Here is a 57,671-nt window from a genome sequence, read left to right as displayed (position 1 = left end):
TTGCTCCCACACTGGAACTTTCCACTAAGCGAAATACCAAAATCGCACACATCACAAGGATAACCACGGGAAGCAGGATATACGCCAAAAGATAGAGTAGGTTCACTTTTTTGAGCTTCTGCCCTTCCGACATGTTGTTTTCCTCTTTTCGTATTATTCCCATTCCTGCTCCCGCAGTTTCTTCGGCAGGAAAAAGTAAGGGAAAATCCCCAGCTTGGCCCCAAGCGCATGCAGCAGGGGGAAGCAAACGATGACCGTAACGACTTGTACGACATTTTCCGGAAAAGAGGTGTAACTCTCCAAGCTCTGCGTTCCACCATATCCCATCATATCAACATAGAAATCCGTACGGCTCAAAGGTTCGGAATATTGGATCTGATTCAAAAACGTCTCGTTCTGCGTCAGGTCTTCCCAGACTATCCGCCCTACGGGCAAGGTTTTATCTGAAATATAAAACTCCCCGTCATACTGGATGCTGTCGCCGTTGATGCTGGCCGCAACCAATTCCCCCGAGGGCAGCGTGAGCATGTCGAAAAAACGGCCCCCATAGTAGCCGCCTCCCCGGTTCCGGTATTCGATCCCGGGGGAGATAACGGTAAAAGTATCTTGATCCAGCAGGTCTTCCACGCTCTGCGCCCGAAACGTCCCCGCTTCCGCCGGACCTCCGACTTCTCCAGCCGGCACAGTGTGTGCGGCCACATAGCTGTCATAGGTGGCGGCTGCAATCATTTTCGCCACCTTCCCGGTCCCCATAGCAACCAGAAGGGCCAGGCCAAGGCAGATCAGCACGTCGATCCTCATTCTGCGATACCTCATTGTCCCGCCTCTCTCCTTTTCCTTTAAATCTCCGTAATATCAATGGGCCGCAGCTCGGCGCTCCTGCTCTGGGTCCGCACTGTCAGCATGGCCCGCGCGGTATCGATGGCGGTCACACAGGACACAGAGTGCTCCACCGCCATGCGGCGGATCTTGAAGCCATCGCTCTCGTGGCGCCGGCCGTGGGTAGGCGTGTTGATGATCAGGTCCACCGTGCCGGAGGCGATCATATCCGCAATGTTGGGATGGGCCTCAGACACCCGGGCCACCAGCTTGCAGTCAATGCCCGCGTCCAACAAGGCCTGGCGGGTCCCGGCGGTGGCATAGAGCTCCACTCCCATATCGGCAAAGCCCCGGGCAATCCCCACAATCTCACCCTTATCTTCGTCCTTCACCGTGATGATGGCCCGCCCGCCCTTTTTGGGCGCTTTCAAATTGGCCCCCTTAAAGGCCTTCCGCAGGGCTTGGGGAAAGTTTTCTGCCAGGCCCAGCACTTCGCCGGTGGACTTCATCTCCGGCCCCAGGCCGGTGTCCACATCGGTGAGCTTCTCAAAGGAGAATACCGGCATCTTTACAGCATAATACTTTGCCTCGGGGTAAACGCCGGTGCCGTAGCCAAGGTCTTTCAGCTTCTCCCCCAGCATCACCCGGGTAGCCAGGTCGATAATGGGCACGCCGGTGACTTTGGAGATGTAGGGGATGGTCCGTGAGGAGCGGGGGTTGACCTCGATGACATATACTTCATCATTATAGAGGATAAACTGGATATTCACAAGGCCAATGACACCCAGGGCCTTGGCCAGATCCCGGGTATAGCGCAGAATGGTCTCCTTGTGCTTTTCCTCAATATGTAGGGGCGGATAGACGGAGATGGAGTCGCCGGAGTGGATACCGGCCCGCTCCACGTGCTCCATGATTCCGGGGATCAGGATGTCCTCCCCGTCGAACACGCCGTCCACTTCCACTTCCCGGCCCATGAGATACTTATCCACCAGGATAGGGTGTTCCTGCACCGTTTGGTTGATGACCCTCATAAACTCGATGATATTGCGGTCGTTATAGGCGATCTCCATCCCCTGGCCGCCCAGCACGTAGGAGGGCCGCACCAGCACGGGGTACCCCACGGCGTTGGCCGCCTTGAGCGCCTCCTCCGCGGTAAACACGGTTTCCCCCTTGGCCCTGGGGATGCCGCACTCGTTCAGGATCTCGTCGAACCGCTCCCGGTCTTCTGCGGCGTCCACGCCGTCGGCGGAGGTGCCCAGGATGAACACGCCCATATCGGTGAGAGCCTGGGCCAGCTTGATGGCGGTCTGTCCGCCGAACTGCACCACGGCACCCCAGGGCTTTTCCTGATGCACCACGGCGGCCACGTCCTCTGGGGTCAGCGGCTCAAAGTAGAGCTTGTCGGCCACGTCGAAGTCCGTGGAAACCGTCTCAGGGTTATTGTTGATGATGATGGTCTCACAGCCCATTTTTTTCAGCGCCCAAACCGAGTGGACTGAGCAGTAGTCAAACTCGATGCCCTGCCCGATGCGGATGGGGCCGGAGCCCAGCACCAGCACCTTCCGCTTCCCCTCCTTGGGCTCCGGCGGCAGGTGGTACGCGTGCTGGCCCAGCAGACTGGGGGCCACGGGGGCGGTGCCCCAGTCATGGGGCTGGCCTGCCTCGTTTTCCTCATCGTAAGTAGAGTAGTAATAGGGGGTCTCTGCCTCGAATTCGGCAGCGCAGGTGTCCACCATCTTAAAGGCGGGACGGATTCCGGCGGCTTCCCGGGCGACCTTCACCGCGTCGGCGGTAGTCCCGGAGAGGTCGGCGATCCACTTGTCGGAGAAGCCCAGCTCCTTTGCCTTCCGAAGCATATCGGTGTCAGGCACCCCCTTCTCCAGGGTGTTTTCCATGTCCACGATATGCTGGAGCCGGTCTAGGAACCAGATGTCATACTTGGTGATGGCGTTGATCTTCTCCGGGGAGAACCCACGGCGGAGGGCCTCCGCCACCACAAAGAGACGCTGGTCGTCGATGTTGACCAGACGGTCCTCGATCTCTTCGGTATACAGTTCATCCAGGCCATCCATTTTAAGAGACTTCACCGGCAGCTCCAAAGAGCGGATGGCCTTCATCAGCGCCGCCTCGAAGGAGTTTCCGATGGCCATCACTTCGCCGGTGGCCTTCATCTGGGTGCCCAGAGTCCGGCTGGCGGTGGTGAACTTGTCAAAGGGCAGGCGGGGGATCTTCAGCACGCAGTAGTCCAGGGTGGGCTCAAAACAGGCGGTGGTCTTCCCCGTCACGGCATTGGGTATCTCATCCAGGGTATAGCCCAGAGCAATCTTGGCCGCCACCTTGGCGATGGGGTAGCCGGTAGCCTTGGAAGCCAACGCCGAGGACCGGGACACCCGGGGGTTGACCTCGATGACGGCGTACTCAAAGCTCTCCGGGTTCAGGGCCAGCTGTACGTTGCAGCCGCCCTCGATCTCCAGGGCGGAGATGATGCTCAGAGAGGCGGAGCGGAGCATCTGGAACTCCTTATTAGCCAAGGTCTGTGTGGGGGCCACCACGATGGAGTCCCCGGTATGGACGCCCACGGGGTCCACGTTCTCCATGGAGCAGATCTGGATCACGTTGCCCGCCGAGTCCCGCATGACCTCGAACTCAATCTCCTTCCACCCGGCGATTGAGCGCTCGATGAGTACCTGTCCCACCCGGCTCAGATGGATGCCCCGGTCAGCGATCTCCCGGAGGGAGGGCTCGTCGTAGGCGATACCGCCGCCGCTGCCGCCCAGGGTATAGGCGGGCCGGACGATGACGGGATAGCCGATCTTCTCGGCGAAGGCCACGGCGTCGTCCACCGCCTCCACCACGTCGGACACCACGCAGGGCTGGCCGATCTCCTCCATGGCGTCCTTGAAGCCCTGCCGGTCCTCCGCTTTGCGGATGGACTCGGGAGAGGTGCCCAGCAGCCGCACATGGTATTGCTCCAAAAGCCCCTGCTCGTGGAGGTTCATGGCCAGGTTCAGCCCGGTCTGTCCGCCCAGGGTGGGCAGAATGGCGTCCGGCTTTTCCTTCTCGATGATCTGGGTCACCGAGGCGATGTTCAGCGGTTCGATATACACGTGGTCGGCGATGTCCTTGTCGGTCATGATGGTAGCGGGGTTGGAGTTGACCAGCACCACCTCCACGCCCTCTTCCTTCAGGGCCCGGCAGGCCTGGGTGCCGGCGTAGTCAAATTCGGCGGCCTGGCCGATGACGATGGGGCCGGAGCCCAGCACCAGCACCTTGTGGATATTTGGATCCTTCGGCATTACTGCTCGCCCCCCTTCTCCATGGACGCAACAAAGCGGTCAAATAAGTACTCCGTATCCATGGGACCGGGAGAGGCCTCCGGATGGAACTGGACTGTAAAGCAATTCTTCCTTACATATGTAAGGCCCTCCACGCCGCCGTCGTTGACATTGATGTGGGAAACCTCTGCCACAGCGGGGTCCACAGTGTCGGCCACCACGGCGTAGCCGTGATTTTGGGAGGTGATAAAGACCCGGCCCTCCGCCAGATCCTTCACCGGATGGTTGCCCCCCCGGTGTCCAAACCGCATCTTCCGGGTGCTCGCTCCAGTGGCCAGGGCAAGAAGCTGATGGCCCAGACAGACCGCAAAGAGCGGCAAATCAGATTCGTAAAGCTTCTTCACTTCACCAATGATCTCCGAATTATCCGCCGGGTCGCCGGGGCCGTTGGAGAGCATCACCCCGTCGTACCCCCCTGCCAGCACCGTCTGGGCGGGTGTATGGGCAGGATAGACCGTCACCGCGCAGCCACGGTTCTGGAGGCAGCGGATCATGTTGGTCTTCACACCGTAGTCCATCAGGGCGACCTTGTACTTTTCTTCCCCAAAGGCAGGACAGAGTTCCATCTCCTTCCGGGTCACCCGCTCCACGGTCCCCGCGACCCGGTAGGCCTTGATCTTCGCCAAAACCGCCTCCATAGAAAAATCCTCCGCGCAGGTGATCATGCCATTCATGGTCCCCTGACTGCGGAGTAAACGCGTCAGCGCACGGGTATCAACGTTCTGGATGCCCGTGATATGATGTTGTCTGAGATAGCTGTCCAGATCGTCCTCCCGGCGAAAATTGCTGCCGCGCTCGGCCAGATGACGGACAATAAACGCCTCCGCCCAGGGCTGCTGGGACTCATTATCGAAACCATTGACGCCGTAATTGCCGATCAGGGGATAGGTCATCACGATGCCCTGTCCCGCGTAGGATGGATCGGTCAAAATTTCCTGGTAACCGGTCATCGAGGTGTTGAATACCATCTCACAGACCCGGTCGGCCGTATCGCCCATGCTCTCGCCCCGGAACACTGCGCCGTTCTCCAGAATGAGGGTCGCTCTCATATCTTGCCTCCCGCCTTTCTCCTCGCAGTCATTATCTGTCTGATTTTATCCCAAAATCAGGCGGTTGACAATATGAAATTTCCTCGATTTCCCTCAAACCAAAAAATCTGTTGTTTTGGACAAAGGGGCCTGCCGCGGCGTTTTTTATTCTTGGCAAACCGCCGGGAGCAAATCGACGGTCACCACCTCCGGAGGATTATAAAACCGGGGAATCCGGGTGCTCTCCCGGGCCAGCCCACGGCCCACGATCAGCACGCCGCCGCCATCCACCAGGTATTTTCCCCCGGCATACTCCGGGAAGAGGCCCTGATTGGGTGCGAACAGCCCGTTGATCAGCCCAGGGATCCGCCACTGTCCCCCATGGGCGTGTCCGGCCAGTGCCAGGTCAAAACCGCCGTACTCCGCGATCCGCTCCGGCCGGTGGGTCAGCAGAATGGAAAAGGAAGTGCCGGCCGTCTCCTGTTTTAGTGTCTGAAGCTGCTCCATCCAGGACCGCTCCCCCGCGTCCGGGTCGTCGATCCCACAGATCTGGACAGGCTGTCCCCCCGCCATCAGTTCCGCCCGTTCCCCCGACAGCACCGTAACACCACAGGCCGCCATGTTTGTTTTGATCTCATCCGCCAGCCCGCTCCAGACCTCATGGTTCCCTGCCACATAATAAACAGGCCACCGCTCCGCCAGAGCCTTCGCGGCGGCGTAGGCCCGTGCCGGGGGAAGGCGGCCGAAATCGTCGTCCACCCAATCCCCGCCCAGCAAAACGGCATCCGGCGCCTGAGCCTCTACCTTCTCCAGCAGTTCACCCTGCCCCTCTCCATAATCACAGGAGTGAAGGTCGGAAAGAAAAACGATCCGCACCGGCTCGGTCAGTTTTTCGCTTTCTACGGTATAGGATCGAACCGTCAACCGCTGATCCAGCCCCTTCCACACAAACACCCCCAGGAGGAGGGCCGCCAATGTCAGGATGTGGACCGCCTTTTTCTTTCGAGCCATGGTCTCCCTCCTTTTTTACCGATTTTACCACGGTAGCGTTCTTCTTGTTTTAAACTTTTTCTGACGTTTTTGTCCCGCATACTCCCATTAAAAAAGGTCATACTGAACAGAAGAACACGCCGGGGAGGTTACACTATGGTCATCGCCTTTGTCCGTACGATCATTCTTTATCTGCTCATCATTGTCGGGATCCGTTTGATGGGAAAGCGGCAGGTGGGCGAGCTGGAGCCCTCGGAGCTGGTACTGGCTCTGATCATCGCCGATCTGGCGGCGGTCCCCATGCAGGATTTCGGCATTCCCCTGCTCTCCGGCATCATTCCGATCCTCACGCTGCTCTCCGTCACTATGATCATATCCGTCCTCTCCATGAAAAGCATCAAATTCCGCGCCATCATCTGCGGCCGACCCTCAATTATCGTGGAAAATGGGAAGCTTCATCAGCGTGAAATGGCAAAAAACCGTTTTACCGTGGATGAACTGATGGAAGAGCTCCGCATGAAGGGCGTCACCGACATTTCCACCGTAAAATACGCTATTTTAGAGACGAACGGGCAGATCTCCGTCCTTCCCTTCGCCGACCAAAAGCCACCCATCGCCAAGGATCTGAACGTGGCGCCTGAAGAGGCCGGGCTCCCCGTTGTCATCATCAACGACGGCCGGATCCTGAACCACAATCTCAAGCTTCGCGGCTACGACAGCGGATGGCTGATGAAACAGCTCAAAGCCCACGGAGCCAAAAAACCGGAGGACGTGTATCTTTTAACGGCAGATGAGATGGGGCGGGTCTACTTTGCCCTGAAGGAGGATCAAAAATGAAGCGGGTCTGGATTGCCGTCGCCCTATTACTGGCCGTTTTGGCCGGAACTCTGAGCCACAGCTTCTATCTCAATTCCTTCACCCAGGAGCTCACCGGCCTTTTGGAGGCGGCCGAGGCCAAGGCGGAGCAAAACGAATGGGCCAGCGCCGAAGAGCTGACCCAGCTGGCTCACCACAAGTGGGATGAGAAAACCGCATATCTCCACATCCTCCTCCGCCACAGTGAGACTGATGAGGTCTATACCAGCTTTCGTGAGGTGGCGGAATTCATCCAATGCCAGGAAGGTGGAGAATACTCCGCCGCCAACGCCCGGCTGATTGCCGAGCTGGAGCTGCTGGCGGAAGCGGAACAGCTCAACTTAAAAAATATCCTTTAAAAAACACAGAGGCCTAATGGCCTCTGTGTTTTTCTTTCTTTTTTTCCTGACGAAGCTCAAACTTTCGTCTTTCCTCCGTCTCTTTTGCCTCCCGGCCCATGGCCTTGCGGGCTTCCTTCCCCTCTTCACGCTGGAGCTTCAAAGCCTGCTGGGCTTTGGTCCCCACTGGGGGGCCGGATAACTGACGCTTGACCTCACGCCGGACCCGTTTGGCGCTCTGCCGGCGCACCTCCGCCCGCTCCGCCGGAAGGGCTGGGCTGAATGTGAGCTCCCGCCAGTGCTCCAAAAGAGCAGCATAAACCTCATAATCCTTTGGCTCCGCGCCGAAGGTGATTTTGCAGACTTCATAGCCGTCCTCGCTGGACCGCTCATAGAGCCCAACCCAAAAGGGATCTTCAAAATAAACTGTGATCCTGCATCTACCCAATTCCATGGGACTTCCTCCTTTTTTGCTTAACGCCGCGGGGAATGGACAACCAAGGAGGCAGGTTACTGACGGCTTGCGCCGCGCCCGGACTACCAACCGGACCGTGTTTTTATCCCCGTACTCTATTTACTTTTCCTGCAGCAATTTATTGAGTTCCGCCATAAACGTACTGATATCCTTGAACTGCCGGTAGACGGAGGCGAAACGGACATAGGCCACCTCGTCCACATCCTTGAGCCGGTCCATCACCAGCTCGCCGATCTTGGCCGATGGGACCTCCCGGTCCATCTCGTTTTGCAGGACCTGTTCGATCTCATCGGCGATCTTCTCCAGGGTGCCGAAGGGCACCGGCCGCTTTTCGCAGGCCCGGATCATACCGTTGAGGAGCTTGGTCCGGTCAAAGGTCTGACGGCTGCCGTCTTTTTTGATGACCACCACAGGAAGAGACTCCATGACCTCGAACGTGGTGAAACGCTTATGGCACTCCAGGCACTCCCGGCGGCGGCGGATACTGGTCCCATCCTCGGCGGGACGGGAATCCACCACCTTACTGTCCAGATAACCGCAAAAAGGACACTTCATAGTAAGCACGCTCCCTATGTATCTGATATGTTACTTTAACACAAACCGGCCTTTTTTATAGCAGTCACACCAAATTTTGGTGCTTCCGCGCCGCCAAAAGGGTATTTTTCATCAGCATTGCCCGGGTCATAGGACCCACGCCGCCGGGCACGGGGGTCAGATAGGCAGCCCGCTCCGCCACGGCCTCAAAATCCACGTCGCCGCAAAGCTTCCCCGCCTCGTTCCGGTTCATCGCCACGTCGACCACCGCCGCGCCGGGCTTCACCATATCCGCGGTAATCAGGCCACGGCGGCCTACCGCACTGACAAGGATATCCGCCTGACGGCAAACCGCCCCCAGGTCAGGCGTTTTGGAGTGGCAGACCGTCACGGTGGCATCCCGGCGCAGAAGGAGCAGACCCATGGGCTTCCCAACAATATTGGACCGGCCCACAACCACGGCATGCCTGCCCGCCGGATCGATGTGATATTCGTCCAGCAGCTCCATCACGCCGGCCGGCGTGCAGGGCTGAAAGCCCGGGCGGCCAATAAGAAGATTGCCCGCGCTTACGGGATGAAACCCATCTACATCCTTGTCCGGCGCGATTTTTTCCAATACCGCCTCTTCGTCCAAATGCTTGGGCAGGGGCAGCTGAACCAAGATGCCGTCGATATCAGGCCGCTGGTTCAAGGTCTCTACCAGCTCCAAAAGGGTTTCCTGGGTGGTATTCTCCAGCAGAGCGTATTCCTCACTGTAAATGCCGCAAGCTTCACAGTCCTTGCGCTTACTGGTAACATACACTCTGGATGCCGGGTCATTCCCCACCAGGACCACCGCCAGGCCGGGCTTCCGGGGCAGCTTGGCCGCCTCGGCTTTTACCTCTTCTTTTACTTTCGCCGCCAAGGCTTTTCCGTCAAGCAGGGTCATCCGTATTCTCCTCCTTCTCCTCCGGTTCTTCCTGGGTCAGATCTTCCGGCTCACCCATAATAGCTGAACCTTCCTCGGCGCCAGTTGCCGCCGCTTTTCGGGCCTTGACCTGGTTCACCCACAGCTCCTTGGGGTCATGCTTCCGCCTCAGCTGGACGATCATAACGGCCAGGGCCAGGACAAAAGAAATCAAGGCCAAAATCTGGGAGACCCGCAGGCCGGTGGAGAAGAAATACAGGCTGTCCGTCCGCAGCCCCTCGATCCAGGCCCGTCCCAGGCCGTACCAGGCGATGTAGCCCAGGAAGATCTGACCGTCAAACTTCCGGTGCTTGGCCACTACCAGGGCCAGCAGGAGGAACCCGACCAGGTTCCAGAGGGACTCGTAAAGGAAGGTGGGGTGTACCTCCATGTACTGGTAAACGCCGTTTACCGTATCATAGATCCCCATCCTCCAGGGAAGATCCGTGGGCGCGCCGTAGGCTTCTACATTGACGAAATTTCCCCAGCGCCCCACCAACTGGCCGATCAGCATACCGAAGGAGCCCACGTCGGCAAAGGCCAGGAATGGGATCTTCTTGATCTTGCAGAATACCAGCAAAGTCAAAATCGCTACGATGATGCCGCCGTATATGGCCAGCCCGCCGTCCCAGATCCGGAGCATCCGCAGGAAGTCCAGGGAACCGTCCGGGTTTCGGTACAGGTCCAGATAGAAAATCACGTAGTAGAGACGGGCGCCGATGATACAAAGGGGTACGGCGAAAATGAGCAGATCGATGATATCGTCCTGTTCGATTCCGTAGTCGGCCGCCTTCCGGCAGCAATAGTACACTGCCAGAAGGAAGCCGGCCGCGATGATGATTCCATACCAATGGATGGGCCAGTTGAAAATCCGAAAGGCGATCTCCTTTACGTTTACCGCAAATCCAAGACCGGGAAAAGATACCGTGCTCATTTGGCCCCTCCCTTCGGACGAATCACCGCCAAAGTGGTCCTCTCCTCCGAGGCCACACGGCGGATGCAGGCCTCCACGTCCGCCTTCTCCACGGTATCGAACACCTCTGGGAAGGACAAATACTCAAACCCCGCAAAGTGGGCCATGGCCTGATTGACGCAGATATTCTCAAAGGAGTTGAGCCCACGGACTAAGCTGCCATAGGCCGCTTTTTTCAGCCGTTGGAACAATGCTTCGTCGATCCCCTCCCGGCCTAGCCGCGCCGCCTCCGCCATAACCGCGGCCCGCACAGCTTCCGGGTCCTTGCTCTCCCCGCCGGCGCAGAGGAAGGCAGCACCGGGATAAGCCTCACAGCCGTAGGAAAAGCCCTCGTTCACAAGCCCCTCATTGTAGAGCCTCGCGTAGAGCGGGCTGGAAGTGCCCAGCAGGGCCTCGCAGGCCAGGTTGCCGGTCAGCTCCCACCGAAGCCACGCCTCGCCTTTGGCCGGCGGAATGTCTTTAAAGCCCAGCTGGAAAATGGGAGTGGAGACGGCCATCTCCTTTTCCCAGCGGCCCTGTGCCGCCTGAATCTTCTCTTCAGGCCCATAGTCCCGGGCCACCGGCTCATGTCCCCGGGTAGGCAGGACCTCTTCCGCGATTTGTACCACCCGCTCCGGATCCACATCACCAGCCACGCAGAGAACCATATTACCCGGGTCATAAAACGCCTTGTGACAGAGGTTCAAAGTGTCCGCCGTGATGTGGGAGATGGACTCCACCGTCCCGGCGATGTTCACCTTAATGGGGCTGTTTGCGTACAAGCCCTCCAGCATCCCGTAGAACACCTGGGTGTCCGGCTCGTCGTCTCCCATCCGGATCTCCTGCCCGATGATCCCCTGCTCCTTGTCCACGCTTTCCTGGGTATAGTAGGGGATGGAGACAAAAGAGAGGAGGATCTTCAGGTTCTCCTCAAACTGTTCCGTGCTCTCAAAATAATACCCCGTCAGGGCCGTAGAGGTGAAGGCGTTGGGAGAGGCGCCGTTGGCCGCCAAGTCCTGGAGGGCGTTCCCGTCCTGCGTGTCAAAGGTCTTGTGCTCCAGAAAGTGGGCCACACCGGCGGGGGTATCCACCCACCTGCCGTCCATTTGGAAGCGCATATCCATACCGCCGTAATTGGTGGCGAAGAAAGCATAACTCTTTTGAAAGCCCGGTTTCCGATCCACATAGACGGCAAGCCCGTTGGCCAGCACCGTATAAAAAAGGGTCTCCCCTACTCTGGCATACTTTTTTTCCTCCATGCTCACCCCTCCGTTCCCTTGAGAAAATAGACCGTATCCAGGCTCAGGGCCTTGGCTGCGGCCACCGCCTGCTGGGTCGTGACCTGCTCTAGCCGTTGGGCCAGCTCCTCCGGCCCTTCCGCGAGGCCGTAGATGGCCTGCCCAAGCCAATAGTCCTCCTGCCTGCCCTGGCTGTCCAGGACCGTACGCAGGGAACTGACGGTGTAGCGCCGGGCGCCCTCCACCTCCCAAGGCTCAAAATCCCCGTTCCGGCAGGCCTCCAGCTGGGCCAGGATCTCATCTTCCGCTTTCTTCACATTGGCAAATTCCACGCCAGAGGAGACCACCATGACCCCCTTGTACTTGTGGACCATGGAGCTGGCGTAATAGCACAGAGACAGCTTTTCCCGCACATTGAGGAACAGCTTGGACGTGGTGGTGCCGCCGAACAGGGCGTTACACAGCATCAGCGCCGGATATTCCGGCGAGGCGGCGGTGATCCCGCCGGTGCGGAACCCCATGGTCAGCTTGCCCTGGGCCACGTCCATGGTCTCTTCCACCCTTCTGGGTGTCTGGGCGGCGGACACGATGGAGCAGGAGGGCTCCTGATATCCACCCTCACGGGGCAGTCCGGCCAGAGCCTTCTGAAAAATGAAGCAGACCCGGTCCGGCTCCGCGGAGCCGCAGTAATAGAGCTCGATCCGGGCGCGCCCCAGCAGCTCCTGATAGCGCTCCCATAGCCCCTGCGGGGTGAGTGACTCCACATCGCTCTCCCGGCCCAGCCGGTTCACGCCGTAAGGCTCACCGGCGCACATCTCCTCCACCACCCGGTTGGAGGCATAGCTGCGCTTATCGTTGATCTCCCCCCGGATCCGGTCAATCAGGTTGGCCTTTTCCTGGCGGGTATACTCCGTACTGAAGGCCCCCCCATCGGTGCAGGGACGCAGCAGCAGCTCACCCATCAACTCCGCCGCCTCGTCCAGAATGCCGCCGCCGTCCAGCGTATAGGCGTCGTCCAAAAAGCTGCCCACGAAACCCAGGCATTGGACCTCCCCCTTCTTGCGGACCATAGGCTCAATGGAGCCTCCGTACAGCTGATCCAGAGCGGCGGAGATGGACTGCATGTCCGGATGTGCCTCACTCCCCCGCCGCAGGAGGTAGGGGATCAAAGCATTGGCCGCAGCATTTTCCGCCGAGAGCGGAGCCAATAAAGTCATTGATAAAACGGAAGATTTAAACTTCTTTGTGTGGACCGCCGTCAAAAAGACGCCGGGTAAAAGTTGATTCCTGGTGACAGTACGCATGGAGCCACCTTCCTTTCTGTGTGAGTCAGAGGCTATTATACAACGTTTTCCCTTGTTTGACATCCTTTCAGGCAGAAAAAAATGGACTTTTTTCCCTTCATTTCTCTAAAGCAATGATAACCTCGGCAATATGCTCTCCCCTCAGGTCAAACAGGGGAACGTCTGTGACTCTTTTTCCATCCAGGAAAAAGCCTTCCCGCTTCCCCCTTTTCACTTCAATAAGAAGAGTTCCATATTCCAGTTCCCAGCGGGCGGTATAGCCCTCCCAACCACTCGGAAGGTTCGGGGAAATCGTAAGGCGTTTCTCCTTTATGGTCATTCCAAGCAAGCCGGTCACAGCCGCTTGGAAATACCATCCCGCCGCGCCGGTGTACCAGCTCCAGCCACCCCGCCCAAGATGGGTCGGATTGGTGTAGACGTCTGCGGCCAGGACATAGGGTTCGGCCCGGTAAACCCTTGTGGGGTGGGCGGCAGGCAAAAGCGTGTGGAGGATTTCATACCCATCCTCCGCCATACCCACCTTAAAACAAGCCAGTGCGAGCCAGACAGCGGCATGGGTATACTGTCCGCCGTTTTCCCGGACACCAGGCACATAGCCCCGGATATAACCAGGATCAGCCGTTCCCCGGTCGAAGGGTGGGGTAAACAGCTTGACAACCCCGGCTTTTCGGTCGAAGAGCCGCTCTATGGCGGCTTGGACCGCCGCCTTCCCGCGGCCCTGATCTGTGTCTTTGGTCAGTGCCGCCCAACTCTGGGCAATAGAATCGATCTGACACTCCTCCGAAGTATGGCCACCCAAAGGGGCACCGCTGTCATACCAGCCCCGAAGATACCAGTCACCGTCCCAGGCCCCCTCCGCAGCTTCAAGGAGCGTTTTTTTCCAAGTCCGGCAGAGTTCCGCCGCCTCCCGGTCACGCTGATGGTCCGCAATTTCCGCAAAGTTTTGGAGCGTAATGACTGTAAACCAAGTAAGCCATACACTTTCTCCCTTGCCCTCCTGCCCCACACGGTTCATCCCGTCGTTCCAATCTCCAGCCCCCATTTTCATCAGGCCGTGCTCTCCAACGCCGCGCTCGAGCACCTGGTGGATCGCCCGCAGGGCGTGGGCATACACTGTTTCCTTTTCTTCCGATGTCTCCGGCACAAAATAGCGTTCCTGCTCCTCCTTTTTCAGTGGTTCACCCGACAAGTAGTTTACCTGTTCAGATAATATATCCCAATCGCCGCAGGTCTGGATATAGCGGGTAAGTGCGTAGGGCAGCCACAGGAGATCGTCGGAGATACGGGTGCGGACGCCCCTGTTTTTCTCCTCTCCCACCTCATGCCACCAATGCTGGACATCCCCTTCCCGGAATTGGTGGGCGCAGCAGCGCAGCAGTTGTTCCCGGCACCATACCGGATCTGTCTGCAAAAGCGCCAGCGTGTCTTGAAGCTGGTCCCGAAAACCATATGCCCCGCCGTTTTGATAGTGGGATGTTCGGGCCAAGAGCCGGCAGGCGATCACTTGATAGAGGCACCATCCATTCAAATAGTGATCCAAGTCCCGGTCCGGTGTCTCGAAGCGAATGGGACACACCTGTTTTCTCCACTGCCGAACCGTGCTCTGAAAAGGGCTTTCCCACTCCGACGGGTCGATCCGCAGTGTTCCCTCTCTACTGGTTGAGAGCAAAAGGGTCTGCGCAAAGCTGTAAAGGGTATCTTCTTTCCCCTTTACCACATGCCGCAGCTCTCCCGCTTTTTTCCCAGGCAATTCGATCCGTAGAAGCCGCCGGTCCTCTTCCCAGGGCACCAGCGCCGTGACCGCTACCGTCCCGCCCAGCCATTCCTTTTCCCAGCGGATCCATCCAAACCCATAGGTCACTTTGACCGGCAGTCCGTCTCCATCCGCGAAAAGGCTGCGGCACTCTCCGTCCCATTGAAGCAGGAACCACTCCGGGCCTCCTATGGCCAGCGGGTCGTTGTTCCAGGGGGTGATGGGGGTTTCCCGGGCATTTCCCGACCACAAGTGGCCGCAGCCCGTCTCATCCGTGATCCATCCAAAACGGGGGTTATCCAGGATATGGCTCCATCCCAGCGGCGGCAGATCGCCATCCAGGTGTAAGGTAAATTCACTATCCTCACTCCACTCCCACTTGGGTTCGCTTATCCTCAGCCGGCAGGGCAGCTCAGGCGGCTGGATGGGCGGAGGGATGATCCGCTCCTCCCATCGTCCATCCCCATCCAAAACCACTGCTGCCCAGGCCCGCAGCGGCTCGACGGCCTCTTGTACCGGGCAGTCAACCAGATGGATCCCACCCTTCCGTCCAATCTGGTTATCCAGACCCAGAGCCTTCACCGCTTCCAAGACCCCGTTTCGCTGGGGGCGGCGATAGTCTCCGCCGTCCTCCAAGAGATAGACCAGGTCAAAGGAAAAGCCCAGGCGGCTTAAGAGGGCATACGCTTTCAGCGGGAAAGACGCCAGCTCTTTTCCCTCAGGCTGGGCAACTGCCAACACCAGAGGGACGTCTCCTGATATTCCAAAGGGCCACAGCGCCGACTGGGGCATTGTATTTTTCTCAACCCGGCCGGGAAATGCCACAGCCGAAAGCAGTTCCATGGCCCGTTTTCCCTCTTGGCCGGTCATTTGAAGCGTCCGAAGCAGGCCATCCATCCGGCCGGTGGTCTGCTCCGGAGATGAAAGCACTTCCCGTCCCGTCCGCTCCGCCCGCTCCGGGGTATCTTCAAAGCCAAGGGCCAGTCTCAATCGGTACTTTCCGCCCCCCTCCAGAGGAAAGCGCACCAGCAGGCACGGGTCTAGCACCGCTCCCGCCGTAAGACCGGGCGGGCTTTCCATGGCCTGCTCCAGCCGCCGCAGCCCGCCCCGGCCCAAAGCCTCTTCCCGGCTGGTGTCCCAGCCGGCAGCTTCCCTGTCCCAGAGCACCGCCAAGGTGACCCGCCGGTCCCCCTGCCGGGGCCGCCGGGTAAATCTGACACCATGGTCCAGGGCGGCGCTCTCCACAGACAGCTTGGAATAGGCCGGATGGGCCAGATAGTCGGCGGGCTTGGCCAAAACCGGCTCCAGATAGCAGACGAGCTCCCCGTCGTGGACTCCCTCCAGTTCCACCGACCACAGCGCACCCCGCTCCCCCCTGGGAAGGGACAGGCGGATCCGGCCGGAAAAATGGGGATAATCGGCCCGCCAGACCGCCCCGCCGCCGTCAAAGGCCCAGGAAAAAGGCCCTTCACCTAGGCAGGGGGCGGCAGTGAGGGGCCAGAGCTTCCCCGCCCCGTCCCGATAGAAGAAGGACAGGCCCGCCGGGGCATACCACTCCCGCTGGATCGTCAAGATTGGAGTCTCCCCCTTGCCGTCGGACAGGCTCACCGACCCAAAATCAGTACACAGCGCGGAGATAAGGCCATTGGAGAGCATGTGGCAGGCGGGCCGGGCCAGGTCGTAGTTTTCCCCCTTCCGGAGGAATTGACTTGGGGCCGCGGGCCGGGGCCGCTCCATGCCGGGCTGATGGCCCGTTTTTATGATGGGCGCACCCACCGGCACCTTTTCCTGCAGCAGCTCCCGGAAGGCCCCCATGGAACAGTCCCGCATAAACCGCTCCTGCATCTGCCCACTGGTCAGGACATTGTCGATAGCCAGCAGGCTCATGCCCAGGTGGTGGGACATGAAGGACCGCACCGGCGCCCACTTCTCCCCCTCATGGAGCCGCCCCGGCGTGTAGTCCGCCGCCTCGTAAAGGCCGTAGGTCCCTTCCAGGCCCAGGTCCCGGAGACGGCGCAGATTCCGCCCCGCGCTTCCCGGGGCCAGAAGCAGCGCCAGAAAGGAGGCGTAGGGTGCGACCACCAGCTCCTGGTCCAGCCCCCGTTTCAGCCCGAGGGCCTGCACGCCGTGGGCTTTGTATTGATAAGCCATCCCGGGGTCGAAGGCGTAAAAGCCGGATTCGGAGATCCCCCAGGGTGTTCCGGTCCGGGCTCCCCGCCGCTTCTGGGCGTAGACGCAGAAGGCCAGGGATTCATACATCAGGCTGTTGTCCTCACAGGGCAGGAGCAGGTTGGGCATAAAGTACTCAAACATCGTCCCCGTCCAGGACGCCATGCCGCAGTAATCGTTGTCCCCAACCAGCATACGGCCCAGCCGCCGCCAGTGGCGGGGCTCCACCTCTCCCAGCGCCACCGCCAGATAGCTGGACAGCCTGGCCTCGCTGGCCATCAGGTCATACCAGCCCTGGGTAAACTCCTCCTTTTCCACATCGTAGCCGATGGTAAAGAGCTTACGCTCCTTATCGTAGAGAGGACTCAGGTCCATGGCGCCGGACAGGGCCTCCGCCCGGCGGGCCAGCCGGTCCTCTCCCCACTCGTAGAGGGCCTCCCGAAGGGCGATGAGACACCCCCGGAGGTTTCCGCTGTCCACTGTGGAGACATACCTCGGCCACAGGGGAGATGCCTCGGAGGTGTCGTACCAGTTATAGAGATGGCCCCTCCACTTGGGCAGAGCCTCCACCGTATCCAGCATATGGCCGATCAGCTCCACCGCATGGCGGCGGCTGGCCAGCTCCAGGTCCGCCGCCGCCACACAGCTCAAAAGCGCCATGCCGATATTGGTGGGGGACGTCCGCCGGGCCGGGCCCAGCCACGGTTTTTCCTGCACGTTGTCCGGCGGGAGCCAGTGGTCCTCCGGCCGGAGCCAATCCTCAAAGTACCCCCAGATCAGGGCCGCCTGATGGAGGAGAAAAGGCTTGTCCTCCTCGATGGCACCCCTCCGTTTTCCAACGGGCCGGGACAGGGCCCAGGCAAATGCAGGGGAAAACGCCCACACCAGTCCGGCGGCCGCTCCGGCCGGAAATTGAGCAAAGGCCATGGCGAAGGCCCCCACCGCCACGGCGGGCCATTGGGCCCGGAAATTGGACCATATCCCGCCCTTCCCGCTCTCCGTGGCCGCCGCAGTCACCCATTCCAGCATTTTTTTGTGGCTGATATAGCTCCTCCACAGCGCAGTGACCGCCGCCGAGGCGCAGACCCAGGCCTGATAGGGCAAAAATAGGAGCTGCACCAGCGTTTGCAGGATCATCCCGCCAAATCCGGCGATGATGGTAGAGTGATAACGCCTTCTCAGCCCCACGCCGCCCCGAAACGCCAAATCCGCCCCCGTAAGCAGAAGGTTAGACCAGGCCGAGACGATGGCCAGAGCCGCCGCCGCACCAAAGGCCGGGGCCGATACACACATCCCCAGCAAGAGAGCTACCAAAGTAAAGGCGGGCGACAGGCTCCGGCGGAGATTGTCAAATATCTTCCACTTGTCCATGGCGGTGATCGGGTTGGGCACCCGCTCGCCCCGCTCGTTCCGCACAAACCGCCCCAGCCAGGGCAGGAGCTGCCAATCTCCCCGCACCCAGCGGTGAAGGCGGGAAAAATAACTTGTGACCTTATAGGGATATCCGTCAGTAAGCTCCACGTCGCCCAGCAGTCCGGCGTGGAGATAAGCCCCCTCCAGAAGGTCGTGGGATAAGACACGGTTCTCGGGAAAGCGGCCATCCAGGCATTGGGCAAAGGCCTCCACGTCAAAGATGCCTTTGCCCGTATAGCTCCCCCGGTCAAAGAGATCGTGATAGACGTCGCTGCAGGCTCCCCCATAGGGGTCCACGCCCCCCTGCCCGGCAAAGATCCGGGAGAACTGGGACTTGTTGGCGGCGTTCAGCTCCACACCCACTCTGGGCTGGAGGAGTCCGTATCCCCGGATCACCACCCGGCGCTTTGGGTCCACCACCGGCCGGTTCAGCGGGTGGAGCATCGCCCCCACCAATTCCCGGGCCGTACCCACGTTGAGGCTGGTGTCGGAGTCCAGGGTGATGACATAACGGGTCCCCTCCAGCCCCTTGGCCTCTCCGGCCCGCACCCGCAGGCCGGAGGGCCTGCCCCGGAGCAGACGGGTCAGCTCGATCAGGGCGCCCCGCTTCCGCTCCCACCCCACGTAGCGTTCATCCTGTTTTTGAAAGGTAGGGGAGCGGAAAAAAAGGTAGAATCCGCCGCCATAGGTCACATTGAGGGCCTCCACCGCCTCCTTGGCCTTTCTGAGCCACCGCCGTTCCGCCGCGCCCATGGGGGCCGAGCGGTCCGGCAGGTCGGCCAGCAGACCGAAGCTGAGAGCGCCCCCGCTGTCCCGGTTGGCCAGACGGTAACGTTCCAGCAGAGCGGCGTACTCCCCGCCGCTCTCATCCCCCGTCAGCAGTCCGGCAATCACGCACAGGGTCTTCCCCTCCGGCGGAATTCCCTCTTTGAGTGCCATACGCAGCACCGGGCGGGGCCGGACAAGACGAACCACACAAAAATCCACCAGGTTTTTGACCAGGTCGGACGCCGGGAGCAGGAGAAGGGCAAATAACGCCCAGCTCTCCAGCCTAAAGCCCAGCCACAGGGCCGCGCACAGCGTGGGAAGCAGGATCGCCGCCACATAGAGCGCTCCAGAGGCCACCTTCTCCTCATACCCCATGGGACGGCGAAAGAGAAACCAGCCGATGTGCCGGGCCTCGCCCTGGGCCTCTCTCGCCAGCGCCAGTGCCCGGCCGGCGGCCTCTCCCTCCGTCATGCGGTGTTTCCTCGCCAGCGCGCAGACCTTATGGCGGTACCGGGCCCGGGTGTCCTCATCCATCTGGCGGTATACTCCCGCGGGGTCTTCCCGAAGGGCAGCCTCCACACGGCTGGCCCCCTCCAAAACGGGGCCCAGGTTGGCGGCGGAAAGCGTGCGAAGGCTGGTGAATACGGCCTCCATCTCCACCGCCAGGGCCTCCCCCTCGGGATCCCGGTCAAGGCTCTGGCAGAGCCGCGCCAAACGGCGGCACAGTTCCCCCTTCATCGCCGGGATAAAAAGGGACAGCTCTTCTTCCGTCATGGGCCGCTCTGACTGGACACCCTCCAGAAATTCAGCCAGCGGCTCCACCTCTATGACGGAACATTCTTGGACCAGGGCGCGGCACAAGGCCTGAAGGTAGAGCTCATCGGTAACCTGCCGCAGCCGTTTCCCCCGGCGCAGATCACCGACGCTCTCCCGCCCTTCCCGCTGGGCCAGATAGGCGTTGTCCAGCAGCCATTCCACCGCCTGCGGCAGCCGCTCCTGATCCTGACGGGAAAGCCTGGCGCGTGTACGCTCTACTTGCTCCAGCTCCCGCCGCAGCTCCTTTGCCGCCCTGCGGCCGGACCGCCGCCCCGTCGCCGGCAAAGCCCGGGCAGCCTCTCGTCCCAGCTCCAAAAAGCCCATATGGCTCTCCCCTTTCCATGCTCTTCCACATTTTTGCCGAAGTGTCTCTATTTCATACAAACCGCAGATTGCTCTTGCTTTTCACACTAGTTTAGTAGATAATAAAAATATCTACCAATTTGCATTGTATGGACGTCAAACGGAAGGAGCAATTCTTATGAAGCGAACTTTTACATATGCTGTCAGTCTATGTCTGATGCTGACCCTTCTGTCCGGGTGCGGTGGGTCGTCTTCCAACGGCCTGCTCTCCGACTTCACCGCCACGGATCTGGACGGAAATGAGGTGGACGCCTCCATCTTTGAGGATTACGACCTGACCCTGGTGAACGTGTGGGGCACCTTCTGTCCCAAATGCCTGCCCGAAATGACCGACCTGTCCGCCCTGGCGGACGAATATGCCGACAAGGGCGTCCAGATCATCGGTGTGGTAGGCGATATCCGCTATACGGACGGCGATCACATGGAGGACAAAATCCAAACCGCCAAGGACCTTGTTGAGCAGACCGGGGCTACCAACTACACCCACCTGCTGCCCTCCGAAAGCCTGGAAAAGGCCATCATCGACGACATGCAGGGCTTTCCCACCTCCTACTTTGTGGACAGCAAGGGCAACCAGGTGGGCACCACCCTTATGCTGGCCCGGGATAAGGATTTCTGGACCAAGACCATCGACGCCCGGCTGGCGGAAGTGACAAAATGAACCGTAGATACTGGCCCGCCGTGTGCCTCCTGGTCCTGGGCACGGCGCTGATTGCTGTCGGAGCCTTCCGGGGCGAGGTCTCCGTCGTCCTCACCAAGGCCGCCAACGTCTGCCTGGAGTGCATCGGCCTTGGGTAGGCTGCGGGCCTGGATCAAGGTCCATCCCCGGGCCTTTGTCCAGCTGTGCGTCACGGCTCTCTCCAACGGCTATGCCGTGGGGTTTGCCAAAGGGGCCATCTTCCGGGGGCGGACCAAGGGTCTGTGTCTCCCCGGGCTCAACTGCTACTCCTGTCCCGGCGCGCTGGGGGCCTGTCCCATCGGCTCTCTTCAGGCTGTGCTCACCAGCCGGGAATTCAGCTTTTCCTTTTATATCGTAGGCTTCCTCCTGGTGGTGGGCGCGCTGTGCGGGCGGTTCGTCTGCGGCTGGCTGTGTCCATTCGGACTCTTCCAGGATCTTCTGCACAAGATCCCCTTCCCCAAAAAGCTCCAAAAGCTGCCGGGGGAAAAGGGGCTGCGCTGCCTGCGCTATGTGATCCTGGTTGGGTTTGTCATTTTGCTCCCCATGTGTATCACCGACGCCTTCGGCATGGGCACGCCCTGGTTCTGCGCCTACCTCTGCCCCGCCGGAACGCTGGAGGCCGGGATTCCCCTGATGCTGGCCAGCGGCGCCCTGCGGGAGGCGGCGGGCTGGGTCTTCCGGTGGAAAGTCCTGCTCCTGATCCTGCTCATCCTTCTCTCCCTGATCGTGTACCGGCCCTTCTGCCGCTACCTGTGCCCCTTGGGGGCTGTCTATGGGCTGTGCAACCCCGTCTCTCTGGTCCGGCTCACGGTGGATACCCAGGCCTGCGTGTCCTGCGGGGCCTGCCAGAGCGCCTGTCCCTTAGACATTCCCGTGTGGCAAAGGCCTAACGGGCCCGACTGCATCCGCTGCGGAAAGTGCGTTTCCGCCTGTCCCCACGGGGCGATCCAGGCCCCCTTCGTCAAAAAACGGTCCGCCGTATCCACAGGAGGCTGAACCATGGGAAAATACATTCTGACCTTGGACCAGGGCACCACCAGCTCCAGAGCCATTTTGTTCGACGCCGAACAGAATATCCTGGGTCTGGCCCAGAAAGAGCTCACTCAGATCTATCCCCGGGAGGGCTGGGTGGAGCATGATCCCATGGAGATCTGGTCCTCTCAATACGCCGTCATGATGGAGGTCATCGCCCAATCGGGGGCCGCCCCCGGGGACATTGCCGCCATCGGCCTTGCCAATCAGCGGGAGACCACCGTGGTCTGGGAGCGTTCTACCGGCCGCCCCGTCTACAACGCCATCTGCTGGCAGTGCCGCCGGACGGCAGACCTGGTGGACCGTCTGCGCTCTGACGGTCTGGAAGAGCACATCCGTAAAACTACAGGGCTCCTGCCCGACGCTTACTTCTCCGCCACCAAGCTCAAGTGGATCCTGGACCACGCCGATCCCAGACGGGAGCGGGCCAAGAGAGGCGAGCTTCTCTTCGGCACTGTGGACACCTGGCTGGTGTGGAAGCTCACCGGCGGTAAGGCCCATGTCACAGACGCCACCAACGCCTCCCGCACCATGCTCTACGATATCCACCGGGGCTGCTGGGATGACACCCTCCTCCAGGCCATAGACATCCCGGCGGCTATGCTGCCCCAGGTGGTGGACTGCAGCCAGGTTTACGGCTGCACCGATATCGCCGGGGCCAGCGTTCCCATTTCCGGCATGGCTGGAGACCAGCAGGCCGCTCTGTTCGGCCAGACCTGCTTCTCCCCCGGAGAGGCGAAAAACACCTACGGCACCGGCTGCTTCCTTCTGATGAACACCGGCAGCACCCCGTGCGTCAGCCAAAACGGTCTTTTGACTACGGTGGCAATGTCCCGAAAGGGGGAAGTCCAGTACGCGCTGGAGGGCTCCGCCTTCACCGGCGGGGCGGTCATCCAATGGCTGCGGGACGAGATGGGATTCTTTGCTGAGAGCCGGGACGCCGAGCCGTTGGCACGCAAGGTCAACGACACCGGCGGGGTATATCTGGTCCCCGCCTTTACCGGCCTGGGCGCCCCTTATTGGGATATGTACGCCCGGGGCTGCCTCATCGGCATCACCCGGGGCACCAGGCGGGAGCACATCATCCGGGCCGCCCAGGAGTCCATCGCCTATCAGGTGTGGGACCTGGTCTCCGCCATGGAAAAGGACACCGGGCTCTCCCTCTCCGCCCTCAACGCCGACGGGGGCGCCAGCCGGGACGGATTCCTCCTTCAGTTTCAGTCCGATATCCTGTCCAAGCCGGTGCGGCGGCCCATGATCCGGGAGACCACCGCCCTGGGCGCCGCCTATCTGGCCGGGCTGGCCGTGGGCTTCTGGCGGGACACCGAGGAGCTCAAGTCCCTGTGGCGGCAGGACGCCGTCTTTCAGCCCAATATGGCGCAGGAGCGCCGCAGCGCCCTCCTGTCTGGGTGGCACAGGGCCGTGGGCCGCAGCAGGAATTGGGCGGAGGCCTGAGGCACCCATCCCTCCTTATGTACATAGGATGGCTCGTGGCCAGTGAGCCACGACTTCACATTCGGAGGGATTCTTTTATGGCTTGTGGATGTTGCCATTCTTGTTGTGGGTGCGGCTGCGGTTCTTCCTGGAACTCCGGCTGCGGTTGTGATTGGGACTCCGGGATCACGACTCTGCCCAGCTTCCCCGATACCGCTGTTTCCCCCAGCTACCGGTTCCCCGTATACGTCTCCTATCCCAGCTTCTATGCCGGCGCCGCCGACATCGCCGCCGCCAATGACGCCCTGTTTACCGTCAGCGGCAGCGGCTCCAGCAACGGCTGCGGCTGCGGCCGCTAAAATCCGGCACGCCGCCCCTTGGGGCGGCTTACATCATTCGATTGTGGTGATCGAACATGGCCCTGTCCATCCACATATGCCCCGCGCCCTATGCGTAAACTGTGTTGGTTCGCCGCTCCCTGCTCCGCGGCGATTTTTCTCTCGGTTTATCTCCTGCCGGAGGATTGGCTGCCGCCGGCGGGGATTTTGTGCGTTCTTTTATCCCTGACCGCTTTTCTTTTCCGTGGAAATACACGGTGGAAAGCCGCCCTTGTCTCCCTGGGGCTGGCCTTTGGCTTTTTGTGGACAAGCGGATACGCCGCGATCTTCCGCGCTCCGGCCCGCGCCTTGGCCGGAGAGACGGCCGAATACACCCTCACCGTCACCGATTATCCCAAGGAGACCCGCTTCGGCGTTTCCATTCCCACAAAGCTCACTCTGGAGGGAGCTCCCGCCCCAAAAGTCCTCCTCTACGCCGGTTGGGACGCCAAGCCGCTGATGCCGGGTGACATTATCTCCGCCCAAGTCCGGCTGGCCCCCTCCGACTTTCTCAGAGGAGAACAATTTGACTACTACCAGTCCAGGGGGATCTATCTGCTGGGCTATACCGACATCGTCACGCTGGAGGAGCATCCGACCCATATCCCCCCGCCCTACTGGCCCCAGGAGTTGGCAAGGCGGCTGAAGGGCTCTATCTCAGAGGTCTTTCCCGCCGACACCGCCGGTTTCATCACCGCCCTCACCACAGGGGACAAAGGGGCCCTGCCCGACGGCCTCTACGCCGCTTTCCAGCGCACCGGCCTCTCCCACATCGTGGCGGTGTCCGGGCTCCACATCAGTTTTCTGGCCTCTGTGCTCACCCTCCTTCTGGGCAGGCATAGGAAGCGCTCTTTCCTCGCCGGAATGGCCCTGGTCTTCTTTTTCGCCGCCATGACTGGGAATTCCCCCTCGGCGCTCCGGGCGGCTTTCATGGAAGGGCTCCTCCTCCTGGCCCCCCTTCTCGGCCGGGAGGACGATAAGCCCACTACCCTGTCCGCCATTTTGCTTCTGCTTCTCCTGCAGTGTCCCTATGCCGCGGCCAGCATCAGCCTTCAGCTCTCCTTCGCCGCCATCAGTGGAATCTATCTCATCTCGGAGCCTCTGGCCCTCCGGTGGTCAAAAGGACTTCCAAAATGGGACAAGGGTCCCAAAAAGGCGGTTCGGGCCCTGTTGTTCTTTCTGATAACTACTTTGGCCACCACATTTGGCGCACTGCTCTTTACAACGCCCCTCTCCGCCTGGCATTTCCGCTCCTTCTCCCTGGCGGGGCCCCTCACCAACCTGCTCACCCTTTGGGCGGTCTCCGGCCTCTTTTTGGGCGGTCTGGCCACCGCGCTGGCGGGGCTGTTCTTTCCCGGGCTCGGCGGGGTTTTGGCCTGGGCCGTCTCCTGGCCCGCCAGGCTGGTCATCGGCATCACCAAAACGATTTCAGGCTGGCCATTTGCCGCCGTCTCCCTAACCTCCATCTATCTGGTGGGCTGGTTCCTTCTTTCCTACACGCTCCTGCTCCTGTGCCTCTTTTTCCGCAAGCGGGGCCTTCGGCCCGTCATTCCATGCGCCATCTGTGTGCTCACTCTCTGCGCCGCCCTGGTCATGAACGCCTGGCCCATCGTCTCCGGCGCCCTGACCATCACGGTATTGGACGTGGGGCAGGGGTCCTCCACACTCTTTTACTCCGGCGGGCACACTGTCCTGGTGGACTGCGGCGGCAACAGCGCCGATGATCCCGGCGATATCGCTGCTGACCACCTCCAGGCCATGGGCACCTCCAAGCTGGACGCCCTCGTGCTCACCCATTACCACGCCGATCACGCCGGGGGCGTGCCGGAACTGCTCTCCCGGATCGACGTCTCCCTGCTCCTCCTCCCCAACGTGGAGCCCGAGGATCCTTTGCGGTCGGAAATCCTCTCGCTGGCGCAGCGGAATAACTGTGAAGTGGAATTCCTTTCCGAGGACGCCCATATCACCTTTGGCGACGCCTCCATGACCATCTATGCCCCGCTGGGCGACGGGGGTGCCAATGAAGAGGGGCTCTCCGTCCTCTGTTCCGCCGGGGACTTCGACACCCTTATCACCGGCGACATGAACCATGTTGTGGAACACATGCTTGTCAAGTATAAACACCTGCCGGATATTGAATTGCTGGTGGTGGGACACCACGGCTCGAAAAGCGCCACCTCGGAGGAGCTGCTGCTGGCCGCCACGCCGGAATACGCCGTTATCTCCTCCGGCTACAATCACTATGGTCACCCCGCTCTGGAGACATTGGAGCGGCTTGGCGCCGCGGGCTGCGGCATCTACCGCACCGACCAGATGGGTACCGTCACATTTACCTTGCAAGGAAAGTAGGTCATCATATGAAATTCGTATCATGGAACGTCAACGGTCTCCGGGCCTGCCTCAAAAAAGGGTTTCTGGAGAGCTTTCAAGCGCTAGACGCCGACGTCTTTTGCCTGCAGGAAACCAAGATGCAGCCCGGTCAGGCGGAGCTGGACCTGCCCGGCTACCAGGAGTTTTGGAACTCCGCGGAAAAGAAGGGCTACTCCGGCACCGCCGTCTTTACCCGTGTCCCGCCCCTCTCGGTGTCTTATGATATCGGGGACGACGCCCACGTGGGGGAGGGCCGCTCCATCACGCTGGAGTTTGAGGATTTCTACCTGGTGACGGTATATACGCCAAACGCCCAGGATGGCCTGGCCCGCATCGACTACCGCATGAACTGGGAGGACGCCTTCCGGGCCTACTTGCTCTCTCTGGACGCCAAAAAGCCGGTGGTGGTGTGCGGCGATCTGAACGTGGCCCACCAGGAGATCGACTTGAAAAACCCCAAGCCAAACCGTGGAAATCCCGGCTTCTCCGACCAGGAGCGGGAAAAGTTCTCCCAACTTCTGGCCTCCGGCTTTACTGATACCTTCCGCTGGCGCTACCCGGATCTGGCGGGGGCCTATTCCTGGTGGAGCTACCGCTTTCACGCCAGGGAGAACAACGCCGGATGGCGCATCGACTATTTCCTCTCCTCCGACCGCCTGCGGGATCGGATCACGGACGCCGCGATCCACGCCGACATCTATGGCAGCGACCACTGCCCCGTGTCCCTGACCCTTCAGGACCTTTGACCTTTGCTGTTGTCCCGGGAAAAATGACAAATGGGTGACAAAACGCCTCCCGGCATTGTGCCGGGAGGCGTTTTGCGCTATGATAAACATAATCTCAATTTGGAGGCAGACAGCCCATGAAACGTCACTTTTTTCCCCGCCTGACGGCGGCCGCCCTCTCCCTTTCCCTTCTTATGATCCCCGCGGCCCAGGCCCTCACGCTGGAGCAGGCCGGAGAGCTGATACAGCTGGTTTACGTGGACGAAGTGCCCCAGAGCGTTCTGGAGCAGCCCACTATCTCCGATATGATTGAGGCGCTGGGCGATCCCTACACGGAATATTTTACCTCCCAGGAGTACGCCGAATTCACCGCCAGCATGTCCGACACCTCTCTGGTGGGCATCGGCGTGGTATTCACCCTCACGGAGGACGGCCTTCTCCTGGACCGGGTGCTGGAGGGTTCCCCCGCTCTGACCGGCGGGCTCCAGGGCGGCGACCTCATCATCAAGGTTGACGGCCACTCCGTCCTGGGCGAGGACTCGGATACGGTCACCGGCTGGATCCAGGGCAAGGAAGGCACCACCGTTTCGGTGACCTACCTGCGCGGCGGCAAGGAAAAGACCGTTACCCTCACCCGCTCCCTGGTCGTCGTCCCCGCCACCACCAGTGAGCTGGTGGACGGCCACATCGGCTACATCCGCTGCACCACCTTCGGCGCCGAAACCGTGGGCCACTTCCAGGAGGGGATTTCCGCCTACCATGACCAGGCCACCGTTTGGATCGTAGACCTGCGCTCCAACCTGGGCGGCTCCACAGACGCCGCCACCGAGTCCGCCGGGCTTTTTACCGGGGTCGGGGAAATGGCTTATCTCCGGGACGGAGAGGACAACTACTCCGCCTACTACCACGAGGAGAACAGCGCTACCCTCTACCCCGTCATCGTCCTGGTGGACCCCTATTCCGCCAGTGCCTCCGAGATCTTTGCCTCCGCCATCCGGGACCGGGGCGCCGGTATCGTGGTGGGCACCCGGACCTTCGGCAAGGGTGTGGCCCAGACTGTGATGGACCAGAACAGTATGCCCGAATATTTCCCCGACGGGGACGCGCTCAAGGTCACCTCCCACCGCTTTTACTCCCCCTCGGGCAACACCACCGATCAGGTGGGCGTCATCCCCAATCTGCTGGTGGATCCCGAATACATCGCCGACGTGGCTTACCTTCTGGCCGGACACGACCCCAAGGCGGACACCAGCAACACCTTCCGTGTGGATTTGGATTGGCAGTGGTACGTGGACGTGGACACCGCCACCAGCCCGGAGTACCGTGAGGCCTTCCAGGTGCTTTTGAACGCCGTCCCCGATAACAAGAACGTATGGTTCGGCACCGGCGGCTCCACCGGCTGGACCCGCGCCTCTCTGTCCGAGGCGGCGGAGAAGTACGGTGTGACCTATGAGGCCCCCGTTTTCCCCGACCAGGACGACTCCAGATACCTCACGCCCCTCAGCGTACTCAAGACCTACCGGCTGGTCAACGGTAAGGAGGACGGCTCCTTCCACCCCCAGGACACCCTCACACGCGCCGAGCTGTGCCAACTGCTGGCCGTGGCCCTCAACTGCACCGTCCCCGTCAATCCGAGCGCCTATACCGACGTGGCGGAGGACGCCTGGTACAAGCCCGCTGTCATGGCCCTGTCCAACATGGGACTGGTCACCGGCACAGGGGACGGCACCTTCCACCCCGAGGATACCATTGACCACCAGCAGTTCATCACCATTATGGGCCGGCTGGCCCAGCGCTTGAACCTCTACCTCTACAACGAGGCCCGGGACATGCCCGAGGGCGCCACCAATATCGTGGGCCTTATGAGCTACGCCGATTGGGCCAAGGCCTCCGCCTGGCTTATGTCGTACAGCCAGAAAGGTTTCTTCGGCAACACCATCTCGCTTCTCTGGGCCTCCGCCGATGAGATCGAGCCCACCGCCTCCACAACCCGGGACGAGGCCGCCTATACGGTCTACCGCCTCCTGTCCTACACCGGCATCCTGCCCGCGTAACGTTTACCGCACAAGCGGAACAAGCGATTCCTAAAAAAACCAAGAAAAAGCCCTCCGGCCAAAAGCCGGAGGGCTTTTTTAAAACAGGTCGCGCAGCTTCAGGATCACGCCGGCCACCACCACGACCACGGCCGCAATGGCCAGAGGGGCCCACCAGAAGTGGTCCAGCGGCAGGTTCATCACATTCATGCCGTAAAACCCAAAGATGATATTGGGGATGGTGAGCAGGATGGTGATGGAGGTCAGCACCTTCATAATGACGTTCAGGTTGTTGGAAATCACGCTGGCAAAGGCGTCCATCATACCGGAAATAATGGAGGAGTAGATGTTCGTCATCTCAATGGCCTGGCGCACCTCGATCAGCACATCCTCCAGCAGGTCCTGGTCCTCCTCATAGAGGGTCAGGATCCGCCCCCGGAGGATCTTCTCCAGGGTCACTTCATTGGCTTTCAAAGAAGTATTGAAGTAGACCAGGGATTTCTCCAGGTCCAAAAGCTGGATCAGCTCCTTATTGCGCTGGGATTTATACAGCTGACGCTCCATACTGTTATAGAGCTTGTCGATCTTCCGCAGGTAAAACAGGAATCGCTTGGCCACCTGGAGCAGGATGTGAAAGATGAAGCTGGTCTTTTTCTGGGTCTCCGCCTGCTTCACGGTCCCATTCTCAAAATCCCGCAGAATGGAGGTCTCCTTGGTGCAGACCGTGACGATATGGTTCTCGGTGACGATGATGCCGAGGGGCAGGGTGGAGTAGAGCACCGGCTCCGTCTCCTCGGCGGAGGGCAGGTCGATGATGACCAAGGTCTGTCCCTCCTCGGTGTCGATCCGGGAGGTCTCCTCCTCGTCCAGTGCCGCCCGCAGGAAGGTCTGGTCGATGCCGAGGGTCTGGGAGACCCGCTCCAGCTCCGCCTCTGTGGGGCAGGTCAGATTGACCCAGCACCCCTCTTGTATCTCCTCCAGAGCGGTCATCTTCCCGCCTACCGTCGTGCGGATGGAGAGCATAGCCTCCGCCTCCTTCTCGTCTTTCCGTCCTTGCGGCGTCCATGGACCGCTTTGTGGTTTGACTTATTTTATGGATATTATTATAAGTGACCCACCGCCCGATTGCAAGGTGGGGAAAGTGTGGATTTTTCGTAAAGTCTACGCAAAGTTCATTGTTTTTTCCCCCGGAGTGGCATACAATAATGGAAATTCTTTTTCTCAACAAGGAGGGCCCTTCTATGGCCACTTGCGGCATCGCCGACGTTGGTTCCAACACCATGCGTCTTTCTATTTACCAATATGACGAGAACACCTTTAAGCCCTTGCTGAACAAGAAAGAGATGGCTGGCCTGGCGGGCTATGTGAAGGAGGGGGCCCTGTCGGCGGAGGGTATCCAGGTGGCCTGCAAGGTCCTGGCCGGGTTCCGCTCCATCTTGGAAAACCTGGGCATCCATGAGTTTCACGCCTTCGCCACCGCCTCCCTGCGCAATATCTCCAACACGGAAGAAGCCCTGGACGCCATCCGCTCCGCCACGGGGGTATCCGTTGTGGTGGTCACCGGCGCCGAGGAGGCCGCCCTCTCTTATCAAGGGGCCCTCCACGGGGTCCCCGGCTCCGGGGAGAGCGGTCTGCTGGCCGACATCGGCGGCGGCTCCACGGAGCTGGTGGTCTATGAAAAGGGCGTCATCCGCTCCGGACGCAGCCTTCCCATGGGCTCTCTTACCCTGTACACCAAATTTGTCTCCGGCCTCTTCCCCACGTTGGAGGAGTCCAAGGCCATCCGCCAATATGTGCGGGAGGAGCTGGAGCGGGCCGGCACCGGGGAGCCCCCCTGTCGCCACATCCAGGGCGTGGGCGGCACCATCCGGGCCGTGGGGAAGCTGTGCGCCGACCTGAACGGCCCCCGGCCCGGAATGCCCATCACGGCCCAGGAGGTCCGGGACCTCTACCGCCTGCTGAAAAAGGGCGACAAGGGCACCCTGCGCCAGATTTTGCGCTCCGCCCCCGACCGGGTACACACCATTCTGCCCGGCCTGATCATCCTCAATTCCGTCATCAAGTGTTATGGGGCGGAAACCGTATCGGTCTGCCCCCAGGGCGTCCGGGAGGGCTACCTGCTGAAATACGTGATGGGAAAGGAGGCGCCCCATGTCCAGACCGGATGAGATCGACACCCGATATACCCAGGACCGGGAGCTCTCCTGGCTGAAATTTGACGAGCGCGTGATGGAGGAGGCCTGGGACGAGGCGGTCCCCCTTTTCGAGCGGCTGAAGTTTGCCGCCATCTTCACCAGCAACCTGGATGAATTTTTTATGATCCGGGTGGGCAGCATCGGGGACATGGCCCTCATCAAAGAGCCCCACAGGGACAACAAAAGCGGCCTGACCCCCGCCCAGGAGCTACAGGCCATCATCCAGGCGGTCCAGCCCCTCTACCGCCGCCGGGACAAACTCTTCGCCGATCTGGAGACCCGGCTGCGCAGCTGCAATATCTGCAATCTGGAGTTCAACGAGCTGGACAGCAAGGAGCGGCGCCAGGTGGAGCGTTATTTCAGGGACTTCGTTGCTCCCGTCCTCTCCCCCCAGGTGGTGGACCCCCACCATCCCTTTCCCCACCTGCCCACCAAGCAGCTCAACATCGCCCTCGCCCTCAAGCGGGAGGGACGGGATTATCTGGGGCTGGTCCCCATCCCCAAAAATCTGCCCCCCTTCCTGGTACTGGGAGAACAGGGCCTTCGCTACATTCTGATCGAACAGATCGTCCTCTCCCGGGCCCATGCGCTGTTTGAGAGCTACACTGTCGGCTCCCGCGCCGTTATCTCGGTCACCCGCAACGGCGACATCTCCCCCGAGGACGAGGACAGTGAGGCGGAGGAGGATTTCCGCCAGCACATGAAGAAGGTGCTGAAAAAGCGGGCCCGCCTCTCCCCTGTCCGGCTGGAGTATCAGGGGGAGCTGGACCACGGCACCCTCTCCTGCCTCCGGGAGCGGCTGGGCCTGGAAGAAGAGCGGGTATTCCGCTCCAAAGCCCCTCTGGCTTTGGACTATGTCTTTGCCCTGGAATCCAAGCTCCCCAAAGAAAGCGCTGATGCCCTCCTCTATCCTCCCTTCTCCCCCTGCTGGCCCGCCGGGCTTGTGAAGGGGCAAAAGATGATCCCCCAGATCATCCGGCGGGACGCCCTTCTCTTCTATCCGTACCACTCCATGGAGCCCTTTCTCCGCCTGGTCAAGGAGGCGGCCGTAGATCCCGACGTGGTGTCCATCAAAATCACCATTTACCGCCTGGCCTCCAAAACCAAGCTGGTGGAATACCTGGCCGCCGCGGCGGAGAACGGCAAGGACGTCACCGTTCTCATGGAGCTCCGAGCCCGGTTCGACGAGCAGAACAACATCCAGTGGGCCGAGCGTCTGGAGGAGGCCGGATGCACCCTCATTTACGGCTTTGAGGGCTACAAGGTCCACTCCAAGGTCTGCCTCATCACCCGCCGGGACCGGAACCAGGTGCAGTACATCACCCAGATCGGCACCGGCAATTACAACGAAAAGACCGCCAAGCTGTATACCGACTTCTGTCTCATGACGGCCAGTCCAGCCATCGGTGCGGACGCCGCCGCCTTTTTCCAGGACTTGTCCATCTCCAATCTGGAGGGGCGGTATGAGACCCTTCTGGTCGCCCCCCACAGCCTGCGCCCCGCCCTGCTGGAGCTCATCGACCGGGAGATCGCCAAGGGCGGAGAGGGCTTCATCTTCCTCAAAATGAACTCCATCACCGACCGGGTCCTCATCGACAAGCTGGCCCAGGCCAGCCAGGCCGGGGTCCGCGTCCTGATGAACGTCCGGGGCATCTGCTGCCTGCGCCCAGGCATTCCAGGCCTTACCGACCATATCAAGGTGTTTTCCATCGTGGGCCGCTTTCTGGAGCATCCCCGCATCTTCGTCTTCGGAAAGGGAGATGACGCTAAAATCTATATGGGCTCGGCCGACTTCATGACCCGCAACACCCAGCGCCGGGTGGAGCTGGCCTGCGCCGTTTTGGACCCGGGCATCCGCCGCCAGCTGGCCCACTATATCGAGGTGCTGTGCCGGGATAACGTCAAGGCCCGGATCATCGGCCCCGACGGGACCTGGTCGCCTGTTCCCCGCCGGGCCGACCAGCCCGCGGTGGACGCCCAGGCAGCCTTTATGGAGGAGGCTTTGCGGCAACAGGCGGAAGCCCAGTTACCCGTGCCCATGGAGGTACCCGAAAAAGAGGGATTTTGGTCCCATTTCCTGCGTCTCATCAGAGGAACTCAGGAAGAGGAAACCAATGGGTGAACGTCGCCCCTCCCCTTTCCGGCGTGACCGTCAACCGTGCCCCCTCTGCCCGGTTCTGCCGGGCAGAGGGGGCACGAATATGATACGCTAAGAGAAAGAAGGCCGGAGCTGGGTCAAATCCCAGCTCCGGCCTTCTTCAGGTCTTTTCCCGTTTGGTCCTCCAGGCACAGAAAGCGGCGGTCAACAGGGCAGTCAGCAGCGCCAGCCGGACGTCGTCCCAGGCGGTGAGGAAGAAAGCGTACATCATTGTCTCCTTCAGCCAAAGGGCGGCGACAACGCTGGAGCAAATCAGCACCGCCCAGCCGCAGAAGAAAAGTGTCTTTTTCCTCCCTGTCAGCTCCAGCCGAAACTTACGGAAGGAAAACACCGTACAGGCCACCAGCAGGATCATCCCCAAAAACTGCGCCCAGGCCATAGCCAGGCGGACATAGTTCCACTGAGGCTCATAAATCAGCGTGACCCGGATGAGCCGCCAGTTGAGCCCGGCGGCGTAGCGGAAATAGGCGTCCGTCAGCAGGTATACCACCCATCCGCACCACAGCCCCGCCCTCCGGCGGACGGTCAGGCAGATGAGCCCGCAGATCAGGGCGGGAGACCCACAAATCAGCCCGCCGAGGATGCCTGCCCCCAACAGGGAAAACAGCAAAAACAACACAAAGCCCATGCACAGTAAAACGATCCCGGCCGTCTTATAGGGCCTGCCCGGAGCAGCCGACGGCGCTTCCCCGCCCTGACCCGCTTTGGGCCCGCTTCCCTCTTGCCGCACCAGTTGATCCAGGCTGACGCCGAACATATCACTGAGCCTGACCAGCTTGTCCAGCTCAGGAACGGAGCTGTCGGTCTCCCACTTGGAAACGGACTGGCGGGAGACCCCCAGGGCGTTGGCCAATTCCTCCTGAGAGAGCCCTCTCCCCGCCCGCAGGCGGCTGATGGTGGTTCCAAGGCTCATAAACGCGCCTCCTTCCTTTGCTCTAAAGTATAAAGGACAGCCCGTAAAAAATCCACCAAGACCGCTTGGAAAAACCGCAACCAACAGTTGCGCGGCCCCATTTTCTCGCTTTCCGCTTGACAAACGGGGCAAAGGGATTTAAAATACATCAAAAGCGATGATGGGAAGAAGGCCCTTGGATCTCCTCAGAGAGCCGGCGGAAGGTGCGAGCCGGTGGACGATCCTTTGGCGGATACTGGCCCCTGAGCTGTTCGGCTGAACCTGAAGTAGGCTGGACCGTCTGACCCCGTTACCGGTCACGGCCTTGTTGGAGGCCATGAGGGCCGCATGGGTAACCGGCGGCTGAATCAGGGTGGTACAGCGTCATTCACGCCCCTGACCAGAGATGGTCGGGGGCGTTTTTCTTTTCCCCGACACAGATTAGGAGGAATGTAAGATGAAGCAAGGTTTTGAAAAGTACATCCCCTTTGTCCCCCTCAAGCGGGCCCACCGGGCCTGGCCGGACAAGGAGCTGAAGCAAGCCCCCATCTGGTGCTCCGTGGACCTGCGGGATGGCAACCAGGCCCTGATCGACCCGATGAACATCGATGAGAAGCTGGAGTATTTCCACACCCTGGTGGACATCGGCGTGAAGGAGATCGAGGTGGGCTTCCCCTCCGCCTCGGAGGTGGAGTACGAGTTCTGCCGCACCCTGATCGAGGGCGGCCATATCCCCGACGACGTGACCATCCAGGTCCTGGTCCAAGCCAGGCCCCACCTCATCGAAAAGACCTTTGAGGCCATTGAGGGTGCCAAGCACGTCATTTTTCACTTCTACAACTCCACCTCCACCCTCCAGCGGAAGGTGGTCTTTCACACCGATGTGGCGGGGGTGAAAAAGATCGCCGTGGACGCCGCTGAGATGATCTACACAATGGCTCAGAGCGCCATCGCCGCCGGGATGGACCTGCGCTACGAGTACTCCCCCGAATCCTTCATGGGCACCGAGATGGAGGCCGCCGCAGAGATCTGCGCCGCCGTGCTGGACGCCCTCCACGCCGACACCGGCCACAGGGTCATCCTCAACCTGCCCACCACCGTGGAAAACTGTATGCCCAACTACTTCGCCGACGAGATTGAGACCTTCATCGAGCTGCTTCCCGGCCGGGAGCGGGCCATCATCTCCCTCCATCCCCACAATGACCGGGGCGAGGGCGTGGCCACCGCCGAGCTGAGCCTGCTGGCCGGCGCCGAGCGGGTGGAGGCCACCCTTTTCGGAAACGGCGAGCGCACCGGCAACGTGGACATGGTGACCCTGGCCCTCAACCTCTACACCCAGGGGGTGGACCCCGAGCTGGACTTCTCCCATATCAACCGCATCCGGGACGTGTATGAGCGCTGCACCAAAATGAAGATCGGCCCCCGCCAGCCCTATGTGGGCGAGCTGGTGTTCACCGCCTTCTCCGGCTCCCACCAGGACGCCATCAACAAGGGCACCCAGTACATGAGAGAGCAGGGCAGCGAGTATTGGGAAATCCCCTACCTCCCCATCGATCCCGCCGACGTGGGCCGGGAATACGAGCCCATCATCCGCATCAACAGCCAGTCGGGCAAGGGCGGCGCCGCCTTTGTCATGCAGCAGAGCTTCGGCTACGACCTGCCCAAGGCCATGCACCCGGAGTTCGGCCGCATCGTCCAGCGCGAGACCGAGCGGATGGGCACCGAGCTGCAGCCCCAGCGCATCTTCGAGCTTTTCCGGGAAAACTACATCGACGCCACCGCCCCCTACCAGCTCCTCCGGCACTCCTTTGAGGAGGCCACCGACGAGCGGGGCGTCTCCCGGGTCCGCTTCACCGGCACCCTGCGCCACACCGATACCACCTTTGAGGTCTCCGGGACCGGCAACGGCCCCATCGACGCCTTCTTCAACGCCATCCACGGCCAGAAGATGGACCGCTTCACTTTTGTGGACTATAAGGAGCACGCCGTTTCCAACGGCTCGGACTCCATGGCCGTGGCCTACATCCAGCTCCGGGACGAGGCCGGCCGGGACGTCTATGGCGTTGGTGTGGATCACAACATCAATCTGGCCCCCCTCCGTGGCATCCTCTCCGCCATCAACCGGGCCTGGCAGGCCCGTCACCAGGGCTGATTTGACGCATTACTTGCAAGTTCAAAAAATTCTCCTGCATTTTTGCAATTTTTCTTGCATTTTTGCTTTCCCTGGGGTATACTGACTTCAGAAGAAAAAGGTCGGCAGACCGCCCACAGGGAAAGGAGCATCAGCCATGTATGCGGTTCGTTTCGGAGGGATCGAGCTTCCCGTCAGCAGTCAGTGCGAGGCCTGGCAGGTAGCCGGGTCGGACAGCGGCTTCCCCACCGCGGAGGAGCGGCGGGGAAGCCGGGCAGAGCGGTTGGCGGAGTTACGTTTCCGCCGCCAGAAGGGGTACCCCGTCTCCCTGCTGGATCGCTGGCAGGGCTGGTTCCAAAGCTTGTAACAACAAATCGAAGCCCCCGCCGTGGTATTCCACGGCGGGGGCTTTTTCATCTTGGTTCAGCCCAGGCCCAAATCCCGGGTGGCGTAAGCGTTCAAATCGCTTCCGGCGGTATGACCCGCAAGATACTCATAGTAGCCCTGACTGCCAATCATGGCCCCGTTGTCGCCGCACAGAGACAGGGGCGGCAGAAAGAGTTTGTCTCCCGATTTCCGACAGGCCCGCTCTAGGTCGGCCCGGATGCGTGAGTTGGCCCCCACACCGCCGGCCACGGCGATCTTGCCGTAGCCCTTCTGCCGGGCGGCCTCCATGGCCCTGGGCACCAGGATGTCGCTGACAGCGGCCTGGAAAGAGGCGGCCAGGCCGGGGCCGTCCAACTCCTCCCCCTTTTGCTGAGCGTTGTGGAGCAGATTCAGCACGGCGGTCTTCAGCCCGGAGAAGGACATATCCAGGGGATGCCCCTCCACGTGAGAGCGGGGCAGGGAATACCGCTTGTCGTCCCCCCCCTGGGCCAGACGGTCCATGGGGCCCCCGCCGGGGTATCCGATGCCCAGCACCCGGGCGGCCTTGTCGAAACACTCCCCCGCGGCGTCGTCACGGGTGGCCCCCATGATCTCCATATCGGTGTAGTCCCGCACATCGGCAATCAGAGTATTGCCGCCGGAGACGCACAGGCAGACAAAGGGAGGCTCCAGGTCGGGGTGGGCGATGTAGTTGGCGGCGATGTGCCCCCGGATATGGTGGACCGGGATCAGGGGCACATCCAGGGCCAGGGCCACCGACTTGGCGAAATTGACCCCCACCAGCACCGCCCCGATCAGGCCGGGGGCGTAACTCACCGCAACGGCGTCGATGTCCGCCCGGGTGAGCCCGGCGTCGGCCAGAGCCTTGTCCGCCAGTCCCACGATGGCCTCCACGTGCTTTCGGGAGGCGATCTCGGGCACCACACCGCCGTAGAGGGTGTGCATGTCCACCTGGGAGGCGATGGCATCGGAGAGGACGGTGCGGCCGTCCCGCACCACCGCCGCCGCGGTCTCGTCACAGGTGGATTCAAAAGCCAGGATATTCAAAGGCCCGCCTCCGCTTCCAGTGGTACGAACACCTGTTTTTCATAAATGTGGTCCGGAAAAGCGCTGTGGTAGAGCTTCCGGTGGGTGACCATCAGCGCCTCGTCGGAAATGTCCGGGCCATAGGCCAGGACGATGTAGGGGACCCCGAATACCTGGGTGCGGTACCCCATCTCCCGAAGGCCCGCGCGCCGGTAAAAGCCCAGCCTCCGGCGGCGGAGGGCGTCGACTTCCTCGTCTCCCGTGTCGGGGATCTCCACCTCGCCGAAGACCCCGTGTCCTCCCTGGCAGAACTGGTCCAGCATCCGGCCCAGCAATTCACTCCCCGTTCCCTGGTTCCGCCCCTCGGGCAGGACCGCGAAATAATCCAGCATCACGTAGGGGTCCTCCCCCGCCTTCCAGTAGAGGGCGTAGGCCGCCAGCTCCCCCTCCCGGAACAGACCGTAAGGCTCATACTCCCCCCGGGCCATCAGCTCCAGCAGGCGGGACAGGGGTTTCAGCTCATCGGGGGGAAAATCCCGCTTCATGTGGCTATGAAACAATCTCTCTAATTCCTCCGGGCTCAACAGCCGGAACTGTGTGTCACGCATGGGGCTCCTCCTGAAATTCCAATGTCATGATGAGGGCGTCCTCCTTGGGCGCCTGATAATAGTCTTTTCTCCGGCCCACCTGGGCAAAACCGTGCTTCATGTAAAGCTGGATGGCGGGCGTGTTTGACTCCCGCACTTCCAGCGTGAGGAAGGCCAACTTGGAACGGCCGAAGCGGACGAACACATCCAGCAGATCGTCGGCGATTCCCTGGCCCCGGTAATCCTCCCGGACAGCGATGTTGTCCACATAGCCCTCGTCCACCACCACGTGGAGCCCGGCATAGCCCAGCACCGCCCCGTCGGCCCGCTGGGCCACGATAAAGGAGGCCAGGGGGTTGAACAGCTCCTCCTCCAGGGCCCGCTCCGACCAGGGGGTAGAGAAGCACTCCCGCTCGATCTGGGCGATCTCGTGAAGGTGGGAGCGGTCCATGGGGACCAATTTATAGTTTTTCATCCTTTCGCCTCCCCCCAGCTCTTCCCGGCAGCCGAGTCGGCCCGCATGGGCACGGCGTAATCCACCACGCCCTCCATCTCCCGGGTCAGCAGTTCTTTCACCTGTTCCGTCTCCCCCTCCGGGCACTCCACGATCAGCTCGTCGTGGACCTGGAGGACCAGCTTCGCCTCCAGGCCCGCCTCCTTCATAGCCTTCCACACCCGTATCATGGCCAGCTTGATCACATCGGCGGCGGTACCCTGGATGGGCATATTGAGGGCCACCCGCTCCCCAAAGGAGCGCAGGTTGAAATTGGAGGATTTCAGCTCGGGCAGCCAGCGGCGGCGGCCCATGAGGGTGGAGACGTAGCCGTTTTCCTTGGCCTGGGCCACCACCCGATCCATATACTCCCGCACACCGTGGAAGGTGGCGAAATAGCGTTCCATATACTCCTTGGCCTCCCCCCGGCTCACGCCGATGTCCTGGGACAGGGAGAAATCGGAGATACCATAGACGATCCCGAAATTCACCGCCTTGGCCCGGCGGCGCATCTCATGGCTCACCTGCTCCGGCGGGACCCCAAAAACCTGGGCGGCGGTGGCGGTGTGGATGTCCGCCCCACTGAGGAAGGCCTCCTGCATGGTCTTGTCATCGGCGATGTGGGCCAGCAGCCGCAGCTCGATCTGGGAGTAGTCGGCGTCCACCAGCATATGGCCGGGGGCCGCTACGAACATATACCGCAGCTGGGCGCCCAGCTCGGTGCGCACCGGGATGTTCTGGAGATTGGGCTCCGTGGAGGACAGCCGCCCCGTGGCGGTGACCGTGTTCTGGAAAGAGGTGTGGATGCGCCCGTCCGGGCCGATGACCTTGGACAGCCCGTCCACATAGGTGGACTTCAGCTTGGTGTACTGGCGGTAGCTCAGAATGGCGTCGATGATGGGGTGGTGGCCCTGGAGCTTTTCCAGCACCTCGGCATTGGTGGAGTATCCCGTTTTGGTCTTCTTCACCGGCGGCAGGCCCAGCTTGTCAAAGAGGATGTGACCAAGCTGCTGGGTGGAATTGATGTTGAAGGTCTCCCCCGCCAGGTCGTAGATCGCCGCCTCGTCCCGGCTGATCTGCTCATCCAGCATTTCTCCATACTTGGCCAGGGCCTTCCGGTCCACCAGCACGCCGGTATGCTCCATCTCGGCCAGCACCGGGCAGAGCGGAAGCTCTACGTCATAGCAGACCCGGCCCAGCTCCATCTCCTCCAACTGCTGGGACAGCACCCCATAGAGCGCCTCCACAAGGGCCGTGTGGCTGACCAGCGCCTCCATAGGCCCGGCGGGATCGGCCAGGGGACCGAAGGCGTCCGGGTCCTGGTAGGCCTTCGCCTTTGGGGTCTCCACGTTGAAATAGGACACCGACAGCTTTTCCAGCTCATAACTCCCGTCGGTGGGGGCCAGCAGGTAGGCGGCCAGCTCCGTGTCAAAGACGAAGCCCTCGGTGGAGAGGCCCTCCGTCAGCAGCGCCCCCATGAGTCCCTTGACCCCGTGGGACACCTTCCTGATCCCGGCGGAAAACAGGGCCCGGAGAAAGTCGTTATACCCCTCCAGCCGATCCGGGAAAAAGAGGGCGGCTCTCTCCGCCTTCCCACTCCCCCACGCCACACAGACGCCGTTCAGGCCGGGCAGGGCTACCAGGGCCACGTGGTCCAGCCCCCGCCAGAGGGTCAGCAGCTCCTCCATCCGGGATGCGTCGGTAACGATCTCCCTTTCCAGATGTCCCTCAAAGGCGGAGGGCGCGCCGGATGGCGTCCCGGCGCCGGCCGTCAACCCCATTTTGTCGATGAGCTTGGAAAACTCCAGCTTGAGGAACAGCTCGTAGAGGGCCGGGCCATCCACCGGCTTCCGGGCGGCGTCCTCCGGCTTGAAGTCGATGGGGGCGTCCCGGTGGATGGTGGCCAGGTCATAGGACATCCGGGCCATCTCCCGGCCCTCCTCCAGCTTCTTCACCACCCCCGGCTTGGCCGGGGTCTCCGGGGCGGTGACGATCTCCGGCATATGGTCGTAGAGGTGGGCTATGGAACCGTACATCTGGATGAGCCCCATGGCGGTCTTTTCCCCGATGCCCTTCACGCCGGGGATATTGTCGGAGGAATCCCCCATAAGGGCTTTCAGGTCCACGATATGGATGGGGTCAAACCCGTATTCGGCCCGGAAGGCCTCCGACGTCATGTCCCGGGTGGTGGTCTGCCCCATACGGGTGGTCACCAGCTTGACGGTGGTCTGTTCGGTGATCAGCTGGAGGGAGTCTTTGTCCCCGGTGACCACCACCGTCTCCCAGCCGGCCTTACCGTCCAGCTCGGCGATGGTGCCGATCAGGTCGTCGGCCTCCCAGCCGTCCAGCTCGTAGGTGGGGATATTCATGGCATGGAGCACGTCCTTCAGGATGGGCAGCTGGGCCGCCAGCTCGTCCGGCATCCCCTTGCGCTGGGCCTTATAGCCCTCGTAGGCCAAATGGCGGAAGGTGGGCGCCTTCCGGTCAAAGGTGACACACAGGCCCTCCGGAGCCTCCTCGTCCAGCAGCTTGAACAGGATATTGAGAAAGCCGTAGACCGCGTTGGTGGGGGTGCCGTCCCGGGTGGTGAGCATCCGGATGCCGTAAAAGGCCCGGTTGATGATAGAGTTGCCGTCGATGACCATAAGCTTCATTAGGAAGCCTCCTGCCTCCGGGGTTGCCCGGACATAAAATTTCAAATTACAGTATACCAGCTTTCCCCATTTGGGGCAAGCTAAAACAAGAAGGGCGCCCCCTGTCAAAAGGGGCGCCCTTCTCCGTCTTTAGATCCCGTCTTTCATCCGCCCCAAGGGCACGTATACCGTCAGCCACATGGTAATGAAGCAGGCAAGCCCGCCGATCACATTGGAGATTGGTTCCGCCCAGAATACCCCGTCCACGCCCCAGCCGATGCCGGGCAGGAGCAGGGTCAGGGGCGCCACGATCATCACTTTGCGGAACATGGAAAAAAACACGGCGCTTTTGGACCGGTTCAGGGCTACCGATACCGACTGGCCGATGAACTGGAAGGCCATACAGAAAAAGGCGGCGAAGTAGATGCGGAAGGCCGGTATCCCCGCCTCCAGCAGCTCCGATTCACTGTTGAAGATGTGTATGAACACCTGGGGTGCCGCCATAACCAGGATCCAGACCACAAGGGAATAGCCCAAAGAGGAAATGGCGGTGAAACGAATCCCCTCCCGGACCCGGCCGTAGAGCCCGGCGCCGTAGTTATAGCCCAGCACGGGCTGACAGCCGTTGGTGAGGCCGGTCAGCGGCATGGTAAAGACCTCCCGCACCGAGTTGATGACGGTCATCACCCCCACGTATAGGTCTCCCCCCACCCGCTGGAGGGTGGCGTTGCACAAAATCTGCACCAGGGAGTTTGTAAGGGACATAACGAAACCGGAGGTGCCCAGGGCCAATATCCGCCGGACCCGCTGCCAGCGAAGGGCCAGCGCGCTTTTTCTCAGGCGCAGGATGGCCTTCGGCCCCGTCAAAAACCCCAGGACCCACACCGCGGAGCACCCCTGGGAGATCACCGTGGCCAGGGCGGCCCCCCGGACGCCCATCTGGAAGATAAAAATGAAAACGGGGTCCAAAACCAGGTTGACCGCCGCCCCCAAAGCCACCGTCATCATGCCCACCCGGCCAAAGCCCTGGGAGTTGATAAAGGGGTTCATCCCCAGCCCCACCATCACAAAGATCGTGCCCAGCAGGTAGATGGTGAGATAGTTGTCCGCATAGGGAAAGGTGGCGTCGCTGGCCCCGAAGAGGTACAGGATGGGCCTTTTGAACAGCAGACACAGCACCGTCAGACAGACCCCAAAGAATAGAAGAAGCGTAAAGGAATTTCCCATCACATTTTCCGCCTCGCTGTTTTCCCCCCTGCCCCGGTGGATGGAGCACAGCGGCGCGCCGCCCATGCCGCAGAGATTGGCGAAGCCGATCAAAATGGAGATGACTGGGAGGCAGAGGCCCAGCCCGGTGATGGACAGCCGCCCCACCCCCTCCAGATGCCCCAGGTACACCCGGTCCACAATGTTGTACAGGATGTTGATCAGCTGGGCCGCCGTCATGGGCAGGGCCATGGAAAAGATGTTCCCCGAGACCTTTCCCTGGGAAAAATCATTCTTCTCCATCCGCCCGCCCCCTTGCGTTTTTTATGCCAACGTGTATGATAGGTATTATACAAAATTTCTCTCTCCGGGGCAAGCCCCTGAAAGGAGCCCAGCCATGTTTCTCACCGAGGCGCAAGACTTATTTCCCGAACTAAAAGCGCTGAAAGACGACCTCCACCGCCATCCGGAGGTAAGCTTCCAGGAGCGGCGCACCACCGCCCGGATCAAGGAGCTTTTGGCCCCTCTTGGCCTCGCGCTCATCGACCTGGGCATGGAGACCGGCGTAACAGCTCTCCTCCGGGGCGGCCGCCCGGGAAAGACGGTGGCCCTCCGGGCCGACATCGACGCTCTGGAACAGCAGGAGCCTGCGGGCAAGGCCGTCGTTTCCCAGATCCCAAACCGGATGCACGCCTGCGGCCACGACTTCCACACCGCCGCCCTTTACGGCGCCGCCCGGCTCCTCTCTGCCCACCGGACGGAACTGGCAGGGGACGTGGTTTTCCTCTTCCAGCCCGCCGAGGAATTTACCCAGGGGGCGGCGGCCATGATCCGCCACGGCCTGTGGAAAAAGCTGCCCTGTAAACCAGATTTCCTTTTCGGCCTTCACAACCGCCCGGAAATTTCCCGGGGACAGATCGCCGTCCTCCCCGGTCCCATTATGGCGGGCAAGTCCAACTTTAAAGTGGTTTTTCACGGCAGGACCGGCCACGGCGGCTCCCCCCATAAATGTGTGGACGTCCTGGTTCCGGCGGCGGCCTTCATCCAGGGGGTCCAGAGCATCGTCAGCCGCAACGCCGACCCGCTGGAGGGCCTTGTCTGCGCCGTGTGCTCCATCCATGGCGGCTCCCCGGAGAACTTTGCCCCCGACCAGGTGACCATGACGGGCAGCATCCGGGCCCTTTCGGAGGAGGTAAAGGCCATGGCCGAGGGCCGGGTCCGGGCTCTGGCCGGACAAATTGCCGCCGCCTACGGCTGTACCGCCCACGTTGACCTGATCCCCGAGGTGCCGGTGACCTGGAACAGCCCAGAGATGACCGCCCTGGCCCGCCGGGCGGCGGAGGCGGTGGTAGGGACGGAGAACATCGTCCAGCCCAGGCCCGCCATGGGCTCCGAGGACTTCGCCGTCTTCGGCCGGGACGTCCCCTCCTTCTTTTACTGGGTGGGCTCCGGCTATCCCGGTCAGGAGATGCCCTGCTGGCACAGCGATCAATTCACCACTGATGACGAGGCCCTGCCCATCGCCGCCGCCCTTCTGGCCCAATCGGCGCTGGTCGGGCTGGCATGAAAGGAAATGAGCTCTATGGAAGAATTACTGGAACAGCTCTGCGGTAAGGACACCAAGCTGGCCTACCAGGCCCTTCTGTCCCTGAAGGCGGAGAGCAACTCCTCCCCCGCGGTCTATACCTATTTTGACCGGTTTCTGGAAATGATGGACGACGCCAGCTCCTATCTGCGCACCAGAAGCCTCCTTCTGCTGTGCGCCAACGCCCGGTGGGATCGGGAGAACAAACTGGACGGGGCCATAGACCGTTTTCTGGCCCATATTTCCGATCCAAAGCCCATCACCGCCCGGCAGTTTATTCAAGCCCTGCCCCAGGTGGCCCTGCATAAACCCGCTCTGGCGCCCAGGATCCGGGCCGCGCTGGAAAACGCCGATCTGAGCGCCTACCCGGACAGCATGGCGCCCCTCGTCCTCAAGGACATCACCAACGCCTTGCGGCAGATATAAAAACGGCCCCCCTTCCTTTTCGGAAGGGGGGCCGCCGATTTACCCGCCCGTCTTTGTATAAGCCAGCACCGCGTCCCGCAGAAACGCGGCACAGCCGGGCGTTTCCCCGTCGTAATAGGCGGTGAACCGCTCGTCGGTCACGTACAGCTCCGCGATCCCCCTGTGGCGCCGGGGATCATAGCTCTGCCCGCCGAAACACAACCATTTCCCATGGAGGGCGGCGATACGCTGTCCCTCCGCCCCGGCGGGGTCCTCCCCCGCCTGGACGGCGGCGGACAGGGCGGACTTGATCTCCTCCCCCAGGGCCTCCCAGGCCTCATGTCCCGCCTGGTCCATGGACAGAAAGGCCTCATTGGCCTCGTCGGCCGGCCGGTCTCCGTACTTGGCCCGCACCTCTTTTCCGTAGCGTGCCTCGTTCTCCTCCACAGCCTTCTTTTGGAAGGCGCGGAATTTTTCCTCGTCTTTCATACTGATTTCTCCTTTCGCTTCCCGCAGAGTATGTTCGACTGTCAGGATGAGATCTTCCAGACGTTCCCGACGCTCCACCAGGGCCCTCAGATGGCTCTCCAGAGCCGCCTGCCGGTCGAAGCCCGGGTCGTCCAGAATGGCGCCGATGGCCTCCAGCCGCAGACCCAGCTCCCGATAGAACAAGATCTGCTGAAGCCGGTCCACCTCCGCCGGTCCGTAGAGCCGGTACCCCGCCCCGGTCGTCCGCCCCGGCTTCAAAAGCCCCAGATGGTCGTACCACCGCAGGGTCCGGGCAGTGATCCCGGACAGGTCCGCCAGCGCCTTTACGGTATATTCCATTGGTCATCCCTCCTGACAAGATCCAGCATACTCCTTGCCGTTACGAAAAGGTCAAGAAAAAAATCAAATCATTGAGCGTTGTTTTTTGATGCTCTGATTTTGCCCGAAACAGGCCGGAAAGACCTCGCCGGGTTTTTCCGGCCCTGTTTGTATGTTACACGAGAAACACTGACAGCCTATGTCACGTTTCTCAAATAAAAAAGAGACAGACGAATGTCTGTCTCTTTTCTCGCTCTGAAATCAGGCCAGCTGAGCCTTGGCCAGCTGGGTGAGCTGGGTGAAGGCGGCCTTGTCGTTGACGGCCATCTCAGCCAGCATCTTGCGGTTGATGGTGATGCCGGCCTTCTTCAGGCCGTTGACGAAGGTGGAGTAGTTCATCCCGTTCATCTTGCAGGCGGCGGAGATACGGGTGATCCACAGGGAGCGGAAGTCACGCTTCTTCAGGCGGCGGCCGATGTAAGCGTACTTCAGGGACTTCATGACCTGCTCGTTGGCCATCTTGAAGTGCTTGGACTTGGCGCCCCAGTAACCCTTCGCCAGCTTCAGGACCTTATTTCTTCTCTTGCGCGTCATCATCGCGCCTTTAACTCTAGCCATGGTATTTGAAACCTCCTATATTCGAGTAAAAATCAAATTATTTGTAAGGGATCATACGCTTGATGGTGGCCGCATTGGTATCATCAGCGTAGGCACCCTTGCGGAGGCCTCTTTTGCGCTTGGTGTCCTTGCCGTGGCCGTTGAGCAGGTGGGACTTATAGGCGTGGGCCCGCTTGACCTTGCCGGTCTTGGTCAGATTGAATCTCTTTTTCGCCCCGGTATGGGTCTTGAGTTTAGGCATGGTGTATTCTCCTTTATCGTAAAATGAACTTGCTTACTTTTTAGGCTCCTTGGCGATCTTGGAGGAGAGGAAAATGGACATATGACGGCCGTCCAGCTTGGGCTCCTTGTCCATGGCGGCCACTTCGGCGCACTCCTCGGCGAACTTCAGCAGCAGCTCCCGGCCGATCTCGGTGTGGGCCATTTCACGGCCGCGGAAGCGCACGGTGACCTTCACCCGGTCCCCTTCACCCAAAAACTTCTGGGCGTTGCGCAGCTTGACGTTGAAATCGTTCACGTCGATGCTGGGAGACATGCGCACTTCCTTGATCTCCACCACATGCTGATTCTTCTTGGCCTCTTTCTCCCGCTTGGTCTGCTCGAACTTGAACTTGCCGTAGTCCATGAGCTTGCACACGGGGGGAACGGCGTTGGGAGAGATCTTCACCAGGTCCAGGCTGGCCTCCTCGGCCTTCTCCAGGGCCTCCCGGGCGGACATGATGCCAAGCTGCTCACCGTCGGCGGCGACCAGGCGCACTTCCTTGTCCCGGATCTCTTCATTGATCTGATGACCTTTGTTGCTGATACGAAAGCACCTCCATTCAACACACACACGTTTTTCACATACAAAAAACACGGAGCCGAAACGGCTCCGTGCAACAAGACAAAACACCGCCGGATATTCCGGCGAGCGATACCATGTTGACCCCTTCGGCTCTGGCCGGGAGGTGAGGACGAAACCGTTCCTTCTTTATTGTGCTTTGATAGTATACCAGTCCACGCCTGCTCTGTCAAGTGTTTTTTAACCACACTGAAAAAGCCTTCCCAAAGCGGAAGGCTTTTTCAGATCACCGGCGCAGATACCGGCGGCAGACCTCGTTGGCTCTGGCAGCCGTCTCACTCTCGTCCAGCGTCACCAGTTCCCCGTTTTGCACCACGGGGACGCCGTTGATGATGGTATAGTCCACCGCCCCTTTGAAGCCTACGGTGCCCAGCATGGATTTGGGATCGAACTGGGCCCCCGCCAGCTCCGGGCGGGTCAGGCGGATGAGGAACAGGTCGGCGGCCATGCCGGGGGCCAGGAAGCCGATGTCGGTCCGGCCCAGGAGCTTGGCGGAGCCACGGGTGGCCAGCTTCAAAATGTCATACCCCGTGGGGGCCAGGGCGCTGGAGTGGAGCCGGTGCAGAAGATAGCACACCCGCAGCTCCTCCAGCAGGTTGGAGCCGTCGTTGGAGGCGGCGCCGTCCACCGCCAGGCCCACGTTTACCCCCAGCCGGAGCATCTCGGGCACCCGGCAGACGCCGGAGGCCAGCTTCATGTTGGAGATGGGACAGTGGGCCACGCCGGTGCCGGTCTCCGCCAGCACCTTCAGCTCGTCATCGTTGAACCAGATGCCGTGGGCGTACCACACGTCGGGCCCGGTCCAGCCCACAGAGCGCATATACTCCAGGGGCCGCATCCCAAACTTCTGGAGGGTGTAGTCCTCCTCGTCCCTGGTCTCGGCCACGTGGGTATGGAGCCGGACCCCGAGGGACCGGGCCAGCTTGGCGCTCTCCCGCAGCAGGTCGGTGGACACCGAAAAGGGCGAGCAGGGCGCCAGGGCCACCTGACGCATGGAAAAGCGGCTGTCGTCGTGCCACACCCGCACCAGACGCTCGGAGTCGGCCAGGATGTCGTCGATGGTCTGCACCACGCTGTCCGGGGGCAGGCCCCCGTCCTTCTTGGACAGGTCCATGGAGCCCCGGGAGGCCACGAACCGCATCCCCACCTGCTGGGCGGCCCGGAACTGGGCGGCGATCAGGTCCCCGCCGTTCTTTGGAAAGACATAATGGTGGTCGAAACAGGTTGTGGTGCCCGTCTTGGCCAGCTCCGCCAGCCCCACCAGGGAGGCGCAGGACTCCACCTCCTCATCCAATCCCTTCCACACCTCGTAGAGTGTCACCAGCCAGGGAAAGAGCTCCATCCGCTGGACCTCGGGGAGATTCCGGGAAAAGAGCTGATAGAGGTGGTGGTGGGTGTTGATAAGGCCGGGATAGACCACCATATCCCCGGCGTCGATAACCTGCTCGGCCTGCCGGGCCTGGGGACCGATGTACTCGATGGCGTTGTCCCGGATGAAGAGGTTGCACCGTTCGTAGAGGGTGTCCTTGTCGTCACAGGAGACGATATACCGGGCGTTTTTGATAAGCAGCGTGGACATGTGCATACCTCCCTCATATGGATCAGGCGGGCTGACAGCTCAACTGATTCAGATCGTTTACTTGGAACGTGATATCCCCTTCGGCGGCTTGGAATCCCGCGGTGTCCAGATAAATGTCGATCCGCTCCCCGGGGCCGGTCCCCTTTTGGGCTTCCCTCGTATTTTTTAGTTTATCACACCAGGATGGGGAACACAATGGGCGGGACATATTTGTCCTTCTGGCTACAACGGATTTCCCATTATAAAAAACAAGGGAGCCGGCTGAAACAGCCGGCTCCCTTGCCTCTTTCCCGCCGTTCTTACTGGATGCTGGTGACCGTGTACCCGGCGTTGGCCACGGCCTGCTTCAGGGCTTCGTCGGTGGCGTCGCCGGTGACAGTGGCGGTCTTGGTCTCCAGGTCCACCACGGCGGTGACCCCGTCCAGCTTGGTGAGGGCCTCGGTGACGTGGGCCACGCAGTGCTGGCACATCATGCCCTCGATGACAATTTTCTTTTCCATAGTATTTTTCGCTCCTTCTTTCTTTATTTTCTCCTCCGGCACCGCCGTTTTAGGGGCGGTATGCCTGGGTTTGAACAACTTCAGCCGCAGGGCGTTGGACACCACGCACACCGAGCTCAGAGACATGGCGGCGGCGGCAATCATGGGGGAGAGCTGAATGTGGAAAATGGGATAAAAGGCTCCGGCGGCCAGGGGGATGCAGATAGCGTTGTAGAAAAAGGCCCAGAAAAGGTTTTCCTTGATGTTCTTGATGGTGGCCTTGGAGAGCTCCACCGCCGTCACGGCGTCCATCAGGTCGCTCTTCATCAGCACCACGTCGGCGGACTCGATGGCCACGTCGGTGCCCGCCCCGATGGCCAGGCCCACGTCGGACCGGGCCAGGGCGGGGGCGTCGTTGATGCCGTCCCCCACCATCGCTACTTTTTTGCCCTTCGCCTGAAGGTCGGCGATGACCTTTTCCTTATCCTGGGGCAGCACTTCTGCCACAACGTCCGTCAAGGCCAACTCCTTGGCAATGGCCTGGGCGGTGCGGCGGTTGTCTCCGGTGAGCATCACAACCTCCAGCCCCAGATCCCGCAGGGCGGCAATGGCGGCGGCGCTGGTGGGCTTCACCGTGTCGGCCACGGCCACGATCCCGATGAGCCTGCCGTCCTGGGCAAAGTAGAGAGGGGTCTTTCCCGCCCCGGCCAGGGCTTCGGGGGTCTCCCCCGCCGCCGTCAGATCGATCTGGTTCTCCTCCATCATGGCCCTGTTGCCCGCCAGGAAGCGGGCCCCCTGGACAGCGGCGGTGACCCCCCGGCCGTGGACGGCCTGGAACTCCTGGGCGGGAACCAGGGGGATGTTCCGCTGTTCCGCCTCGGCCACCACGGCCTGGGCCAGGGGGTGCTCCGAGGGCTTTTCCAGGGAGGCCGCCACGCAGAGGAGCTCCTCCTCGGTGGTCTCCCCCAGAGGCGTCAGGTCGGTCACCACGGGCTTTCCCTGGGTGACGGTGCCCGTCTTATCCAGGACCACGGTCTGGATGGAGCGAAGCCCCTCTAGGGCCTCGGCGGATTTGAACAGGATGCCGTTTTCCGCCCCCTTCCCTGTGCCCACCATGATGGCCACAGGCGTGGCCAGGCCCAGGGCGCAGGGACAGGAGATGACCAGCACTGCCACTCCGGCGGTGAGGGCCCGGGTAAAGTCGCCGGTGGCGAAGAACCAGACAGCGGCGGTGACAAGGGCGATGCAGATGACCACCGGGACGAATACCCCGGCCACCTTGTCAGCCAGCTTGGCGATGGGGGCCTTGGAGGAGGCGGCCTCGTCCACCAGGGCGATCATCTGGGCCAGGGTGGTGTCGTCCCCCACCCGGGTGGCCTTGAAGGTGAAGGCGCCGGATTTGTTGATGGCGGCGGCCGCCACCTTGTCCCCCGGCCCCTTGTCCACGGGGATGGACTCGCCGGTGAGGGCCGACTCGTCAATGGAGGAGGAGCCCTCCACGATCTCGCCGTCCACGGGGATGGCCTGCCCGGGCCGGACCACGATCAGGTCCCCCACCGCCACTTCCTCCACGGGGATGACGGCCTCCTGCCCCCCCCGGAGGACGGTGGCTGTCTTGGGCGCCAGGTCCATCAGCCGGGAGATGGCCTCCCCCGTCTTGCCCTTGGAGCGGGTCTCCAGGTACTTGCCCAGGGTGATGAGGGCCAGGATCATGCCGGCGGACTCAAAATAGAGGTCCATGGACCACCGCTCCACCCGGGCCAGGTCCCCGTGGCCCAGCCCCCAGCCGATCTCAAAGATGGCGGCCACGCCGTAGATGACGGCGGCGGCGGAGCCCAGGGCGATAAGGGAATCCATGTTGGGGGATCGGTGGGCCAGGGTCTTGAAGCCCACTTTGTAGTATTTGTCGTTGACGTACATGATGGGCAGGAGCAGCAGGAATTGGGTCAGGGCAAAAATAAGTGCGTTTTGCGTCCCATGAAAAACATGGGGGATGGGCCAGCCCATCATGTGGCCCATGGAGAGGTAAAAGAGGGGGATCAGAAAAACGAAGGAGACGATGAGACGGTGCTTCATCCCCTTGAGCTCCTCCTCCATGGAGGGCACGCCCGCTGTGGCCGACTCCTTCTTCCCCGCTTTTCCGGGGATCTGGGCGCCGTAGCCGGAGTCCACCACGGCGGCGATGATGCTGTCGGGGCTCTGGGCGGCTGGGTCGTAGTCCACCTGCATGATCCCGCCCAGCAGGTTCACGTTCACCCCGGACACGCCCTCCAGTTTGGACACCGCCTTCTCCACGTGGGCAGAGCAGGCCGAGCAGGTCATTCCTGTGACTGTAAATTTTTCTCTCATGGCGTTTCCTCGCAATCTAAGGTCGGTGCGTTACTTTAATATCTTGTCCAAAGTGGCGATCAATTCTTCTACTTTTTCGCCCCGGTCCTCCGCCGTGGCCGCCTGCTGGACACAGCCCCGGAGATGGGCGGTCAAAATCTCCCGGTTCACACGGTTCAAAAGGGCCTCGGTAGCCATCACCTGCTGGGAGATATCGATGCAGTAGCGGTCCTCCTCCACCATCTTGAGGATGCCGTCCAACTGGCCGCGGGCTGTTTTCAACAGCCGGAGGGTCTTGTTCTTGTCTGCCATCATGGGGCAAACCTCCTTTTGGTATTTCATCCATAGACACCCCCCAGGGGGGTAGTGTTATCATAGCGCATTGATAGGGTTTTGTCAAGGACAACTCCAGAAAAAAACAGACGGACAGCCAAAGCTGTCCGTCTGTCAAATAGATCCAAATCACCGCTCGCCCTTGTCGTAGGGAATGCCCTCGGCCCGGGGCGCCTGGGAGTTGCGGGCGGTAAAGGCCAGGACCACCAGAGTGGCGATGTAGGGCACCATCTTGTAGACGTCGCTGGGGATGTTCAGGGCCACCAGCGCGGGGACCACGGAATAGGTGGCGGCGATGGTCTTCATAAAGCCGAAGAAGAGGGAGGCGAAGAGGATGCGCCCCGGCTTCCACTGGCCGAAGATCAGCACGGCCAGGGCCAGGAAGCCGTAGCCGGAGACGGTGGCGTTGAAGTTGGTGGAGGTGGGGATGACGAACACCAGCCCGCCCACGCCCGCCAGCGCGCCCGAGATCAGGGTGCCGGCGTAGCGCATCTTGTAGACGTTGATGCCCACGGAGTCGGCAGCCTGCGGATGCTCGCCACAGGCCCTCAGACGCAGCCCGAAGCGGGTCTTGTAGAGGACGATGGCGGACACGGCCAGAATGCCGAAGCCGATATAGGTGGTGAGATAGCTGTTGCGGAAGAACATCTGCCCAATGACCGGGATGTCTCCCAGCAGGGGGACCTTTTCAATGACAAAGTGGTTGGCGAAGGGCACCTGCTGCACCCCCAGCACCAGCCGGGCCACAAAGATGGAGATGGCGGGGGCGAACACGTTGATGGCGGTGCCCGAGATGGTCTGGTCGGCCTTCATGTTGATGGAGGCGTAGGCGTGGACCAAACTGACCACCATGCCCGTGACGGCGGAAACCAGCAGGGCCAGCAGCAGCATCCCCTGCTCAGAGGTGGCGTCTGGGTTCTGGAACAGGTGTAGGAACATGATACCGGTAAAGGCGCCAATGATCATGGTGCCGTCCAGGGCGATGTTGACGATGCCGGACCGCTCGGCGAAGAGACCGCCCAGGGCCACGATGAGGAGGGGCACGGAGAAGCTCATCATCTGCTGGACCATAAAAATCAGAAGGTCAAGTCCGCTCACTGTCCCTCACCTCCTTTTCCATCTTCCGCTTGCTGCGTCTGATCCTGGAGTTCTTGATGGTCCGTCTCAACTTTCTCCTGAGCGGCCGCCTTGGGCGCAAGCTTGATCTTTCCAATCAGCTGGCTGAAGAAGAGGGCAAAGGCGGCGAAGTAGATGATGACGGCGGACATGATATCCACAATCTGGGTGGGGAAGCCATAAGACTGCATGGACAGTCCGCCCTGGGTCAGGTAGGCCATAAAGGTCCCGGTGAAGATGATGGCGATGGGGTTGGACATGCCCAGCAGGGCCACGGGGATGCCGTTGAAGCCCTCGGCGGCCAGCACATCCAGCACAGGGATGCCGGAACCGGCGCCGGAGAGATAGTAGAGGGCCCCGCCGATACCGGACAGCCCCCCGGCAAAGACCATGGCAAGCAGGATATTCTTCTTGTCGTTGATGCCGGCGTACTTGGCGGCGTCCCGGTTATAGCCGCAGGCCTTCAGCTCGAAGCCCAGCTTGGTCTTTTCCAGGATGACCCAGACCACCACGCCCAGAATGGCGGCGATCACGAAGCCGGCGTTGGCGCTGGAGGGGGCGCCGCCGTCCACAAAAATCTTGTCAAAGCCCAGCTTGGGCAGAACGGCGGTGGCCGCGGGCTGAAGGGACATATTTTTCGCCCGGTCAAAGACGAATTTGCGGACCAGGAGATTGGCCGTGGACATGCCAATATAGTTCATCATGATGCAGGCGATGACCTCGTTGATGTTGCAGTAAGCCTTCAGCAGGCCGGGGACGCTACCCCACAGCGCCCCCACCAGTGCGGCGGTCAGGATGGCAACCAGGCAGTGGATCCCGGCGGGCAGTCCGGTAAACTTCACGCCGACGTAGACGGCGGCGAAGGCCCCCATGACATACTGGCCGGAGGCGCCGATGTTGAAGAGGCCCGTCTTTTTGGCAAAGCCCACCGATAGGCCGGTCATGATGATGGGCGTGGCGTAATAGAGGACCTGTCCCATATTTTTGGGGTTTTTCACGCCGCCGGTTGCGATAGCCCGGAAACCGGGCAGGGCGTTGGAGGGGTTGGAGATGAACAGGATCACGAGGCCCACCAGCATACCGATGAGAATGGCCATGATCGAGGCCATGGCGTTGCGAAAGCCCTGGCGCTCCAGGAGATTGCCGTTTGTCTTCACGCCGCCTCACCGTCCTCTCCGTAGGACTGGACCATATTTGGATACCAAATCTTCATGTTCAGCCCACCGCCTTTCTCTTGGAGCCGGCCATGTAAAGGCCAAGCTCCTGTACCGTGACCTGCCGGGGATCCAGCTCTGCCACGATCTCCCCTTCGTAAATCACCAGGATACGGTCGGCCAGATTCATCACCTCGTCCAGTTCCAGGGACACCAACAGAATTCCCTTGCCGTTGTCCCGCTCCGCCACCAGCTGATGGTGGATGTACTCGATGGCGCCCACGTCCAGGCCACGGGTAGGCTGGACGGCGATGAGGAGATCGGGATCCCGGTCGATCTCCCGGGCCACGATGGCCTTCTGCTGGTTGCCGCCGGACATGGAACGGGCCGTGGTCCTGCCCCCCTGGCCGGAGCGGATGTCGTACTTTTCAATGAGCTTGTCGCCATACTGGAAGATCTTGTCGTACTTCAAAAAGCCCCCGGAACAGAACTCCGGCTCAAAATAGCTCTGGAGCACCAGGTTATAGGCCAGGGGGTAATCCAGCACCAGGCCGTGCTTGTGCCGGTCCTCGGGGATATGGCCCAGGCCGTGGGTGTTCTTGTGGCGGATGGAGGAATGGGTCACGTCCTCCCCCTTCAGCCGCACCGTGCCGGAGTCCGGTTTCATCAGGCCGGTGATGGCCTGCACCAGCTCGGTCTGGCCGTTTCCGTCGATCCCGGCCACGCAGACGATCTCGCCCCGGCGCACCTTCAGGGAAACGCCGTTAACCACCTTTTTTCCGTGGTCCTTATTGATGACGGTAAGGCCCTCGGTCTCAAAGACCACGTCGGTGGGATGGGCGGGGCCTTTCTCCACCTTCAGTTCCACCTTGCGGCCCACCATCATCTCGCTCATCTCCTCCTTGGAGACGCCGGAGACGTCAATGGTGCCGATGTATTTGCCCTTTCGGAGGACGGTGCAGCGGTCGGCCACCTCTTTGATCTCATTGAGCTTGTGGGTGATGAAGAGGATGGACTTGCCCTCGGCGGCCAGACCCTTCATGATCTTCATCAGCTCTTCGATCTCCTGGGGAGTCAATACGGCGGTCGGCTCGTCAAAGATCAGGATCTCATTGTCCCGGTAGAGCATCTTCAGGATTTCCACCCGCTGCTGCATCCCCACGGTGATATTTTCGATGAGGGCGTCCGGGTCCACCCGCAGGCCGTACTGCTCGGAGAGGGTCACCACTTTCTTCCGGGCCTCGTCCATCTTCAAAAAGCCATGGCTGGTGGTCTCCATCCCCAGGACGATGTTTTGGAGCACAGTAAAATTGTGGACCAGCTTAAAGTGCTGATGCACCATGCCGATCCCAAGGTCGTTGGCGTCGTTGGGGTCCTTGATCTGGACGACCTCCCCATTCTTTTTGATGACGCCCTTCTCCGGCTGATACAGCCCGAACAGGACGCTCATCAGGGTGGACTTCCCCGCTCCGTTCTCACCGAGCAGGGCGTGGATCTCACCTTTTTTGAGCTGCAGGGTGATGTCATCGTTGGCAATGATCCCGGGAAATTCCTTCGTGATATTGCACATCTCGATGATGTACTCACTCATCCAGCGCCACTCCCTTCTTCTCAGACTCCCGTTCTCACGGGCGATGATTCGGTTCCATTATATCGCTCCATTCGGCATTTTGCAAGGAAAACGCTCGAAAAAAATCAGTTATCCTAAAAGAAATTATGCAACTTCACCAAGTGTTGAGATATCCATACTTGTCAACTGTTTTTACTTGCCAAGCTGTCCATTTTTCTGCCAGGCCGCCAGCACGGCGTCGATGGCGGCGGCCCGGAGGCCGTGGCGCTCCAGCTCCGCCACGCCGGCGATGGTGGAGCCGCCGGGGGAGCACACGTCGTCCTTGAGCTTTCCGGGATGGGCCCCGCTCTCCAGCACCATGGAGGCCGCCCCCAGGGTCATCTGGGCGGCATAGACCAGCGCCTTGCTCCGGGGCAGGCCCGCGGCCACGCCGCCGTCGGCCAGCGCCTCGATATAAGGATAGATAAACGCCGGGCCGCAGCCCGCCACGGCGCTGAACGCATCCATCAGCCCTTCCTCGATGCGCTCCACCCGGCCGGTCTGGGCCAAAATGTCCTCCACATCTGTAAAGTGTTTTTCCTTGGCGGTTTTTCCACCCGACAAAGCGGTCATCCCCGCCCCGATGGCACAGGGAGTATTGGGCATGATCCGCAGGACGGGCACCCGCTCTCCCGTCCAGCTCTCGAGGTCGGCCAGAAGGACGCCGGCCGCCACCGAGACCACCACCCGGTCCATCAGGGCACCGGACAGCTCTTCCAGCACCCCGTGGATCAGCTTGGGTTTGACGCAGAGGAAAACATACTCCCCCGCCGCCGCGGCCTCTTGATTTGTCCGGACCGCCTGGCAACCAATTTCCCTTGCCAGTTCTTCCGCCTTTTCAAAGGTTCGGTTGGCCACCACCACCTGGTCGGGCCCCAACGCCCGGCAGGCCGCCTTGATCAGGGCCGAGCCCATATTCCCCGTTCCGATAAATGCCGCCTTTTTCAAGCCGCTCCCCCCTAAGAATATTGATTTTTTTATTATATCATTTCCGACCCGGCTCGTCTACTGTCACTGGGGCGGTTCCGGCGGCATAGAGATGGAAAAAGGAGGTCTGCACAGTGGAGCCGTTTCCCCTCTCTCTGCCCCACCCCGCCGCCGCAGCCGTACTGCGGGGCGACGGGGCCAATCCCGATCTGTCCGGCGAGGTCCTGTTCTACCCTTACAGCGCCGGGACCCTGGTGGTGGTCCGGGCGGTGGGTCTCCCCTCCCCCGGATTTCTGGGCTTTCATATCCACGCCATGGGCGACTGTACCACCGGGGGCGATGTCCCCTTCCAGCGGGCAGGCAGCCACTATGATACCCACGGGTTCCCCCACCCCTGGCACAGCGGCGACCTGCCCCCGCTGCTGGGCTCCCAGACCGGGACCGCCCTGCTGGCGGTCTACACCGACCGGTTCCGCCCCGAGGAGGTCATCGGACGGTCTGTGATGGTACACGAAAAGGCCGACGACTTCCGCTCCCAGCCCGCCGGAGACAGCGGGGACCGCATCGCCTGCGGGGTCATCCGCCCCCTGTGACAAAAAGAAGAGCCGGACGGCGATCCGTCCGGCTCTTCTCATACAGTCCTATCAAATTTCCAGGCCGTCCCCGAAAAGGCTGTTGGTCTCCGGGTCCTCCGCGATCCGCATAGCGCCCTGGATCTGAGCCCCCTGGCAGATGGAGATCATGCCGGCGGAGACATTGCCCGCCAAAACGGCCTTGGGCAGGAAGGAGGCGGACCGGGCGATCTGGAGATTGCCCTTCACCTTGCCGCCCGACTCCAGGTCGGTGGCCAGGATATCCCCCACCACCAGAGCGCCCTCGTCCAGACAGACCGACGCGGTGGCGGTGATGTTGCCCTGAATGGCACAGCCAGCCAGCGTCACGGCCCCGCCCTTCACATCGCCCAGCACCTTGCCGGTGATCCGCACGTTGCCGGTGGCCTCCAGGTTGCCCTTCAGCTTACCCAGGACCTCCACGTCGCCCTCGGCCCGCAGATCCCCGAAAAGAGAGGTCCCGGCCGAGATCACAGTGGCGCCGGGGCGGATGAAGGGAGCGGCCTCGGGCATATCGTCCTCCCCGGCCCCTCTCATGGGATCGGACAGGAAAGGCTGGCCTGCGCCGCCCATTTCGGACGCCGCGGAGGGCTGGAAAAACTGCTTATCCATCGTATCAGCCACTTCCTGACGCGCCTCCTCCAGATCGACCTCATCCTGCTTTTCCTCAGAGCCGACGCCTACCAGACCCAAAAGCTCCTTCATCGCCTGTCTCATATTCTCCTTGTTGCCAGCCATATGCCGCACCTTCCCATTCGACAAAACTGCGCCCGCGGTCAACACACCAGATCAGGGCGCGCTTTTATAACTAAAGATCACCGGCAT

49 protein-coding genes (2 of these 49 cut by a window edge) are annotated in these 57,671 nt (G+C 61.1%); 17 read left to right on the top strand and 32 right to left on the bottom strand.

Annotated features, from left to right (window positions below; translation table 11 throughout):
- The 5 genes from AAEU42_RS08005 to AAEU42_RS07985 form a co-directional block, all read right to left on the bottom strand.
- Positions 1-133 carry the 5' end (the start) of a hypothetical protein gene (locus AAEU42_RS08005; protein ID WP_342233019.1) on the bottom strand. Its footprint begins 458 nt before the window's first position, so only the first 133 of its 591 coding nucleotides appear in the window; the start codon lies at positions 131-133; its stop codon lies beyond the left edge, outside the window.
- Positions 134-153: 20 nt separating this feature from the next.
- Positions 154-801 (bottom strand): hypothetical protein, encoded by a 648-nt coding sequence (locus tag AAEU42_RS08000; RefSeq protein WP_342233018.1) that lies wholly within the window; start codon positions 799-801, stop codon positions 154-156.
- A 38-nt stretch (positions 802-839) separates the two neighbouring features.
- Positions 840-4,115, bottom strand: a complete 3,276-nt coding sequence (gene carB, locus AAEU42_RS07995; protein ID WP_342233017.1) for a carbamoyl-phosphate synthase large subunit — start codon at positions 4,113-4,115, stop codon at positions 840-842.
- Complete coding sequence (locus AAEU42_RS07990) at positions 4,115-5,203, bottom strand: carbamoyl phosphate synthase small subunit (RefSeq protein ID WP_342233016.1); 1,089 nt, start codon at positions 5,201-5,203, stop codon at positions 4,115-4,117. The genes carB and AAEU42_RS07990 overlap by 1 nt, the downstream gene beginning before the upstream one ends.
- Before the next feature lie 144 nt (positions 5,204-5,347).
- Positions 5,348-6,193, bottom strand: coding sequence for a metallophosphoesterase (locus AAEU42_RS07985; RefSeq protein WP_342233015.1), 846 nt, complete (start codon positions 6,191-6,193; stop codon positions 5,348-5,350).
- Positions 6,194-6,328: 135 nt separating this feature from the next.
- On the opposite strand from AAEU42_RS07985, the gene AAEU42_RS07980 reads away from it, so the two are divergent.
- Both AAEU42_RS07980 and AAEU42_RS07975 read left to right on the top strand, forming a co-directional pair.
- The gene (locus AAEU42_RS07980; RefSeq protein WP_342233014.1) at positions 6,329-7,009 is read left to right on the top strand and encodes a DUF421 domain-containing protein; all 681 of its coding nucleotides are present in this window, start codon (positions 6,329-6,331) and stop codon (positions 7,007-7,009) included.
- Positions 7,006-7,386, top strand: coding sequence for a DUF4363 family protein (locus AAEU42_RS07975; RefSeq protein ID WP_342233013.1), 381 nt, complete (start codon positions 7,006-7,008; stop codon positions 7,384-7,386). The genes AAEU42_RS07980 and AAEU42_RS07975 overlap by 4 nt, the downstream gene beginning before the upstream one ends.
- A gap of 13 nt (positions 7,387-7,399) precedes the next feature.
- Here AAEU42_RS07975 and AAEU42_RS07970 read toward each other — a convergent pair whose 3' ends face one another.
- From AAEU42_RS07970 to AAEU42_RS07940, 7 genes are all read right to left on the bottom strand, one after another.
- Positions 7,400-7,909, bottom strand: a complete 510-nt coding sequence (locus AAEU42_RS07970; protein WP_425288204.1) for a YjdF family protein — start codon at positions 7,907-7,909, stop codon at positions 7,400-7,402.
- A 30-nt stretch (positions 7,910-7,939) separates the two neighbouring features.
- Entirely contained in the window at positions 7,940-8,395 is a 456-nt protein-coding gene (gene nrdR, locus AAEU42_RS07965) for a transcriptional regulator NrdR (RefSeq protein WP_342233012.1), read from the bottom strand.
- Between the two features lie 64 nt (positions 8,396-8,459).
- The gene (gene folD / locus AAEU42_RS07960) at positions 8,460-9,302 is read right to left on the bottom strand and encodes a bifunctional methylenetetrahydrofolate dehydrogenase/methenyltetrahydrofolate cyclohydrolase FolD (protein ID WP_342233011.1); all 843 of its coding nucleotides are present in this window, start codon (positions 9,300-9,302) and stop codon (positions 8,460-8,462) included.
- Positions 9,289-10,254, bottom strand: a complete 966-nt coding sequence (lgt, locus tag AAEU42_RS07955) for a prolipoprotein diacylglyceryl transferase (RefSeq protein WP_342233010.1) — start codon at positions 10,252-10,254, stop codon at positions 9,289-9,291. The genes folD and lgt overlap by 14 nt, the downstream gene beginning before the upstream one ends.
- Positions 10,251-11,531: an EF-P 5-aminopentanol modification-associated protein YfmH gene (yfmH, locus tag AAEU42_RS07950; RefSeq protein ID WP_342233009.1), complete on the bottom strand. Its 1,281-nt coding sequence runs from the start codon at positions 11,529-11,531 to the stop codon at positions 10,251-10,253. Before yfmH ends, lgt begins: the two co-directional genes overlap by 4 nt.
- A gap of 2 nt (positions 11,532-11,533) precedes the next feature.
- Positions 11,534-12,814: an EF-P 5-aminopentanol modification-associated protein YfmF gene (gene yfmF / locus AAEU42_RS07945; protein WP_425288203.1), complete on the bottom strand. Its 1,281-nt coding sequence runs from the start codon at positions 12,812-12,814 to the stop codon at positions 11,534-11,536.
- Between the two features lie 97 nt (positions 12,815-12,911).
- On the bottom strand, positions 12,912-20,057 hold the full coding sequence (locus AAEU42_RS07940) for a GH36-type glycosyl hydrolase domain-containing protein (protein ID WP_342233007.1): 7,146 nt from the start codon (positions 20,055-20,057) through the stop codon (positions 12,912-12,914).
- 196 nt (positions 20,058-20,253) lie between these two features.
- Between AAEU42_RS07940 and AAEU42_RS07935 the strand changes: the two genes are divergently transcribed.
- The 8 genes from AAEU42_RS07935 (at position 20,254) to AAEU42_RS07900 (ending at position 28,767) form a co-directional block, all read left to right on the top strand.
- A complete protein-coding gene (locus AAEU42_RS07935) occupies positions 20,254-20,757 on the top strand; it encodes a TlpA disulfide reductase family protein (protein ID WP_342233006.1) in 504 nt (167 codons plus the stop codon).
- Positions 20,754-20,894: a CD1871A family CXXC motif-containing protein gene (locus AAEU42_RS07930; protein ID WP_342233005.1), complete on the top strand. Its 141-nt coding sequence runs from the start codon at positions 20,754-20,756 to the stop codon at positions 20,892-20,894. The genes AAEU42_RS07935 and AAEU42_RS07930 overlap by 4 nt, the downstream gene beginning before the upstream one ends.
- Positions 20,887-21,771, top strand: coding sequence for a 4Fe-4S binding protein (locus tag AAEU42_RS07925; protein WP_342233004.1), 885 nt, complete (start codon positions 20,887-20,889; stop codon positions 21,769-21,771). Before AAEU42_RS07930 ends, AAEU42_RS07925 begins: the two co-directional genes overlap by 8 nt.
- 3 nt (positions 21,772-21,774) lie before the next feature.
- On the top strand, positions 21,775-23,262 hold the full coding sequence (gene glpK, locus AAEU42_RS07920) for a glycerol kinase GlpK (RefSeq protein ID WP_342233003.1): 1,488 nt from the start codon (positions 21,775-21,777) through the stop codon (positions 23,260-23,262).
- Positions 23,263-23,339: 77 nt separating this feature from the next.
- On the top strand, positions 23,340-23,600 hold the full coding sequence (locus AAEU42_RS07915) for a hypothetical protein (protein ID WP_342233002.1): 261 nt from the start codon (positions 23,340-23,342) through the stop codon (positions 23,598-23,600).
- Positions 23,601-23,690: 90 nt separating this feature from the next.
- Positions 23,691-25,967, top strand: coding sequence for a DNA internalization-related competence protein ComEC/Rec2 (locus AAEU42_RS07910; protein WP_342233001.1), 2,277 nt, complete (start codon positions 23,691-23,693; stop codon positions 25,965-25,967).
- 8 nt (positions 25,968-25,975) lie between these two features.
- On the top strand, positions 25,976-26,734 hold the full coding sequence (locus AAEU42_RS07905; RefSeq protein ID WP_342233000.1) for an exodeoxyribonuclease III: 759 nt from the start codon (positions 25,976-25,978) through the stop codon (positions 26,732-26,734).
- A gap of 116 nt (positions 26,735-26,850) precedes the next feature.
- Entirely contained in the window at positions 26,851-28,767 is a 1,917-nt protein-coding gene (locus AAEU42_RS07900) for a S41 family peptidase (protein ID WP_342232999.1), read from the top strand.
- Positions 28,768-28,845: 78 nt separating this feature from the next.
- Here AAEU42_RS07900 and AAEU42_RS07895 read toward each other — a convergent pair whose 3' ends face one another.
- Complete coding sequence (locus AAEU42_RS07895; protein ID WP_342232998.1) at positions 28,846-29,769, bottom strand: magnesium transporter CorA family protein; 924 nt, start codon at positions 29,767-29,769, stop codon at positions 28,846-28,848.
- A 218-nt stretch (positions 29,770-29,987) separates the two neighbouring features.
- Between AAEU42_RS07895 and AAEU42_RS07890 the strand changes: the two genes are divergently transcribed.
- Positions 29,988-30,914 (top strand): Ppx/GppA phosphatase family protein, encoded by a 927-nt coding sequence (locus tag AAEU42_RS07890; RefSeq protein ID WP_342232997.1) that lies wholly within the window; start codon positions 29,988-29,990, stop codon positions 30,912-30,914.
- On the top strand, positions 30,898-33,063 hold the full coding sequence (ppk1, locus tag AAEU42_RS07885; RefSeq protein WP_342232996.1) for a polyphosphate kinase 1: 2,166 nt from the start codon (positions 30,898-30,900) through the stop codon (positions 33,061-33,063). The genes AAEU42_RS07890 and ppk1 overlap by 17 nt, the downstream gene beginning before the upstream one ends.
- A 136-nt stretch (positions 33,064-33,199) precedes the next feature.
- Here the strand turns inward: ppk1 and AAEU42_RS07880 are convergent, their stop codons facing one another.
- Complete coding sequence (locus tag AAEU42_RS07880) at positions 33,200-34,012, bottom strand: helix-turn-helix domain-containing protein (RefSeq protein WP_342232995.1); 813 nt, start codon at positions 34,010-34,012, stop codon at positions 33,200-33,202.
- Positions 34,013-34,448: 436 nt separating this feature from the next.
- Here AAEU42_RS07880 and AAEU42_RS07875 point away from each other — a divergent pair, with 436 nt between their 5' ends.
- On the top strand, positions 34,449-36,143 hold the full coding sequence (locus AAEU42_RS07875; protein ID WP_342232994.1) for a 2-isopropylmalate synthase: 1,695 nt from the start codon (positions 34,449-34,451) through the stop codon (positions 36,141-36,143).
- 136 nt (positions 36,144-36,279) lie between these two features.
- Complete coding sequence (locus tag AAEU42_RS07870) at positions 36,280-36,489, top strand: hypothetical protein (RefSeq protein ID WP_342232993.1); 210 nt, start codon at positions 36,280-36,282, stop codon at positions 36,487-36,489.
- 56 nt (positions 36,490-36,545) lie between these two features.
- Here AAEU42_RS07870 and tsaD read toward each other — a convergent pair whose 3' ends face one another.
- The 5 genes from tsaD to AAEU42_RS07845 form a co-directional block, all read right to left on the bottom strand.
- On the bottom strand, positions 36,546-37,556 hold the full coding sequence (gene tsaD / locus AAEU42_RS07865; RefSeq protein WP_342232992.1) for a tRNA (adenosine(37)-N6)-threonylcarbamoyltransferase complex transferase subunit TsaD: 1,011 nt from the start codon (positions 37,554-37,556) through the stop codon (positions 36,546-36,548).
- Positions 37,553-38,080, bottom strand: a complete 528-nt coding sequence (locus AAEU42_RS07860; protein WP_342232991.1) for a GNAT family N-acetyltransferase — start codon at positions 38,078-38,080, stop codon at positions 37,553-37,555. The genes tsaD and AAEU42_RS07860 overlap by 4 nt, the downstream gene beginning before the upstream one ends.
- Positions 38,081-38,135: 55 nt before the next feature.
- Positions 38,136-38,597 (bottom strand): ribosomal protein S18-alanine N-acetyltransferase, encoded by a 462-nt coding sequence (gene rimI / locus AAEU42_RS07855; RefSeq protein WP_342232990.1) that lies wholly within the window; start codon positions 38,595-38,597, stop codon positions 38,136-38,138.
- Positions 38,594-41,269, bottom strand: a complete 2,676-nt coding sequence (gene polA, locus AAEU42_RS07850) for a DNA polymerase I (RefSeq protein WP_342232989.1) — start codon at positions 41,267-41,269, stop codon at positions 38,594-38,596. Before polA ends, rimI begins: the two co-directional genes overlap by 4 nt.
- A gap of 129 nt (positions 41,270-41,398) precedes the next feature.
- Positions 41,399-42,757, bottom strand: coding sequence for an MATE family efflux transporter (locus tag AAEU42_RS07845; protein WP_342232988.1), 1,359 nt, complete (start codon positions 42,755-42,757; stop codon positions 41,399-41,401).
- Positions 42,758-42,851: 94 nt separating this feature from the next.
- On the opposite strand from AAEU42_RS07845, the gene AAEU42_RS07840 reads away from it, so the two are divergent.
- Complete coding sequence (locus AAEU42_RS07840; RefSeq protein WP_342232987.1) at positions 42,852-44,021, top strand: M20 metallopeptidase family protein; 1,170 nt, start codon at positions 42,852-42,854, stop codon at positions 44,019-44,021.
- A gap of 15 nt (positions 44,022-44,036) precedes the next feature.
- The gene (locus AAEU42_RS07835) at positions 44,037-44,465 is read left to right on the top strand and encodes a SufBD protein (RefSeq protein WP_342232986.1); all 429 of its coding nucleotides are present in this window, start codon (positions 44,037-44,039) and stop codon (positions 44,463-44,465) included.
- 39 nt (positions 44,466-44,504) lie between these two features.
- Here AAEU42_RS07835 and AAEU42_RS07830 read toward each other — a convergent pair whose 3' ends face one another.
- From AAEU42_RS07830 to proC, 11 genes are all read right to left on the bottom strand, one after another.
- A complete protein-coding gene (locus tag AAEU42_RS07830; RefSeq protein ID WP_342232985.1) occupies positions 44,505-45,272 on the bottom strand; it encodes a MerR family transcriptional regulator in 768 nt (255 codons plus the stop codon).
- 240 nt (positions 45,273-45,512) lie between these two features.
- Positions 45,513-45,869, bottom strand: a complete 357-nt coding sequence (gene rplT, locus AAEU42_RS07825; protein ID WP_342232984.1) for a 50S ribosomal protein L20 — start codon at positions 45,867-45,869, stop codon at positions 45,513-45,515.
- Positions 45,870-45,906: 37 nt separating this feature from the next.
- On the bottom strand, positions 45,907-46,110 hold the full coding sequence (gene rpmI / locus AAEU42_RS07820; protein WP_342232983.1) for a 50S ribosomal protein L35: 204 nt from the start codon (positions 46,108-46,110) through the stop codon (positions 45,907-45,909).
- Positions 46,111-46,143: 33 nt separating this feature from the next.
- On the bottom strand, positions 46,144-46,701 hold the full coding sequence (gene infC, locus AAEU42_RS07815; protein WP_342232982.1) for a translation initiation factor IF-3: 558 nt from the start codon (positions 46,699-46,701) through the stop codon (positions 46,144-46,146).
- Positions 46,702-46,936: 235 nt separating this feature from the next.
- Entirely contained in the window at positions 46,937-48,289 is a 1,353-nt protein-coding gene (locus tag AAEU42_RS07810) for an 8-oxoguanine deaminase (protein ID WP_342232981.1), read from the bottom strand.
- A gap of 299 nt (positions 48,290-48,588) precedes the next feature.
- Positions 48,589-51,117 carry a heavy metal translocating P-type ATPase gene (locus AAEU42_RS07805; RefSeq protein WP_342232980.1) on the bottom strand — a complete coding sequence of 843 codons (2,529 nt, stop codon included), beginning with the start codon at positions 51,115-51,117 and terminating at the stop codon, positions 48,589-48,591.
- 30 nt (positions 51,118-51,147) lie between these two features.
- Entirely contained in the window at positions 51,148-51,411 is a 264-nt protein-coding gene (locus tag AAEU42_RS07800; RefSeq protein ID WP_342232979.1) for a metal-sensing transcriptional repressor, read from the bottom strand.
- A 147-nt stretch (positions 51,412-51,558) separates the two neighbouring features.
- Positions 51,559-52,500 carry an ABC transporter permease gene (locus tag AAEU42_RS07795; RefSeq protein WP_342233344.1) on the bottom strand — a complete coding sequence of 314 codons (942 nt, stop codon included), beginning with the start codon at positions 52,498-52,500 and terminating at the stop codon, positions 51,559-51,561.
- Positions 52,501-52,523: 23 nt separating this feature from the next.
- Positions 52,524-53,702, bottom strand: coding sequence for an ABC transporter permease (locus AAEU42_RS07790; RefSeq protein ID WP_342232978.1), 1,179 nt, complete (start codon positions 53,700-53,702; stop codon positions 52,524-52,526).
- Positions 53,703-53,760: 58 nt separating this feature from the next.
- The gene (locus AAEU42_RS07785; protein ID WP_342232977.1) at positions 53,761-55,290 is read right to left on the bottom strand and encodes an ABC transporter ATP-binding protein; all 1,530 of its coding nucleotides are present in this window, start codon (positions 55,288-55,290) and stop codon (positions 53,761-53,763) included.
- A gap of 171 nt (positions 55,291-55,461) precedes the next feature.
- On the bottom strand, positions 55,462-56,256 hold the full coding sequence (gene proC / locus AAEU42_RS07780; RefSeq protein ID WP_342232976.1) for a pyrroline-5-carboxylate reductase: 795 nt from the start codon (positions 56,254-56,256) through the stop codon (positions 55,462-55,464).
- A gap of 113 nt (positions 56,257-56,369) precedes the next feature.
- On the opposite strand from proC, the gene AAEU42_RS07775 reads away from it, so the two are divergent.
- Positions 56,370-56,828 carry a superoxide dismutase family protein gene (locus tag AAEU42_RS07775; RefSeq protein ID WP_342232975.1) on the top strand — a complete coding sequence of 153 codons (459 nt, stop codon included), beginning with the start codon at positions 56,370-56,372 and terminating at the stop codon, positions 56,826-56,828.
- A gap of 51 nt (positions 56,829-56,879) precedes the next feature.
- Here the strand turns inward: AAEU42_RS07775 and AAEU42_RS07770 are convergent, their stop codons facing one another.
- Together AAEU42_RS07770 and AAEU42_RS07765 are read right to left on the bottom strand one after the other, a co-directional pair.
- Positions 56,880-57,563 carry a polymer-forming cytoskeletal protein gene (locus AAEU42_RS07770; RefSeq protein WP_342232974.1) on the bottom strand — a complete coding sequence of 228 codons (684 nt, stop codon included), beginning with the start codon at positions 57,561-57,563 and terminating at the stop codon, positions 56,880-56,882.
- 72 nt (positions 57,564-57,635) lie between these two features.
- A protein-coding gene (locus AAEU42_RS07765) for a polysaccharide deacetylase family protein (RefSeq protein ID WP_342232973.1) crosses the window boundary here: on the bottom strand, positions 57,636-57,671 show its end. Its footprint extends 858 nt past the window's final position; 36 of the gene's 894 nt are visible here — the last part of the coding sequence; its start codon lies beyond the right edge, outside the window; its stop codon occupies positions 57,636-57,638.

It is taken from the genome of Pseudoflavonifractor phocaeensis, from assembly GCF_038439875.1.
Lineage (GTDB): Bacteria > Bacillota > Clostridia > Oscillospirales > Oscillospiraceae > Vermiculatibacterium.
The sequence above is the reverse complement of the archived record's forward strand: the minus strand, read 5'-3'. Positions and strand labels throughout refer to the sequence as shown.

What these genes read in the sequence shown, in the direction of transcription:
- AAEU42_RS08000 (WP_342233018.1), bottom strand. Translation starts at nt 801, where the DNA reads ATGAGGATCGACGTGCTGATCTGCCTTGGCCTGGCCCTTCTGGTTGCT.
- carB (WP_342233017.1), bottom strand. Translation starts at nt 4,115, where the DNA reads ATGCCGAAGGATCCAAATATCCACAAGGTGCTGGTGCTGGGCTCCGGC.
- AAEU42_RS07990 (WP_342233016.1), bottom strand. Translation starts at nt 5,203, where the DNA reads ATGAGAGCGACCCTCATTCTGGAGAACGGCGCAGTGTTCCGGGGCGAG.
- AAEU42_RS07985 (WP_342233015.1), bottom strand. Translation starts at nt 6,193, where the DNA reads ATGGCTCGAAAGAAAAAGGCGGTCCACATCCTGACATTGGCGGCCCTC.
- AAEU42_RS07980 (WP_342233014.1), top strand. Translation starts at nt 6,329, where the DNA reads ATGGTCATCGCCTTTGTCCGTACGATCATTCTTTATCTGCTCATCATT.
- AAEU42_RS07975 (WP_342233013.1), top strand. Translation starts at nt 7,006, where the DNA reads ATGAAGCGGGTCTGGATTGCCGTCGCCCTATTACTGGCCGTTTTGGCC.
- nrdR (WP_342233012.1), bottom strand. Translation starts at nt 8,395, where the DNA reads ATGAAGTGTCCTTTTTGCGGTTATCTGGACAGTAAGGTGGTGGATTCC.
- folD (WP_342233011.1), bottom strand. Translation starts at nt 9,302, where the DNA reads ATGACCCTGCTTGACGGAAAAGCCTTGGCGGCGAAAGTAAAAGAAGAG.
- lgt (WP_342233010.1), bottom strand. Translation starts at nt 10,254, where the DNA reads ATGAGCACGGTATCTTTTCCCGGTCTTGGATTTGCGGTAAACGTAAAG.
- yfmH (WP_342233009.1), bottom strand. Translation starts at nt 11,531, where the DNA reads ATGGAGGAAAAAAAGTATGCCAGAGTAGGGGAGACCCTTTTTTATACG.
- yfmF (WP_425288203.1), bottom strand. Translation starts at nt 12,814, where the DNA reads ATGCGTACTGTCACCAGGAATCAACTTTTACCCGGCGTCTTTTTGACG.
- AAEU42_RS07940 (WP_342233007.1), bottom strand. Translation starts at nt 20,057, where the DNA reads ATGGGCTTTTTGGAGCTGGGACGAGAGGCTGCCCGGGCTTTGCCGGCG.
- AAEU42_RS07935 (WP_342233006.1), top strand. Translation starts at nt 20,254, where the DNA reads ATGCTGACCCTTCTGTCCGGGTGCGGTGGGTCGTCTTCCAACGGCCTG.
- AAEU42_RS07930 (WP_342233005.1), top strand. Translation starts at nt 20,754, where the DNA reads ATGAACCGTAGATACTGGCCCGCCGTGTGCCTCCTGGTCCTGGGCACG.
- glpK (WP_342233003.1), top strand. Translation starts at nt 21,775, where the DNA reads ATGGGAAAATACATTCTGACCTTGGACCAGGGCACCACCAGCTCCAGA.
- AAEU42_RS07915 (WP_342233002.1), top strand. Translation starts at nt 23,340, where the DNA reads ATGGCTTGTGGATGTTGCCATTCTTGTTGTGGGTGCGGCTGCGGTTCT.
- AAEU42_RS07910 (WP_342233001.1), top strand. Translation starts at nt 23,691, where the DNA reads ATGCGTAAACTGTGTTGGTTCGCCGCTCCCTGCTCCGCGGCGATTTTT.
- AAEU42_RS07905 (WP_342233000.1), top strand. Translation starts at nt 25,976, where the DNA reads ATGAAATTCGTATCATGGAACGTCAACGGTCTCCGGGCCTGCCTCAAA.
- AAEU42_RS07900 (WP_342232999.1), top strand. Translation starts at nt 26,851, where the DNA reads ATGAAACGTCACTTTTTTCCCCGCCTGACGGCGGCCGCCCTCTCCCTT.
- AAEU42_RS07895 (WP_342232998.1), bottom strand. Translation starts at nt 29,769, where the DNA reads ATGCTCTCCATCCGCACGACGGTAGGCGGGAAGATGACCGCTCTGGAG.
- AAEU42_RS07890 (WP_342232997.1), top strand. Translation starts at nt 29,988, where the DNA reads ATGGCCACTTGCGGCATCGCCGACGTTGGTTCCAACACCATGCGTCTT.
- ppk1 (WP_342232996.1), top strand. Translation starts at nt 30,898, where the DNA reads ATGTCCAGACCGGATGAGATCGACACCCGATATACCCAGGACCGGGAG.
- AAEU42_RS07880 (WP_342232995.1), bottom strand. Translation starts at nt 34,012, where the DNA reads ATGAGCCTTGGAACCACCATCAGCCGCCTGCGGGCGGGGAGAGGGCTC.
- AAEU42_RS07875 (WP_342232994.1), top strand. Translation starts at nt 34,449, where the DNA reads ATGAAGCAAGGTTTTGAAAAGTACATCCCCTTTGTCCCCCTCAAGCGG.
- AAEU42_RS07870 (WP_342232993.1), top strand. Translation starts at nt 36,280, where the DNA reads ATGTATGCGGTTCGTTTCGGAGGGATCGAGCTTCCCGTCAGCAGTCAG.
- AAEU42_RS07860 (WP_342232991.1), bottom strand. Translation starts at nt 38,080, where the DNA reads ATGAAGCGGGATTTTCCCCCCGATGAGCTGAAACCCCTGTCCCGCCTG.
- rimI (WP_342232990.1), bottom strand. Translation starts at nt 38,597, where the DNA reads ATGAAAAACTATAAATTGGTCCCCATGGACCGCTCCCACCTTCACGAG.
- polA (WP_342232989.1), bottom strand. Translation starts at nt 41,269, where the DNA reads ATGAAGCTTATGGTCATCGACGGCAACTCTATCATCAACCGGGCCTTT.
- AAEU42_RS07845 (WP_342232988.1), bottom strand. Translation starts at nt 42,757, where the DNA reads ATGGAGAAGAATGATTTTTCCCAGGGAAAGGTCTCGGGGAACATCTTT.
- AAEU42_RS07840 (WP_342232987.1), top strand. Translation starts at nt 42,852, where the DNA reads ATGTTTCTCACCGAGGCGCAAGACTTATTTCCCGAACTAAAAGCGCTG.
- AAEU42_RS07835 (WP_342232986.1), top strand. Translation starts at nt 44,037, where the DNA reads ATGGAAGAATTACTGGAACAGCTCTGCGGTAAGGACACCAAGCTGGCC.
- AAEU42_RS07830 (WP_342232985.1), bottom strand. Translation starts at nt 45,272, where the DNA reads ATGGAATATACCGTAAAGGCGCTGGCGGACCTGTCCGGGATCACTGCC.
- rplT (WP_342232984.1), bottom strand. Translation starts at nt 45,869, where the DNA reads ATGGCTAGAGTTAAAGGCGCGATGATGACGCGCAAGAGAAGAAATAAG.
- rpmI (WP_342232983.1), bottom strand. Translation starts at nt 46,110, where the DNA reads ATGCCTAAACTCAAGACCCATACCGGGGCGAAAAAGAGATTCAATCTG.
- AAEU42_RS07810 (WP_342232981.1), bottom strand. Translation starts at nt 48,289, where the DNA reads ATGTCCACGCTGCTTATCAAAAACGCCCGGTATATCGTCTCCTGTGAC.
- AAEU42_RS07805 (WP_342232980.1), bottom strand. Translation starts at nt 51,117, where the DNA reads ATGAGAGAAAAATTTACAGTCACAGGAATGACCTGCTCGGCCTGCTCT.
- AAEU42_RS07800 (WP_342232979.1), bottom strand. Translation starts at nt 51,411, where the DNA reads ATGATGGCAGACAAGAACAAGACCCTCCGGCTGTTGAAAACAGCCCGC.
- AAEU42_RS07795 (WP_342233344.1), bottom strand. Translation starts at nt 52,500, where the DNA reads ATGGTCCAGCAGATGATGAGCTTCTCCGTGCCCCTCCTCATCGTGGCC.
- AAEU42_RS07785 (WP_342232977.1), bottom strand. Translation starts at nt 55,290, where the DNA reads ATGAGTGAGTACATCATCGAGATGTGCAATATCACGAAGGAATTTCCC.
- AAEU42_RS07770 (WP_342232974.1), bottom strand. Translation starts at nt 57,563, where the DNA reads ATGAGACAGGCGATGAAGGAGCTTTTGGGTCTGGTAGGCGTCGGCTCT.